The sequence below is a fragment of the Paenibacillus sp. FSL H8-0260 genome (assembly GCF_045040625.1).
In the GTDB taxonomy this organism is placed as follows: Bacteria; Bacillota; Bacilli; order Paenibacillales; family Paenibacillaceae; genus Paenibacillus_AQ; species Paenibacillus_AQ odorifer.
The window spans coordinates 2,825,901-2,883,571 of sequence record NZ_CP150298.1 but is presented as its reverse complement, the minus strand read 5'-3'; the positions used below and the strand labels follow the sequence as shown (position 1 = coordinate 2,883,571).

Annotated in this window: 50 protein-coding genes and 1 pseudogene (1 of these 51 only partly in view); 9 read left to right on the top strand and 42 right to left on the bottom strand. The window is 45.9% G+C overall.

Translation table 11 applies throughout. The features are described 5' to 3' along the window. Positions 1 to 595: the 3' portion of a YitT family protein gene (locus MHI51_RS12700; RefSeq protein ID WP_076125880.1), read on the top strand. It extends 266 nt beyond the left edge of the window; the window shows 595 of its 861 coding nt (coding positions 267-861); the start codon falls outside the window, past its left edge; its stop codon occupies positions 593 to 595. A 961-nt stretch (positions 596 to 1,556) separates the two neighbouring features. Here the strand turns inward: MHI51_RS12700 and MHI51_RS12695 are convergent. From MHI51_RS12695 to MHI51_RS12680, 4 genes are all read right to left on the bottom strand, one after another. Then, on the bottom strand, positions 1,557 to 1,844 hold the full coding sequence (locus tag MHI51_RS12695; protein WP_405173919.1) for a stage VI sporulation protein F: 288 nt from the start codon (positions 1,842 to 1,844) through the stop codon (positions 1,557 to 1,559). Positions 1,845 to 1,910: 66 nt separating this feature from the next. Then, positions 1,911 to 3,962 (bottom strand): ATP-dependent DNA helicase RecG, encoded by a 2,052-nt coding sequence (gene recG / locus MHI51_RS12690; protein WP_076183407.1) that lies wholly within the window; start codon positions 3,960 to 3,962, stop codon positions 1,911 to 1,913. Positions 3,963 to 3,971: 9 nt separating this feature from the next. After that, entirely contained in the window at positions 3,972 to 4,835 is an 864-nt protein-coding gene (locus MHI51_RS12685) for a DegV family protein (protein WP_036686209.1), read from the bottom strand. An 83-nt stretch (positions 4,836 to 4,918) separates the two neighbouring features. Further along, positions 4,919 to 6,703 carry a DAK2 domain-containing protein gene (locus MHI51_RS12680; protein ID WP_076217713.1) on the bottom strand — a complete coding sequence of 595 codons (1,785 nt, stop codon included), beginning with the start codon at positions 6,701 to 6,703 and terminating at the stop codon, positions 4,919 to 4,921. Between the two features lie 190 nt (positions 6,704 to 6,893). On the opposite strand from MHI51_RS12680, the gene rpmB reads away from it, so the two are divergent. Continuing rightward, positions 6,894 to 7,082 carry a 50S ribosomal protein L28 gene (rpmB, locus tag MHI51_RS12675; protein WP_036686205.1) on the top strand — a complete coding sequence of 63 codons (189 nt, stop codon included), beginning with the start codon at positions 6,894 to 6,896 and terminating at the stop codon, positions 7,080 to 7,082. 102 nt (positions 7,083 to 7,184) lie between these two features. On the opposite strand, the gene spoVM is transcribed toward rpmB, so the two are convergent. The 16 genes from spoVM to MHI51_RS12595 all read right to left on the bottom strand — a co-directional run bounded on the left by spoVM (position 7,185) and on the right by MHI51_RS12595 (position 24,241). Next, complete coding sequence (spoVM, locus tag MHI51_RS12670; RefSeq protein ID WP_020431362.1) at positions 7,185 to 7,265, bottom strand: stage V sporulation protein SpoVM; 81 nt, start codon at positions 7,263 to 7,265, stop codon at positions 7,185 to 7,187. Between the two features lie 177 nt (positions 7,266 to 7,442). After that, positions 7,443 to 8,108 (bottom strand): ribulose-phosphate 3-epimerase, encoded by a 666-nt coding sequence (gene rpe / locus MHI51_RS12665; protein WP_076275853.1) that lies wholly within the window; start codon positions 8,106 to 8,108, stop codon positions 7,443 to 7,445. 4 nt (positions 8,109 to 8,112) lie between these two features. Next, positions 8,113 to 9,018 (bottom strand): ribosome small subunit-dependent GTPase A, encoded by a 906-nt coding sequence (gene rsgA / locus MHI51_RS12660; protein ID WP_036686201.1) that lies wholly within the window; start codon positions 9,016 to 9,018, stop codon positions 8,113 to 8,115. A 96-nt stretch (positions 9,019 to 9,114) separates the two neighbouring features. Further along, the gene (pknB, locus tag MHI51_RS12655; protein ID WP_076129150.1) at positions 9,115 to 11,361 is read right to left on the bottom strand and encodes a Stk1 family PASTA domain-containing Ser/Thr kinase; all 2,247 of its coding nucleotides are present in this window, start codon (positions 11,359 to 11,361) and stop codon (positions 9,115 to 9,117) included. Then, positions 11,361 to 12,134: a Stp1/IreP family PP2C-type Ser/Thr phosphatase gene (locus tag MHI51_RS12650; protein WP_076129149.1), complete on the bottom strand. Its 774-nt coding sequence runs from the start codon at positions 12,132 to 12,134 to the stop codon at positions 11,361 to 11,363. The genes pknB and MHI51_RS12650 overlap by 1 nt, the downstream gene beginning before the upstream one ends. Positions 12,135 to 12,140: 6 nt before the next feature. Next, positions 12,141 to 13,181 (bottom strand): 23S rRNA (adenine(2503)-C(2))-methyltransferase RlmN, encoded by a 1,041-nt coding sequence (gene rlmN / locus MHI51_RS12645; protein ID WP_036686196.1) that lies wholly within the window; start codon positions 13,179 to 13,181, stop codon positions 12,141 to 12,143. A 151-nt stretch (positions 13,182 to 13,332) separates the two neighbouring features. Continuing rightward, positions 13,333 to 14,649: a 16S rRNA (cytosine(967)-C(5))-methyltransferase RsmB gene (gene rsmB / locus MHI51_RS12640; protein WP_405174059.1), complete on the bottom strand. Its 1,317-nt coding sequence runs from the start codon at positions 14,647 to 14,649 to the stop codon at positions 13,333 to 13,335. Between the two features lie 152 nt (positions 14,650 to 14,801). Then, positions 14,802 to 15,737 (bottom strand): methionyl-tRNA formyltransferase, encoded by a 936-nt coding sequence (gene fmt, locus MHI51_RS12635; protein ID WP_076129147.1) that lies wholly within the window; start codon positions 15,735 to 15,737, stop codon positions 14,802 to 14,804. A 5-nt stretch (positions 15,738 to 15,742) separates the two neighbouring features. After that, positions 15,743 to 16,222 (bottom strand): peptide deformylase, encoded by a 480-nt coding sequence (gene def, locus MHI51_RS12630; protein ID WP_036686193.1) that lies wholly within the window; start codon positions 16,220 to 16,222, stop codon positions 15,743 to 15,745. 85 nt (positions 16,223 to 16,307) lie between these two features. Next, the gene (priA, locus tag MHI51_RS12625) at positions 16,308 to 18,839 is read right to left on the bottom strand and encodes a primosomal protein N' (RefSeq protein ID WP_076275857.1); all 2,532 of its coding nucleotides are present in this window, start codon (positions 18,837 to 18,839) and stop codon (positions 16,308 to 16,310) included. Then, positions 18,839 to 20,074 (bottom strand): bifunctional phosphopantothenoylcysteine decarboxylase/phosphopantothenate--cysteine ligase CoaBC, encoded by a 1,236-nt coding sequence (gene coaBC, locus MHI51_RS12620; protein WP_076183392.1) that lies wholly within the window; start codon positions 20,072 to 20,074, stop codon positions 18,839 to 18,841. Before coaBC ends, priA begins: the two co-directional genes overlap by 1 nt. Before the next feature lie 216 nt (positions 20,075 to 20,290). Further along, positions 20,291 to 20,491, bottom strand: coding sequence for a DNA-directed RNA polymerase subunit omega (rpoZ, locus tag MHI51_RS12615; protein ID WP_036686188.1), 201 nt, complete (start codon positions 20,489 to 20,491; stop codon positions 20,291 to 20,293). Between the two features lie 51 nt (positions 20,492 to 20,542). Beyond that, complete coding sequence (gene gmk, locus MHI51_RS12610; protein ID WP_076129144.1) at positions 20,543 to 21,112, bottom strand: guanylate kinase; 570 nt, start codon at positions 21,110 to 21,112, stop codon at positions 20,543 to 20,545. Positions 21,113 to 21,131: 19 nt separating this feature from the next. Beyond that, positions 21,132 to 21,392: an extracellular matrix/biofilm regulator RemA gene (remA, locus tag MHI51_RS12605; RefSeq protein WP_006209218.1), complete on the bottom strand. Its 261-nt coding sequence runs from the start codon at positions 21,390 to 21,392 to the stop codon at positions 21,132 to 21,134. Positions 21,393 to 21,440: 48 nt separating this feature from the next. Beyond that, positions 21,441 to 22,334 (bottom strand): YicC/YloC family endoribonuclease, encoded by an 894-nt coding sequence (locus tag MHI51_RS12600; RefSeq protein WP_036686185.1) that lies wholly within the window; start codon positions 22,332 to 22,334, stop codon positions 21,441 to 21,443. A gap of 38 nt (positions 22,335 to 22,372) precedes the next feature. Then, entirely contained in the window at positions 22,373 to 24,241 is a 1,869-nt protein-coding gene (locus MHI51_RS12595; protein WP_405173918.1) for a bifunctional homocysteine S-methyltransferase/methylenetetrahydrofolate reductase, read from the bottom strand. Between the two features lie 185 nt (positions 24,242 to 24,426). On the opposite strand from MHI51_RS12595, the gene MHI51_RS12590 reads away from it, so the two are divergent. Then, the gene (locus tag MHI51_RS12590) at positions 24,427 to 24,684 is read left to right on the top strand and encodes a hypothetical protein (protein ID WP_076275858.1); all 258 of its coding nucleotides are present in this window, start codon (positions 24,427 to 24,429) and stop codon (positions 24,682 to 24,684) included. Here the strand turns inward: MHI51_RS12590 and MHI51_RS12585 are convergent. From MHI51_RS12585 to MHI51_RS12565, 5 genes are all read right to left on the bottom strand, one after another. After that, positions 24,657 to 25,757, bottom strand: coding sequence for a GerAB/ArcD/ProY family transporter (locus MHI51_RS12585; RefSeq protein WP_405173917.1), 1,101 nt, complete (start codon positions 25,755 to 25,757; stop codon positions 24,657 to 24,659). The genes MHI51_RS12590 and MHI51_RS12585 overlap by 28 nt on opposite strands. 22 nt (positions 25,758 to 25,779) lie before the next feature. Continuing rightward, positions 25,780 to 27,066, bottom strand: a complete 1,287-nt coding sequence (locus tag MHI51_RS12580; protein ID WP_405173916.1) for a Ger(x)C family spore germination protein — start codon at positions 27,064 to 27,066, stop codon at positions 25,780 to 25,782. Then, positions 26,984 to 28,645 (bottom strand): spore germination protein, encoded by a 1,662-nt coding sequence (locus tag MHI51_RS12575; RefSeq protein WP_076183382.1) that lies wholly within the window; start codon positions 28,643 to 28,645, stop codon positions 26,984 to 26,986. The genes MHI51_RS12580 and MHI51_RS12575 overlap by 83 nt, the downstream gene beginning before the upstream one ends. 146 nt (positions 28,646 to 28,791) lie before the next feature. Continuing rightward, on the bottom strand, positions 28,792 to 29,628 hold the full coding sequence (gene dapF, locus MHI51_RS12570; RefSeq protein WP_076275860.1) for a diaminopimelate epimerase: 837 nt from the start codon (positions 29,626 to 29,628) through the stop codon (positions 28,792 to 28,794). Between the two features lie 137 nt (positions 29,629 to 29,765). After that, on the bottom strand, positions 29,766 to 32,582 hold the full coding sequence (locus MHI51_RS12565) for a calcium-translocating P-type ATPase, SERCA-type (RefSeq protein WP_076189874.1): 2,817 nt from the start codon (positions 32,580 to 32,582) through the stop codon (positions 29,766 to 29,768). 291 nt (positions 32,583 to 32,873) lie between these two features. Between MHI51_RS12565 and MHI51_RS12560 the strand changes: the two genes are divergently transcribed. Beyond that, positions 32,874 to 34,763 (top strand): NFACT family protein, encoded by a 1,890-nt coding sequence (locus MHI51_RS12560; RefSeq protein WP_076275861.1) that lies wholly within the window; start codon positions 32,874 to 32,876, stop codon positions 34,761 to 34,763. An 87-nt stretch (positions 34,764 to 34,850) separates the two neighbouring features. Here the strand turns inward: MHI51_RS12560 and MHI51_RS12555 are convergent, their stop codons facing one another. The 10 genes and pseudogenes from MHI51_RS12555 to MHI51_RS12510 form a co-directional block, all read right to left on the bottom strand. Then, the gene (locus MHI51_RS12555; RefSeq protein WP_076129160.1) at positions 34,851 to 35,738 is read right to left on the bottom strand and encodes a PHP domain-containing protein; all 888 of its coding nucleotides are present in this window, start codon (positions 35,736 to 35,738) and stop codon (positions 34,851 to 34,853) included. Positions 35,739 to 35,810: 72 nt separating this feature from the next. Then, positions 35,811 to 36,263, bottom strand: a pseudogene (locus tag MHI51_RS12550) (GNAT family N-acetyltransferase); the annotation flags it as partial. A gap of 23 nt (positions 36,264 to 36,286) precedes the next feature. Continuing rightward, on the bottom strand, positions 36,287 to 37,186 hold the full coding sequence (locus tag MHI51_RS12545) for a selenium metabolism-associated LysR family transcriptional regulator (RefSeq protein ID WP_076129135.1): 900 nt from the start codon (positions 37,184 to 37,186) through the stop codon (positions 36,287 to 36,289). 160 nt (positions 37,187 to 37,346) lie between these two features. Then, positions 37,347 to 37,784, bottom strand: coding sequence for a hypothetical protein (locus tag MHI51_RS12540; protein ID WP_076129159.1), 438 nt, complete (start codon positions 37,782 to 37,784; stop codon positions 37,347 to 37,349). A gap of 164 nt (positions 37,785 to 37,948) precedes the next feature. After that, complete coding sequence (locus tag MHI51_RS12535; protein ID WP_036686170.1) at positions 37,949 to 38,212, bottom strand: YlbG family protein; 264 nt, start codon at positions 38,210 to 38,212, stop codon at positions 37,949 to 37,951. Positions 38,213 to 38,252: 40 nt separating this feature from the next. Further along, on the bottom strand, positions 38,253 to 38,690 hold the full coding sequence (locus MHI51_RS12530) for a YlbF family regulator (RefSeq protein ID WP_076129134.1): 438 nt from the start codon (positions 38,688 to 38,690) through the stop codon (positions 38,253 to 38,255). A gap of 20 nt (positions 38,691 to 38,710) precedes the next feature. Further along, complete coding sequence (locus tag MHI51_RS12525) at positions 38,711 to 40,636, bottom strand: helicase-associated domain-containing protein (RefSeq protein ID WP_405173915.1); 1,926 nt, start codon at positions 40,634 to 40,636, stop codon at positions 38,711 to 38,713. Then, positions 40,633 to 42,345, bottom strand: a complete 1,713-nt coding sequence (locus tag MHI51_RS12520; protein ID WP_405173914.1) for a DNA repair helicase XPB — start codon at positions 42,343 to 42,345, stop codon at positions 40,633 to 40,635. The genes MHI51_RS12525 and MHI51_RS12520 overlap by 4 nt, the downstream gene beginning before the upstream one ends. Positions 42,346 to 42,464: 119 nt before the next feature. After that, positions 42,465 to 42,896 (bottom strand): CBS domain-containing protein, encoded by a 432-nt coding sequence (locus MHI51_RS12515; protein WP_076301805.1) that lies wholly within the window; start codon positions 42,894 to 42,896, stop codon positions 42,465 to 42,467. Positions 42,897 to 42,959: 63 nt separating this feature from the next. Continuing rightward, entirely contained in the window at positions 42,960 to 44,141 is a 1,182-nt protein-coding gene (locus MHI51_RS12510; protein ID WP_076301804.1) for a M20 family metallopeptidase, read from the bottom strand. A gap of 239 nt (positions 44,142 to 44,380) precedes the next feature. Between MHI51_RS12510 and MHI51_RS12505 the strand changes: the two genes are divergently transcribed. Then, entirely contained in the window at positions 44,381 to 44,728 is a 348-nt protein-coding gene (locus MHI51_RS12505) for a YugN family protein (RefSeq protein ID WP_036686159.1), read from the top strand. Then, a complete protein-coding gene (ftsW, locus tag MHI51_RS12500; protein WP_081383230.1) occupies positions 44,725 to 45,966 on the top strand; it encodes a putative lipid II flippase FtsW in 1,242 nt (413 codons plus the stop codon). Before MHI51_RS12505 ends, ftsW begins: the two co-directional genes overlap by 4 nt. An 88-nt stretch (positions 45,967 to 46,054) precedes the next feature. Here ftsW and MHI51_RS12495 read toward each other — a convergent pair whose 3' ends face one another. After that, positions 46,055 to 46,420, bottom strand: a complete 366-nt coding sequence (locus tag MHI51_RS12495) for an Asp23/Gls24 family envelope stress response protein (protein ID WP_019911482.1) — start codon at positions 46,418 to 46,420, stop codon at positions 46,055 to 46,057. Positions 46,421 to 46,574: 154 nt separating this feature from the next. On the opposite strand from MHI51_RS12495, the gene cax reads away from it, so the two are divergent. Then, complete coding sequence (gene cax / locus MHI51_RS12490) at positions 46,575 to 47,645, top strand: calcium/proton exchanger (protein WP_038570286.1); 1,071 nt, start codon at positions 46,575 to 46,577, stop codon at positions 47,643 to 47,645. Between the two features lie 87 nt (positions 47,646 to 47,732). Here cax and MHI51_RS12485 read toward each other — a convergent pair whose 3' ends face one another. The 6 genes from MHI51_RS12485 to MHI51_RS12460 form a co-directional block, all read right to left on the bottom strand. Beyond that, the gene (locus MHI51_RS12485) at positions 47,733 to 48,029 is read right to left on the bottom strand and encodes a YlaN family protein (protein ID WP_036686156.1); all 297 of its coding nucleotides are present in this window, start codon (positions 48,027 to 48,029) and stop codon (positions 47,733 to 47,735) included. Between the two features lie 202 nt (positions 48,030 to 48,231). After that, a complete protein-coding gene (locus tag MHI51_RS12480; protein ID WP_036686154.1) occupies positions 48,232 to 48,477 on the bottom strand; it encodes an HPr family phosphocarrier protein in 246 nt (81 codons plus the stop codon). 106 nt (positions 48,478 to 48,583) lie between these two features. After that, positions 48,584 to 49,699, bottom strand: coding sequence for an aminopeptidase (locus MHI51_RS12475; protein ID WP_036686152.1), 1,116 nt, complete (start codon positions 49,697 to 49,699; stop codon positions 48,584 to 48,586). Positions 49,700 to 49,794: 95 nt separating this feature from the next. Beyond that, on the bottom strand, positions 49,795 to 50,622 hold the full coding sequence (locus MHI51_RS12470; protein ID WP_076183368.1) for a hypothetical protein: 828 nt from the start codon (positions 50,620 to 50,622) through the stop codon (positions 49,795 to 49,797). Between the two features lie 104 nt (positions 50,623 to 50,726). After that, positions 50,727 to 50,879: a hypothetical protein gene (locus MHI51_RS12465; protein ID WP_179087520.1), complete on the bottom strand. Its 153-nt coding sequence runs from the start codon at positions 50,877 to 50,879 to the stop codon at positions 50,727 to 50,729. A gap of 600 nt (positions 50,880 to 51,479) precedes the next feature. Continuing rightward, the gene (locus MHI51_RS12460; protein ID WP_405173913.1) at positions 51,480 to 53,483 is read right to left on the bottom strand and encodes a diguanylate cyclase; all 2,004 of its coding nucleotides are present in this window, start codon (positions 53,481 to 53,483) and stop codon (positions 51,480 to 51,482) included. Positions 53,484 to 53,883: 400 nt separating this feature from the next. Here MHI51_RS12460 and rpsD point away from each other — a divergent pair, with 400 nt between their 5' ends. Both rpsD and MHI51_RS12450 read left to right on the top strand, forming a co-directional pair. Next, complete coding sequence (gene rpsD, locus MHI51_RS12455) at positions 53,884 to 54,483, top strand: 30S ribosomal protein S4 (RefSeq protein WP_036686147.1); 600 nt, start codon at positions 53,884 to 53,886, stop codon at positions 54,481 to 54,483. 244 nt (positions 54,484 to 54,727) lie between these two features. Continuing rightward, positions 54,728 to 57,643, top strand: coding sequence for a transglycosylase domain-containing protein (locus MHI51_RS12450; RefSeq protein WP_076189866.1), 2,916 nt, complete (start codon positions 54,728 to 54,730; stop codon positions 57,641 to 57,643). The last annotated feature ends 28 nt before the right edge of the window (positions 57,644 to 57,671 follow it).

Sequence of the window (57,671 nt, the reverse complement as noted above, 5' to 3'; positions counted from 1 at the left end):
TGTTTTGGGATTAACCTGCCTAACCATCGCGTCTCTTGCGCTGCATCGTTTTCCTGCTGTGATTAGCGATCCTTTACCTGCGGCAATGGCAGGAGGCATCTGTCTTGGAGTAGGTATTGGAATATCTGTGAGATTCGGCGGTGTAAATAAACAAGCCAGTGACCAGGGGTATTCTCTGCTGAGCGGCGGACCTCCAAAGTCAACGGAAGTCGTTATTATGATCCTGAACTGTGCAATTCTGCTTTTTGCAGGTACATTGTTCGGTTGGGAGCAAGCAATGTATTCTATCATTGCCTACCTGCTGGCTTTCGAAGGTGTTCGTATCTCACTACGGGGATTATCCCACTCCCGCACTGCTTGGATTACCAGCAGCCGATGTTTGGACATTCAGCAAGCAATCGCAAGCTCCCTAAACCGAGAAGCTGCGATTGCTGAAGGTTCAGGGCAAGATGGAGAGGTTAGCACGTTGTTTTGTCTGACGAACAGAATGGAAGAAGAGCATCTTCGGGCACTCGTTCTACAGTGTGATTCAGAGAGCCAAATTGTGTTTAGATCAGCCACTAAAGATCATAGACAAACACGCTTACACGAATAAAAAGAAGGGAGCGCCCTTAAGCCATCAAAATGGCTGGAGCGCTCCCTTCTTTTTGAATTTAGCCTTTGATCGCAACCAATTTTTCGGAGCGAGACCTAATTTCTTGAGCGAAGACTCCTTTTTTTTTGTTTGAGACCCAAAACTTCTTGATCGAAGCCTCAAACTCCTTGTGTGAGGCCTCAACTTCGCTTAATCTAACATGCTTGCGCGATTGAGGCAGCTATCGGACACAGGAGACCTTATACGCGAAATAATCCTGAATTTTGGATGCTATCGGACCCCATAGCCCCTATTGGCACCAAAAACGCCAACTATGAGTCTAATTCATATGAATAACTGCACTGGGGTCCGAAACCTTGCTCCAATGGCGATATATTTGCGAATAACGTCATTGGAGTCCGAAAGCCACAGCGGATGATCATGATTCGGCGGGAACGGACGATAGATGAACATGATTCGGTGGTACCCGACAGCAGATGAACTTGATTCGGTAGCATCAGACGATGGATAAACATAATTCAGCGGTACCCCACGGCAGATGAATGGAATTCGGTGGCATCGGACACAGGAGACCTTATACGCGAAATTACCCTGAATTTTGGATGCTATCGGACCCCATAGCTCCTATTGGCACAAAAAACGCCAACTATGAGCTTATTTCTTATGAATAACTGCACTGGGGTCCGAAACCTTGCTCCAAAGGCGATATATTTGCAAATAACGTCATTGGAGTCCGAATGCCACAGCGGATGATCATGATTCGGTGGCATCGGACGACGAATGACCACGATTCGGTGGCATCGGTTTGTCCAGAATAGAAACGTATTGCAGCTTGCCGTAACTACGGCCAAAAACGCAAAGCAGCGATCCTCCAGTAATAGGAGGATCGCTGCTTGCAGACTGTCACATACGATGAAAAAAACATCTATGGACAACCCCTACTTTTCATTTAATACGCTACTTAACGGAACATTCCCCACAAGCGGATCAAATGAAAGGTGTTGTTCGGATCGATTTTCTGCGCGATGATAAACTTCACAATTTGTTCTTCGTGTGTCGAGGTCAATTTCTCGTTCAATACACCTGACGCTTTTCGTACCAATCTGCGAACAACCGCAGGATCCTGCAGCTCCTGTTTCGAGATGCCCTCAATCATACTTTTGATACGATCCTTCACAGTCGAGTTTTTCATCTTCAGCTTGATGCGATCCACCAACTGAGGGCTAATTCCGAATTGTTGATAACCCAAGTGTAGCACCTCCCGTCATATCCAATCTTTCACAGTATATGAGCCTTCGGTGCTACATGTGCCTAGTTAGTCAATTAATTCTCCTTGGAAGATTTGTTCACTCTGTAAATAATGCCGAAGAGATGCATATTCAGGTGATGTCCAAAAGGCTTCATCCTTAAGCAGCTCAGCAACATCATCCCGCGCCTGCTCGAGAATTTCAAAGTCAGCCGTCATATCTGCCAGCCGAAACTCCGGTAATCCACTCTGCTTTGTCCCAAAAAAGTCCCCCGGACCACGCAGCTCCAAATCCCTTCGGGAAATCTCAAATCCGTCATCCGTATCGGTCATGGCAGTCATTCGCTCACGTCCGATTTCAGATTTTGGATCAGCTACCAACACACAAAAAGAGGCATGCTGCCCTCTTCCTACCCGTCCACGCAGCTGGTGCAGCTGTGACAGGCCAAAACGATCCGCATCCATAATGATCATCAATGTAGCATTAGGAACGTCTACACCCACCTCCACCACCGTAGTGGACACAAGCAGCTGCAGCTCATTGTTATAAAACGCCCGCATCACTTCATCTTTTTCAGCGGGAGTCATTTTACCATGTAAAAGCCCAACTTTATAGCTAGGGAAAGCTTGGCTCATCTGAATATGCAAATCAATAGCATTCTGCACATCCAGCTTCTCTGACTCTTCAATAAGCGGACAGATCAGATAAGCTTGACGACCGAGATCAATTTCACGCTTAATCAGATTCAGCACACGATCCATGAGATCATGCTTTACCCAGTAGCTAGTTATTGGCACCCGGCCTTTCGGCCTTTCAGATAAAGTGGATACATCCATATCGCCAAAAACAGAGATGGCTAGCGTACGAGGAATAGGCGTCGCCGTCATCGTCAGTACATCCGGATTATATCCTTTACGCCGCAATACACCACGCTGATTCACACCAAAACGATGCTGCTCGTCAGTTACTACAAGTCCCAGATCACGGAAAAATACATCCTCCTGAATCAAAGCATGTGTTCCTACCACGATATCAAGCATCCCCATTTGCAACGAGGCCAATAATTCTTTACGTTTTCGGCCAGTCACACTGCCCGTAAGGAGTCCTACAGTAATCCCGAACGGCTCAAACATTCTGGTAAGTGAACGCATATGCTGCTCTGCTAAAATCTCTGTAGGCACCATAAGCGCACCTTGAAAACCAGATCTTACCGTAGCAAAAAGCGCCACTGCCGCAAGCACTGTTTTACCCGAGCCAACATCTCCTTGCAGCAGACGATTCATGCAATATGGTGAACGCAGATCATGTAAAATCTCCAGCTCTACACGTTTCTGCGCATCTGTAAGCTCAAAGGGCAGACTGCGTACGAACTGGCGTACCGTCGCGTTATCCACTGTGTGGACTACCCCATCCATCCGCCCGCGGTTCAGAACTCTGAAGGCTTGCATCTTCAACTGGAACAGGAATAGTTCCTCATATACCATCCTACGGCGCCCCTGCTGCCCTTCACGAGTGTCCTCAGGCCTATGAATAGTGGCAATGGCCCGTTTACGCGGCATGAAGTCATATTCCCTCATAATAGAATGCGGTAAAATCTCTGGAATCAGATCCCCATACTGCTGAAGTCCCTGATTAATAACCTTCCTGATCCAGGATTGCGTGATCTTACCACCTACTGAATAGACTGGCTGCAGTGTTCCCGTCTTTCCTTCACCACGATCCGGAAATTCATAATCAGTCACTGTAATCTGATTGCGCTTCTGATCCCATTTTCCGGTCAGCACAATTTCCCGTCCCACAGTGAGTTGCTCTCTTACGTAATGGCGGTTAAACCAGGTTGCTGTGAACATCCATGGCTCTGCAACCATCTTACAGCTGAGACGTGACTTGCCGCCAAAGCGCTGCAGCACAGGGATACCGATTACTTTTGCCTCTACGGTCACTTTATCCCCGTGTTTAGTCTCGCTAAGCGTTCGGGGCCGATAATCCTCGTAGCGGAACGGGTAATACTCTAACAAATCCTTTACTGTAAAGACGCCAAAGGCGTGAAGCTCGCTTTGCTTTTGAGCACTCACGCCAGTTATGTTTTTTACTTCAATTTGATTTAATGCCAGTGTCATATTTATCCCTCATTTTGCAGGCCAAATGAACACAGCTAATGTACCGTTACCGACATGGCTGCCCACGACAGGGCCGACGTTCGTCAGCACTTTTTCTTCCAAGGTGAAGTGTCCTGCAAGCTCATTCAGGAACTCTTCGCCGGAAGCCGGTTCAGCCGTATGACCCACGGCCACATTGATTTTGTTTACACCCTGCAGATCCCGCTTGAACAGTTCAATCATACGGGCGACAGCCTTCTTACGGCCTCTAACTTTCTCCACCGCATAAATAATACCTTCTGCATCAATGGACAGGATCGGCTTAATATTCAGAAGTGTCCCCAGAATAGCGGAGGCTTTCCCAATTCTCCCGCCTTTTTGTAAATATTCAAGTGTATCTACTAAGAAGTAAAGCTTACGCGATTGACGTAGGCTTTCTACAGCCTCAAGTATCTCTTCAGGTCCTTTGCCCTCAGCAGACATTCTGGCAGCTTCCACTACCATAAATCCAAAACCATAAGAAGCGGAGAGAGAATCCACAACAGTGATTCCTTCTCCCTCTTCCTCCAGCATCGATTTAGCCAGCAATGCAGATTGATAAGTCCCGCTCAGTCCAGAAGAAATATGAAAGGAAAGGATAGAACAGCCCGGGTTACGCTCCAGAATACTGCGGTACACATTCATATATTCAACCGGTGAGGGTTGAGAAGTAGTCGGCAGCTGTGAGGTACGGGGAAGACGCTCATAGAACTGCTCCGGAGTCATATCCAGATTGTCCCTAAAAGCCTCTTCGCCGAACATTAAGGTCAACGGTACTACCTCAATTCCGTACGTTTCCGCCATTGCTGGCGGGATATCTGAAGTGCTGTCGGTGACGATAATGGTACGATTCATGGATTTTCTCCCCCAAGCTATAATTTTGCCAACTACGCAATAACAAATTTCTACTCTATTGTTATAGAACCATTAATTCCTATCTATGGCTCTACAGAGAACAGATAATAATACAGGGGTTGGCCACCCTCATGAATCTCAACTTCCACATTCGGATAAGTCTCTTCCAGCCACTCACTCAAAGAATCAGTAGCCTCGGATTCTGTTTCTGCACCAATAAGGATCGTGACGATTTCGTCGCCATTCTCCAGCATGTTGGATAACAGCGCCTGACTTGCAGCCAAAAGATCATCCGCCGCAGCAACAATTTTAGAATTAGAAATCCCAATAAATTGGCCCGATTTAATCTCCAGCCCATCAAAGCTTGTATCACGCACAGCGTTCGTTACTTGTCCGGACTTCACATGAGAGATTGCTTCCAGCATATTCTCAGAATTAGTCTCCACAGCATCTTCCTCTTGGAACGCAAAAGCTGCTGCTATTCCCTGTGGAATACTTTTACTTGGAATCACCGTAATCTCACGTTCGCCTTCTAGAAGATCTTTAGCTTGTTGAGCGGCAAGAACAATGTTCGAGTTATTCGGCAAAATATAAACATGCTTCGCAGATATAGAAGAAATCGCGTTCACGAAATCCTCCGTGCTAGGATTCATTGTTTGACCACCAGCAAGGACTACATCCACTCCAAGGCTTTTGAAAATATCAGCAATACCTGCGCCAGAAGATACCGCGATGAAGCCGTAAGGTGCCAAATCATCAGCTGGTGGTTCAGCAGGAGACATTTGCACTGCGCTCTTCTCATTCGGCATATCAGCGAACACATCAGGCATTGGTGCAATATCCATGCCCGCAGTCAACAGGTCACGATGCTGCTCTCGCATATTAAGAATATGAATCTGCGTGATCTCCCCATAAAGAAGAGCCAAGTTCATCACTTCACCCGGAGCCTTAGAGTGCACATGCACTTTAATCGTCTCATCATCCGAAATTACAATAATGGAATCGCCATTAACTGACAACGCTTTCCTAAAAGCTTCCTCATCAAAATTAGTTCTCACGTTAACGCCTAACTGGCGATTAATGAAAAACTCCATATCATATAGAAATTCTATATCTTCAGTAGATAGCTGTGACTGTGCAGAAGACTGTACAGAAAACAGTTCATTTTCAGGTTTCGTTAACACGGGTTTAGGCGCTGGTGCAACTGGTGTGTGGGTTTGTCCTTGCACAGATTCAGACAGACCGGTACTTCCGTTCGTCAGATGCTGGTGAAACCCTTCATAAATGTAGACCAAACCTTGACCGCCAGAATCTACAACACCGACTTGCTTCAATACAGGTAATTGCTCAGGTGTATAAGCTAAGGCTTCTTTTGCTTTGGCTAATACCTCTGTCATCAGCTCCACAACGTCAGTAGTACGGCGGGCATAATAAACAGCATGTCTTGCAGCCTCTTTAGCTACAGTAAGAATAGTTCCCTCTACAGGCTTTACAACTGCTTTATACGCAGCGTCCACTCCGGTTTGCAGCGCAGCAGCGAACTGCTGTGTATTAAGCTCATCATGTTGAGCCGCATACCTGCTAAACCCTCTGAATAACTGGGACAAAATAACGCCGGAATTCCCGCGAGCTCCCATTAATAAGCCCTTGGAGAGTACACCTGCACATTGGCCCACAGAAGTGGTGTTATTTTTCTTTAATTCATTCGCACCTGCGGTCATCGTCAAATTCATGTTTGTACCGGTATCTCCGTCTGGGACCGGAAAAACATTTAGGGAATTGACGTGTTCTGCATGCTGTTGCAGCTTATCCGCTCCAGCCAATACCATAGCGGTAAAATCTGTTCCGTTTATAGAACGCTTACTCAATTGAGAATTCCCCTTCCTAACTTCATGCCTAATCATTCTATGATTAACAGGACATAATGCACTAATTTACATTGTACTATAAGTATTAAAAGAAATAAATGTTTTTGAATCGGTTGACGTAGCAAAATTTGCTGTGATATTATAGATAAGTATTGTTTATGCAGGTGTTAGGAATAAGGAGGTGTAATCTATGTCCCGCAAATGTGCAGTAACAGGCAAGAAACCGAGCAGCGGCAACCACGTGTCTCACGCTAATAACCGCAACCGTCGTTCTTGGGGAGTTAACGTTCAGAAGGTCCGTATCCTCGTGAACGGTAAACCAAAACGCGTGTACGTCAGCACCCGTGCTTTGAAAGCCGGTAAAGTTGAACGCGTTTAGTCTTTAGCAATTTTTAAGACCGAACGATAACTTATATGAAGCAAAAAGCACCCTTTACATTTGTAAGGTGCTTTTTTTCATGTTTTCTTTTCTGTTAGAGGCTTAACTCTTCTGAAATGTGTTCAATATTGCTTTAACAAAACCTCCCAAAAACCTTGGCAGCTTAAACGTGTAAAATTTCATGATTTACCCTCCCATCAATTCATGCCGTACGCAGGAGACTTTCCTCTTGTCAATAACGGAAACGAACTGCAGTCCTCCCTGCCAAAACAAAAAAAGGCTACATGAGATTTCTGCTCATGTAACCATATTTATGCACCGAGGACTTGGCCTATACCTCTAGTCTCAATCGCCTATTTTTTAACGCAGTGCTGATTCGGCTGCTTCTCGAATTCCTCGGATCGCCGCAGCACGATCACTCCGGCCAAAAACTGCATTCCCCGCTACCAAAACATCGGCTCCAGCTGCCACAACCAATGGTGCTGTATCTTCCGATACTCCACCATCTACTTCGATCAATAAATCTGGATTCACTTCATTCGCCCATTCTCGAATTTGAGTGATTTTGCGCAAAGTGTTAGGAATGAATGCTTGACCACCAAAGCCTGGATTAACGGTCATCACCAGAATCATATCCACATCCTCCAGCACCTCACGCACCGCTAATGCCGGAGTACCCGGATTAATTGCTACACTTGCCTTCAGCCCCAGTTCCTTGATCTGATGAACCACACGATGCAAATGAACGCATGCCTCAGCGTGAACGGTGATCACACTTGCACCAGCTGCAGCAAAATCAGGAATATAACGTTCTGGTGACTCAATCATCAAGTGAACATCAAGTGGCAGCTTGGTATGTAACGATACAGCTTTTACAATAGGTGGACCCAACGTGATATTCGGCACAAAATGACCGTCCATTACATCCACATGTATCCAATCTCCACCACTGGCTTCCGCCTCTGCAACTTCTGGACCTAAACGCGCGAAATCCGCCGACAATAAAGATGGTGCTATTCGTATCATGATGTTAGTACCTCCGCTTTTTATCTTTCATTTCATTAAAAAACAGTTTGTAATGATCATAGCGACTATCCGCAATTTTCCCTGCTTTCCAAGCCTCTATTACACGGCAGCCTGGTTCATGCTGATGACTGCAGCCCCGGAACTTACAATCGGATGCGTATTGAGCAAATTCACGAAAACAAGTGGACAGCTCTTCTACACCAAGCTCCAAGAAATCAAGCTGACTAAAACCTGGGGTATCTGCAACAAAACCTCCACCACCAATATCCATCAGCTCCACATGACGGGTCGTATGACGACCACGTCCCAATCGTAAACTGATCTCTCCAGTCTCCAGTTTAAGCCCTGGAACAATACGATTCAATAAGGTGGACTTACCAACCCCGGATTGACCCGCAAATACGCTGATGCCTCCAGTAAGCCTTTGTCTTAGCTCATCGCTTCCGGCACCAGTAAGTGAACTTGTGACCATCACTTCATATCCGATATCCTCATAAAGTTCTTTAACATAACGGGTAGCTTCACCATCATCATCCGCCAAATCCTGTTTAGTCAGAACAATTAGGGGTTCCAGACCCGAATGCTCAATATGAACTAGAAACTTGTCCAACAGATTCAGGTTCATATCGGGCTCCCGAACGGAGAATAAAAGCACTGCGAGCTTAACATTCGCTACAGGTGGACGAATCAGTTCAGATTCTCTAGGTAGAAGTTCATCCACCATTCCTTCTCCATGCTCAGTAAGGATATAAATAACCCGATCTCCAACTAGCGGAGCGATCCCTTTTTTCTTGAGAATTCCTCGGCCTCTGCATTGAACAGAATGCTCTTCAGTCGCAATTAATCCTTCGCGGAGCGGTTTCACATAATAATAACCGCTTAACGCCTTAACTATTATTCCTTCAGGCATACATAGTGAGCCTTCCTCTCCTGATTTTGCGAAAATGACCCAAGTCTGATATCCCCGGGTCATTTCGCTACGCCAACCGTTCAGGTTAAACCCTGTTTAGTTGTTGTTTTTATCTTTAGATTTATCCTTGCCTTTATTGTTGTGCTTATTATTGCCATTATTAGTCGATTCACTATTTATAGAACTATTGTTTACGAACCCTGTCTGATTCACCGCCCCGTTATTCCCTCCGTCATTCTCTGAACCTGAACCCGGCAAGATCTCCGGTTCAATCGTAGGTTCAATTGTAGGCGTAGGTTCAGCAGAAGGTGTTGGAGTTGGCTGTGGTGTTGCTATAACTGGTGGCTCAGGCTCCTGAACGGTTCCGTTCTTCGCATCGATATAAGGAATGACATAAGTGTCCAAAAGTACACCGTCACGGGTAACAATAACTGAACCATCTTTATTAGGAGCCAATACTAGATTCACAGATAACACTTGGCTTTTTCCAATGGTACGTGTTCCCCAATCCTGTTTCTCTCCATTATTGCGCGCATCCACGAATTCGATACGAATCTTGCTCTTTTTCCCATCCTGAGCAGGAGCGACTGGCACATTAAAGGTATAATTCAGGGCTTCAGGTGGATAACCTGTACTTAAGTAAATCGTAATCGCTGTTCCAGGTGGAACAGAAGTACCTGTCCCTTTATCAAATGCCCAAGTCTTTGTTACTTTACCTTCTTCAATGCTGAAGCTGGATTCTTTCTTCACTTCTCCAAGAACAAGCTTGGCACCTTCAAGCAGCGCCTTTGCCTCACTCTCCGTCTTACCGATGAGATCTGGCAACAGTACACTTTCTTCTCCTTTACTTACGTAAAGGGTGATTTGAACCGTCTCAGGATCGAATTCAGCATTTAATGCAGGGTCAGATTTTACAATGAGACCTTCATCTGTATTTTCGTCATAGAGAGGTTTATTATCAATCCTGTCCTGGGCTACACCCAGCGCCATCAATGCTTTAACCGCATCATCAAAGCTCTTGTTAACTACGTCTGGCATCTTGGGTAATGGCTTAGCCGTATTCACAGTGAGTATAAGGGACGCTCCTTTTTTCACTTTGGCATCCTTTTCCCTACTCTGCTTAATGACCACATTCTCTTCAAAATTCGGACTGTAGTCATACAGAATAGGATCAGCAACCTCAAGCCCCAAATCCTCAAGCTCAGTTTGTGCTTGTTCTATCTGTTTACCTACTACATAAGGAACGGAAACCTCAGGAACAACTAGCTGTGATTTAACGTACCATACGAGACTGGCCATAGCCAACAGCAACAGTAAGGTAAGCCCAATCCATAATGTGGGTTTTGCCCATTGTTTTTTACCTTTACTTGAAGGCACCGGTTCATCATCTTCATCACGAACCATCCGTTCCTCACGATGATTACGATTACCATTGCTTCTTTGAATCGGTTTTATCGCCGGGATAACCCGCGTACGATCCTCGTCTTCTTCATCGTTGAACAGAATCTTCGCCTCACTGCGGCGCTCCGGCAATAAGCATGTTTCCAAATCCTGTAACATTTCTTTGGCAGAGTCGTACCGCTCCTCCGGGTTTTTACGCATTGATCTCAGAATTACATTCTCAACGCTTTGCGGAATGAGTGGATTCAGAAGTTTTGGCTCTTCAAACTCTTCTTGCAGATGTTTTAAAGCTACACTAATCGGACTCTCTCCCAAAAAGGGCAGGCTTCCAGTAAGCATTTGATAAAGTACAATACCTAAAGAATACAAGTCAGACTTTTCTCCTGTAGAGACACCTTTGGCATGCTCTGGCGAGAAATAATGTACTGAACCAACCACAGAACCGGTCTGTGTAATGGTTGTTGACGTAACTGCGCGGGCAATCCCAAAATCGGTTACTTTCACCCGTCCATTGCGTCCGATCAGGATATTATGTGGTTTTATATCACGATGAATAATTTGATTCTGATGCGCATGATCTAGGGCATCACAGATTTGTGAAGCGATCCGTACGGATTCATCAACCTGCAATGGCGCTCGTTCTTTTATAATTTCATTAAGATTCTGACCCTCAATATACTCCATGACAATGTAATGAATTTCGTCTTCTTGTCCTACATCGTATATGCTGACGACATTCGGATGAGACAAAGATGCGGCAGACTGCGCCTCACGCCTAAAACGGCGAATAAATTCCTCGTCATGTACAAACTGATTGCGCAATACTTTGATGGCGACATTTCGGTTTAAAAGAATGTCATGTGCTCTATAGACGAGCGCCATTCCACCTCCCCCGATCCGTTCGATGACTTGGTAACGGCCGCCCAATTCGTGACCGATCATCAATCCCACTCCTTTGTTTCGGGCACAGCGGCCTCTCCATGATGTTCTAACAAAGCGACGCTAATATTATCGCCACCGCCGGCGAGCAGTGCCAGCTGAAGTAAACGGTCCGCTCTTTCCTCTAACGATATCTCATGTATACCTGCTACTTTGCCTAAATGCTCATTTGTGACAAAGTTGCTTAAACCATCGCTGCATAGAAGCAAAATTTCCCCTGGTAACAGAGCTATAGGCGCCATATCAACCTCAACCTCAGCATCTGTTCCAAGCGCCCTCGTCAGCACATTACGACGCGGATGATTATCCAATTCCTCCACACTGATCTGACCGTTCTTGAACAGCTCATTGACTAGCGTATGATCCTCGGTTAGTTGAACTGCCGCACTGTCTTTTATTAAATAGGCTCTGCTGTCTCCGATATGGCCAATATATCCGTTTGATCCATTCAAAAGAACAGCAACGACAGTAGTACCCATATTATGATACTTATCGTCACCGGAAGCCTCCCTGAACACAGTGCTGTTAGCTTCCAAAATAGCAGCTGACAACGCATCACGCAGAGCTTCGTCTTGAAGTTCAGGCTCTAACCCGTCCAGGTTATTCCTCATTGTCTCCAAAGCGAGCCTGCTTGCGGTTTCACCAGCCTGATGTCCACCCATCCCATCGGCAATAATACCGAGTGTATAACCGTGGCGCGTCGCGCCGATCCAGACCGAATCCTCATTGACAGAGCGTACTCGGCCAATATCGCTGGCATGAACTGTTCTGATCAAATATCCTCACCCCAACTCCATATGTTTGGCACGCAGCTGTCCGCATGCGGCCGCGATATCATGGCCTTGCTCACGGCGAATAGTAACATTCACCCCGTTATCAGCCAAAATACGTTGAAACTCAAAGATATCATTGCGTGAAGTACGTACATATTTTCGCTCAGGCACATGGTTTACCGGAATCAAATTGACGTGGCACAGCATGCTCTTAAGCACCCCGGCCAATTCCTCAGCATGCTCCGGTTGGTCATTTACCCCGCCGATCAAGGCATATTCAAAGCTGACACGTCGTCCCGTCTTAGCTTGATAATAACGCAATGATTCAATTACATCATCAAACGGAAAACGGCGGTTAACAGGCATTAGCTTTGAACGCAAGGCGTCGTTAGGCGCATGAATCGAAATCGCCAAATTAATCTGGGTATCTTCTTCTGCAAATTTATAAATGCTCGGTACAATACCGCTGGTGGAAACAGTAATATGCCGTTGTCCGATATTTAGGCCCTTCTCATGAATCATAAGACGCAGGAATCTCATTGTTGCATCATAGTTCTCAAACGGCTCACCAGTACCCATGATAACAATGCTGCTGACACGTTCGCCGCGCGCATCAAGGATTTGTTGGGAACGGACAACCTGAGCTACAATTTCTCCCGCTGTCAAATCCCGTTTTAATCCACCGAGTGTGGAAGCACAGAAAGTACAGCCGATTCGGCATCCTACTTGGGTTGTTACACAAACGCTATTGCCATAATTATGTTTCATGATAACTGTTTCGATAGCATGATCGTCATGCAATCCAAACAGGAATTTTACAGTTCCATCTTTAGATTCCATTTTAGTAATTTCTGTTAGCGCTGCAATAGAGAATTGTTCATTCAGCTTCTGGCGAAGCCCTTTGGACAAATTGCTCATTGCTTCGAAGTCATTCACACGTTTTACATACAGCCAATCAAAAATTTGTCCACCACGAAAAGCAGGCTCACCATTGTCTTTCGCCCACTGTTGTAACTCTTCTAAGGAAAAATCATATATTAAAGGTTTCATTATTATCTACACCTGTTCTTTCATAAGGATATGCGTATTATTTCTCATTCTTCCTATTTTAACACAAATTTCAGAGACGGTAAAAGAATACGCCCGCCGTACGGTAGCCCGGCGGGCGGAGGATACTACAATTGTCAGAAAATTTGCTATGTTACAAGACTCTCTGCAGCTTGGAAATATAGAACCCGTCGCTCCCATAATGATGAGGCAGCAGCTGAATTCCCTCACCCTCAGCCAGCGCAGTACCCTCCAGCCTGTCCCATAATGTGGAGGCAAAAGTTACAGCGGTGAAGTCAGGATTCTGCTTCAAAAAGTCAGCTACTACTTCACTATTTTCCGCTTGTTCAGTAGTACAGGTACTATATACCAGAATGCCACCCGGTTTCAACAGTTTAGAGACCGACTGCAGCAATTCCCGTTGCAATGACGCTACGCTAGCCACATCTTCCGGCTGCTTACGCCATTTGAGGTCTGGCTTACGGCGAATTACGCCGAGTCCAGAGCAAGGTGCGTCGAGAAGAATTCTATCAAAGGATTGATGCTCTAAAGTGTGCTCCAGCTCCAGCGCATCTGCACTGCCTGTAGATACGCAATCAAGACCTAAACGTTCTGCTTGATCTGAGATCAATTTCGCTTTATGCAAATGCAGATCATTAGCGTAAATTGATCCTTCATCTTTCATGAGCTCGCCCATATGTGCTGTTTTGCCCCCAGGAGCAGCGCAGCAGTCAAGTACCCTCATCCCAGGCTCCGGAGCTACCGCTTCAGCTACAAGCATAGAACTCTCATCCTGAACGGAGAGATATCCATCACGATACCAGGAGGTGAGCGCCAGGTTTCCGCCGCCTTTCACAACAATGCCATAGGGACTAACCTCAGATGCTGAAGCTTGCAGACCTTGTTCAATCATCTGGTTCAGCAGAGCTTCACGACTGATCATCGTTGTATTCGCACGTACACTGACCGCAGGCGGCTCATTATTAGATGCACAAATCGCTTCCGCCGTGTCGACACCGTACTCGGTAATCCAACGTTCCACTAACCACAACGGATGTGAGTATAATATCGATATCCGCTGCGCTTGACTCAGCCCCTCAGGCAGAACCGGTAGATCACCAGCGCGCAACACACTGCGCAGCACACCGTTAACCATCCCTGAGATTCCCTGGTGGCCTTTTTTCTTCGCTATATTAACAGCCTCATTAACAGCTGCATGGGACGGTATACGATCCAGATACATAATTTGATATAAACTTAACCGCAGTAAATTACGGACCCATGGCTGTAGTTTAGCTATCCCTTTACTAACAAATCCTTCAAGCACATAATCCAAGGTGTTCATCCGCGAAATAGAGCCATAAACCAGTTCTGTGACCAGTCCGGCATCTTCTTTGCTAAGTGTCGCCTTCTGTAGACTGCTGTTGAGCAGCAAATTGCTATATGCACCTTGCTGCTCAACTTTAACCATTATATCAAGCGCGATTTCCCGGGCAGAAGCAGGGGCAACCTTACCCTTATTGCCAGCTCTGCCGTTGTTGCCAACTGCTTTGGAATTGTTCCCCTGTCTCTTACCACCGTTAGGATTTACAGCTGATCGGCCAACACCATTTCCACCGCCGCTCAACCTAACACCGTCCCTGGCTTCATAACAGCACCACGGCTAAAATCGGCCGCACTCATTGCTTTTTTGCCAGCAGGTTGAACCGTTGTCAGCAGCAGACTTCCGTCACCTGTTTTCACTTCGACACCTTGCTCGGTTACAGAAAGCACCGTTCCTGGAGCACTATCGCTTGCTTTCTGCTCTTCAGGCAGTTTAGAAGCCCAAGCTTTAAAGGTCTCACCATTCCAGAGCGTAAATGCGCCGGAAAAAGGAACTAATCCACGAATTCGATTATAGTTATCACGCGAGCTCGCGTTCCAATCCAAACGTTCATCCTCGCGATTAAGGTTAGGAGCATAAGTTGCCTCACTATCGTCTTGCTGAACAGCTTGAACTTTTCCACTCACTAAACGTGGCATTTCAGACTTTAACAGATCTCGTCCCGCTAGGCTTAGCTTCTCAAAAAGAGTTCCAGAGGTATCTTCAGCCTCAATAGCCACTTCGACACGAGAGATCATGTCACCGGTATCCAGCCCTTCCGCCATATACATCAAAGTAACGCCGGTCACTTTCTCACCATTGATGATACTACGCTGAATCGGAGCACCTCCCCGATATTTAGGAAGCAACGAACCGTGTACATTCACACAACCATTCCGCGGTAAGTCCAACACAGCTTTAGGCAAAATTTGACCATAAGCAGCCGTGACGATCAAATCCGGCTCATATGCAGCCAGCTCAGCGACTGCCTCAGGACGACGCATGCGTTCAGGCTGAAGCACAGGTAATCCGAGAGCTAATGCGGCTTCCTTAACTGGTGAAGGAGCCAAGATCTTTTTTCTCCCCTGCGGACGATCCGGTTGGGTGATGACAGCTACAACTTCATAGCCTTCATCTACCAGCATTTGCAAGCTTGGCACCGCAAAGGCTGGAGTTCCCATGAAAACAATCTTCATATTCCTCACTCCTCAGTCTCGTTAGCAGTCATCTCGTACACTTTTTCAGCGATATCTGTAAACAGAACTCCATTCAAATGGTCAATCTCATGCTGAAAAGCCCGGGCAAGTAAACCACTGCCGGTTATCGTAATCTCTTTTCCCTCACGGTTAAGGCCACGTACAGTTACAGTCTCCGCACGGCGTACATCACCATTCAAGCCAGGAATACTAAGACATCCTTCTGGCCCTAGCTGTTCACCTTCCATGCTGATGATTTCAGGGTTAATCATTTTGATCAATCCATGCTCTTCATCCGCATCCACCACAATTAGACGTTTCAAAATTCCGACTTGGGGTGCCGCCAGCCCTACTCCTTCAGCGTCATACATCGTATGTGCCATATCATCCAGCAATTTTTTAACATTAGGAGTAACTACAGCTACTTCTTTAGCTTTTTTGTGCAATACTTCATCCGGTTCCTTAACGATCAAACGTATAGCCATTACAAAACACCTTCCCGTTCTGAACATTTCTATATTTAAAGTCAATTGATAAAGCTCTTTTTTTACATTGTAACATGATACGGATTTACATCAACATCTGCGGATCCACATCAATGCTGATCTGAAGACCAGTATCCCGTACAGAATCCTCTAACTCTTCAGCCACTTGGCGGACAAGTCCAATTACATCGATGGCGCCGCGCCATTTTATCATACACTGGAATCTATATCTACCCTTTAATCGAGGGATAGGTGAAGCCACAGGACCCAACAGATCTAACACATCACTGGTTAGCTTATCGAGACTTCCATACCATCTTAGCTGTCTGGCTTTTCCTTGAAGATTCAGAGCATAATTCTCTGCCATCCGCAGTAGAAGCGGCAGCTGTTCATGAGACAATGTGACCAGGATGAGTCTGCAATACGGCGGATAATGGAGGCCTCTACGATGCTTCAGCTCTTCACGTACAAAAGAGAGATAGTCATGTCCGCTGGCATGAATAATGGAATAATGCTCTGGCGTATAGGACTGAACGACCACTTCGCCTGGAAGCTGATGCCGGCCTGCTCTGCCTGCAACTTGTGTAAGCAATTGGAATGTCTTCTCTGCTGCGCGAAAATCGGGCAGGTTCAACGCTGAATCTGCTGTGATTACACCAACAAGAGTGACATCTGGAAAATCCAGTCCCTTTGCTACCATCTGAGTCCCCAGGAGAACATCCGCTTTTTTGTCCCGGAATTGGTTCAGCAGCTTCTCATGTGAGCCTTTTTCTGTTGTTGTGTCCACATCCATACGAATCACTCGTATGCCTGGGAACAGCTTGCCAAGCTCTTCTTCCACCCGCTGTGTACCCGTTCCGAAAAACCGGATATGCTCACTCCCACACTCCGGACAAAGCTTAGGTGCTGGTTCAGCATGGCCACAATAATGACAACGCAAATTGTCACTACGGCTATGATATGTTAGTGAGATATCACATTCCGGACAACCGGCTACGTAACCACAGCTACGACACATGACAAAGGTTGAGAAACCTCTACGATTAAGCAGCAGCACCGTCTGTTCTCCGCGTTCCAGCCTCTCTTCCAGTGCTGAATGAAGCTTTCGGCTGAACATCGAACGGTTGCCTTCTTTAAGCTCTTCCCGCATGTCTACTACATTCACCTTTGGAAGTTCATTTCCAAGCGCACGGGTAGGCATCTCCAGCAGTACCGGTGAAAAATGAATATCACTCTGCGATCTTGCAGCATGATAGCTTTCCAGCGAAGGCGTGGCAGATCCAAGAATCACAGCTGCCCCACACTGCTCTGCTCTACGAATAGCAGCATCACGGGCATGATATTTCGGATTCTCCTCCTGTTTATAAGAGGTCTCATGTTCTTCATCCATAATAATCAGCCCTAAGTTGGAGAAAGGAGCAAACACGGCCGATCTTGCGCCTACAGCGACTGTGGCCTTTCCTTCACGGATTTTACGCCACTCATCGTATCGCTCACCAACAGACAGCCGGCTATGCATAACCGCGACCCCGCTGCCGAACCGTCCCTTAAACCGCTCCACCATTTGTGGCGTTAAAGCAATCTCTGGAACAAGAACAACAGCCTGTCTACCCTGATCTAAACAACGTTTAATACACTGCAAATAGATCTCTGTCTTACCACTACCCGTAACGCCATGAAGCAGAAATACTTCGTGAAGCTGCTCTTCTACGGTTCGAGAAATCCTTGTATATACGACCTCTTGTTCCGCTGTGAGCGGTAGAGGTGCGGTAGGTTTAAAATCTCGCCCTTGATAAGGATCGCGATAGACTTCAATTTCACTGATCTCGATAAATCCTTTTTCCTCCAAGGCCTTTACAGTACTTGCCGTTACTTGGAGTGCAGACAAAACTTCTTTAAGGGCCATGGGGAGTGTAGCTTCCATATCAACTAAAAAGCTCAGAACTTCCTTCTGGCGTGCTGATTTTTTCGGAAATTTGTTCAAAGCCTCACGGGCAGCAGTGACACCTATCGCCAGATCGACTGCCTTGAGCTTTTTCTTGCCCATTTTATCCTTAATGGATTGACTCTCTATAAGTACTCCACGCCGCAGCATGAACTTCACCGTCTCAGCAGCCTCAGGAAATGCACGAGTAAGCTGCTTCATGGAAACTTCGCCACTACGTCCAATAAATTCTGTGATTAGCCGTTCCTCATCCCCTGTGTCCGCAAACATTGGGAACAATTCATCCTCTGGAAATGCTGTCTCTTCCTGCACATCTCCAAGTGAAATCAGCCGTTCTGCCTTCCCTTTTAGAGCGGTGGGCAACATCGCCTGCAGTGCTGAAATTCGTCTACAGGCATATCTTTTACTCATCCAGTCCGCAAGCTCAACTAATTCAGGCGATAAAGGCGGGAGCAGATCCAACACTTCTTGGATTGGCTTCAGGCTAGGATTCACTAGGGTCTCGCCTGATTCTAAAGAAACTACAAAACCTTGGACTGTCCGGTGCCCAAACGGAACGGCTACCCGACTGCCCACTTCAATCCATAATTTCAGGGATTCTGGAATACTATAATCAAATGGCCGGTCAGTGCTGCGTACAGGCACATCCACAATGACCTTGGCGATATCCATTATAATGAAGCTCCAGTAATTCGCTCTGCCACGAGCGTCAGCAAACGACGAGCAACCTCATCCTTCGACAATTGTGGCAATTCAAGCACCAATCCATTCACATCATATATCGAAACGATATTCGTATCCGCTCCAAATCCGGCTCCTGCAGCCGCTACATTGTTAGCAACGATGAGATCGCAGTTTTTGCGGACCAGCTTGTCCTTAGCATAAAATTCCGTATTGCCCGTTTCCGCAGCAAAGCCAACCAAAAACTGCTTGTTTTTGTTCTTACCGAGTGTTTCCAGAATATCCGTTGTCTTCACAAGCTCAAGTGTCATCGTCTCTCCGCTTTTTTTAATCTTAGAAGGCTCACTATGCTTCGGACGGTAATCCGAAACAGCCGCCGCCTTGATCATAATGTCGCAGCTGTCCCACTGTGCGGTAACTGCTTCATACATTTCCTGTGCAGATTGAACACGAATGACTGAAATCTCTGGATCCTGTGGAGGAGCCTCATCTGTACGCGCAGCAATCAACGTTACCTCAGCTCCCATTGCGCGCGCAGCACGTGCTAATGCGAAGCCCATTTTACCTGATGAATCATTGGAGATATAACGTACTGGATCAATGCGTTCTACCGTTCCACCCGCTGTGATGACGATTTTTTTACCCACAAGAGGTTTGGATGCGACGCTTGCTTGATGTGCAAAAAAATTCTCAACCACACTCACAATAGCCTCTGGCTCTTCTAGCCGACCTTTGCCAACGTATCCACATGCCAGCAGTCCTTCACCAGGCTCAATAAATTGAATGCCCCGACTAGCGAGAATATTCAAATTATTAAGTACAGCTGGATGCTGATACATATGAACATTCATAGCTGGTGCAACCATAATAGGAGCCGTAGTAGCTAGCAGCGTTGTAGATAACATATCATCGGCGATCCCGTGCGCCATTTTGGCAATCATATTTGCGGTCGCGGGTGCTACCAGCACAAGATCCGCAGCATCTGCCAGATCAATATGTGAAATGGAGGATGGATCTCTCTCCTGGAATGTATCGCTGTATACTCGTTGCTTCGATAGTGACTGTAGAGTTAATTCTGTAATGAACTGCTTCGCCGAAGCTGTCATAATGACATGGACCTCGGCACCTTTTTGGACAAGCTTACTGGTCAAGGACGCCGCTTTATAAGCAGCAATTCCTCCTGTGATTCCAAGTAAAATAGTCTTCCCCTTCAAGCTCTTCAACATGATCTCCCCCCTGTTCCCTACTCTTACAACGAATGGCTATCTTTACGACGAGAAAAAAATAACAACCTTCCGGTTGTCATAAAGAGCCCGGTTCTGGGCTTTCATCATAAATTTAAGACCCGTAAATGCTCCATAACCCAAGAAGAAACGGCAGCGCCTCAAAACAAATAGGCGGCATCCGTTTCTACAATAGGTCATTATTACTTATGCTTGAGACTACTCTTCACCGCGGGTTAGAGTAATGCGATCTTCGTAAATTTCCTCAAGAGCAACACCAACAAATTTATGCGATCTAGGATTCTTCACATCTGTCTTGCCACCCTCACGCAATTGTCTAGCACGACGTGCAGCAGCGACAACGAGCGAATACTTACTGTCAACCTTAGTCATCATTTCATCAATGGATGGATATAGCACTGGGACACCTCTTCATAGTTTACTGTTAATACATTTGACCTTCAGCTTAAATTATCTGACTTTACAATGTTCGGCGATAATAATGCTTTCTATTCTCTTACAAGCCAGATCAATCTCATCATTCACTACAGCATAATCATAATGCTGCATTAAGTTGATCTCATCCTCCGCTACAGTCATGCGGTGATCGATCACATCTGGATGCTCAGTACCCCGTCCGCGAATGCGGTCCTTCAACTCGTCCATGGATGGAGGAAGAAGGAACACAAAAATCCCTTCAGGAAATTTCTCTTTAACTTTGAGAGCGCCTTGAACCTCAATTTCGAGAATAATGTCTTTGCCGCTATTGAGAGTTCTCTCCACAAAATCACGTGGAGTACCGTAATAATTACCTACGTACTCCGCGTATTCAAGCAATTGATCGGCTTCGATCATTGCCATAAATTCATCTTTGCTTTTGAAAAAATAGTTGACGCCATCTTCCTCACCCGCACGCGGACTGCGAGTAGTAGCAGAAACTGAGTAGACAAGTTCGGGCATCTTCGGACGTAGTGCTGTACAAACAGTACCTTTACCTACGCCGGAAGGTCCGGATAATATGATGAGCAATCCTTTTGACATAATACACTCCATTTAGTTGTTATTCGTCGTTGTCGTCATCTTTACTGGATAAGCGATGCGCCACAGTCTCCGGCTGTACAGCCGATAGGATGACATGATCACTATCTGTAATGATTACGGCACGAGTCCGTCGGCCATAGGTGGCGTCGATCAACATATGCCGATCACGTGCCTCCTGGATAATACGTTTGATTGGTGCAGATTCCGGACTGACGATAGAAATAATGCGGTTGGCAGACACAATATTTCCAAAGCCAATGTTAATAAGTTTGATTGCCATGTTCCGGTAGTTCCCCCCATAAAGTTCTATGCTATTACCTATTCCCGATTACTCTATGTTCGCAGCTTGTTCTCGAATCTTCTCCAGTTCTGCTTTCATATCTAGCACAAGACCCACGAGAGTTAGATGATTGCATTTCGATCCGATTGTATTCGTCTCACGGTTCATCTCCTGAATGAGAAAATCCAGTTTGCGTCCTACCGGTCCTTTCCCCTTCAGGAGGGCTCTGCATTGCTCGAAATGACTATACAACCGGGTCAACTCTTCATCAATATTACAGCGATCTGCAAAAATAGCGATCTCCATCCCGAATTTATGCTCATCAAAAGCGAACGTCCCATCATTTAGTTCATTCAATCGATGTCGAAGTTTCTCTCGATATTCAATGATTACGACAGGTGCAAGTTCAACCATTTCAGCATGCATGTTCTCAAGATGGTTCAGGCGCTGTTCAATATCTGCGGCTAGATAACTGCCTTCACGGGCGCGCATCTCCAGCAGAGACTGCAAACACTGCTCAAGTCCCGCCTCCAATACTTCGGAGTAGTCTTCTAATGTCGCAGACACGGCACCCGCAGCCTCGTCTTTGCTGTCCATAATACCGGGTATAGAAAGTATATCACGTAAAGTCAACTCACCCGTCAAACCATATTCGTTCTTAAGCTGCTCTGCTGCCTTTAGATAGGTCATTACAGCAGAGTGATTCAGAACCGGTCTAACAGTCGACTCATCGTGCTCTCTATTGATGGTAACATCTATTCTTCCCCGTTTGATGTGCTGTTGAACCTTTCTTCTCAACACATCCTCATAACCCGTCCAATCCCGGGGCATCCGCAGTACAACTTCGCAGTACCGGTGATTCACCGATTTCACTTCGAACATAATCTTGTAGCCGCCGAATTGCAGGGACGATTGACCGTATCCGGTCATGCTAAATGACAACGGAATCACATCCATTACACTATTGTAATTGATTATTACTAGCGAAACAAGGGGGACAATTTGCGTCCTGATTTCTCCCACACATACTCCATTAGCTGTGTGCTCATATCGTAGAACATGAACGGAGTCATCAGATAGATCCCATTAAAATGGGCAGTAGCAACATCTAACAGTTCCTTAGCGATAGCGACACCTTCTGCTCTTCCAGCTTCCCCTTCAAGTCCCTTCATGCGGTTGCGGACATCGTCCGTAAGCTGAATACCGGGAACCTCATTATGTAGAAACTCTGCATTACGTCCGCTTGCCAGTGGCATAACCCCAATGAATACGGGAATTTCCAGATGTGCTGTTGCCTCAGCTATCTTCACGATAAGTTCCTGATCATAGACAGGCTGGGTCATAATATAATCGGCACCAGAGGCAATTTTCTTCTCCAGACGTTGCACTGCCTTATCCAAATGTTTAACATTCGGGTTAAATGCAGCTCCGATTACAAAATTCGCTTTCTGTTTCAAAGGTTTACCTGAGAAGGAAATCCCGTCATTCAGCTGCTTGATCATTCTAATAATCTCAAAAGAGGTTAAATCATAAACCGAGCTTGAGCCGGGAAGATCTCCAAATTTCGCAGGATCACCTGTTACGGCCAGCACATGATCAATTCCAAGCGCATCAAAACCCATCAAATGGGATTGAGTACCAATCAAATTACGATCCCGGCAAGCAATATGCACTAGCGGACGAAGTCCAGTTTTAGCGTGCACCAAATGCCCCAAAGCCATATTGCTCATCCGTGTAACAGCCAGAGAGTTGTCGGCGAGTGTCAACGCATCCGCGCCTGCTCTTCTAAGCGCTTCTGCGCCCTGCATAAACTTTGCGATATCCAATTCGCGCGGTGGATCAAGCTCAACAATAACCGTATGTCGTTCCTTTACCAGATCAACCAGGTTCGGCTCTCTACCCTCTCTATCATCATCGCCAAAATTATCTTGCAGCGATACACGCTCCACAGTAGGTGGCAACGATTTAGGAAGCGGTTGCGGTACATAATTCTTCAGTGCAGACGAGATTTCTGCGATATGCTGCGGAGTTGTACCACAGCAACCACCGATTATCCGGCAGCCCATCTCCGCAAAAGTCTGCGCCATTTGCCCAAAATATTCTGGTGAAGCCCCGTACCGGTATTCTCCGTCTACATAATCCGCTACACCCGCGTTTGGATACACAGAGGCTGGCAGAACCAGATTCCCTTGTACAGCTTTGAGCGCTCGCTTCATTCCGTTCGGGCCCGTGTTACAGTTAAATCCGATAACATCAGCGCCATCGCCTTCCAGAATACGAAAAGCTTCTGGCAAAGTTAATCCATCTAATGTGCGTGCTGTTTCATCGACAGCTAATTGGCAAACTACAGGAAGCGAGCTGATCTTGCGGAGTGTTCTTAGAGCTAAATGCAGTTCCTCAACATCGTAGAAGGTTTCCAGCATAATGCCATCTACGTCCTCTTCTAACAATGCAGCAATCTGCTGTGTAAAATATTTTTTCAGCTCTGTGCAAGAGAGATTCGCACGTTTGCCCGCACGAATAGATCCTACAGCTCCTAAAACATACCCATGATCTCCAGCAGCCCGGCGAGCGATTCTAACCCCGGCTCGATTAATTTCCTCAACCTTGGATTCTAGACCATATTTGGACAGCCTGTCATAGTTCGCCGAGAAGGTGTTGCTTTCCAGCAGCACTGCCCCTGCCTCAATATAGCTGCGGTGAACATCTTCAATTACCCCCGGAGAGGTCAAATTTAATTCTTCATAGGAAATGCCGACCGGGAAACCCTTCTGATATAAGTAGGTCCCCATCGCTCCGTCTCCGACTAATACTTTATTTCCCCATGCGGAACGTAAATCCGGCTTCACAACAAGATCCTCCCCTGCCACATTAGTTTCTAACTTTAGTTTCATACTAATGTAACATAAATCGGTATGGATGATAAGCTTTCCAAAAGAAATGCATTTAGACCAAAATATCCACCATGCATGTTCATCTATAAAAAGCTTCATACTAACGTTAATGCTGATATTTCCATAAAGGAGAGAATACTTTGAAGAAAAAAACAAGAAAGTTTCTGATCCGAAAATACGCTGTAACTTTACTGCTAGCCATTCTCTGTTTATTGTATATTTATTTGCTAGATTGGCTGTATGGCTATGGGCTGGGTAACGTCGGCTATATCCTTAATTATCTATTCTATACCGCCTCTGAGAAAGCAACGGCTTTTATTTTGCTGCTCTGCTTGTTCATCCCCGATATCTACTACTGGAAGACAGGACATCAACCAGAACGTGGCGGGGAAAGATGACTTCTTATCGCCGCAACAATGACAAGAATTACAGGGATCAACACCATAAAGAAGGGGAAAATCGTATATAACAATCTCCCGCCCTCATTAATATGTTCAGTAAAGCTCCGCGCGTTCAACATCGAGCTGAACAGAATGATCAGAGCACAGGGATAGACCATTCTCCGGTAAGGAATCTTGAACAATTCGGAAATCCCTATAAGTGCGGCCGCAAAAAACACTGACATTTTGAAAAAAACGCCGATAATCAGCACCATAACAACTAGAATATCCACCCGTTGAATAAAATCGGAGATTGAAATCTTGCTAATCGTGGGCATCAGAGGTAGGGGTGAACGTTTCACAATATCTGTGCCCAGCACGGAGATATTCAGCATCATAGTCAGACTTAAGAGCAAACCTGAAACAAATATCCCTGCTCCGATGACCCAAGGACCTTTTTTAGCATTGTTCAGATAGGGCATTAGCATGGTAAAACAAATCATTTCACCAAAAGGGAACATATAGTTCTGGCGAATGACAGATTCGATCACAGGCTGGAACCCATTCTCAAAAACAGGAAGCAATCGATTCAAATTAATGGAGCCCGATAACATCAGCATGATCGAGCAAAATATACCTATCAGCATTACGAGAGTTGCGAATACCAATGAAGTTCGGGATAACACCTCTACTCCTTTATGCAAAACATACGCAGAAGATAAGATCATCAATGTAGATATGATAAACAACGGTGTGCGGTGCATAGTAGCCATAACCAGCATGGAACTGCCATCCCGTAAATCACGACCCGCTAAATTGAGAAAAAGAATAATGTAGAGAACGGAAATCACCGTACCTAAGGATCTTCCCAGCAGCTTGCGGGTATATGCCGTTAAGGGGAGATCCGGAAACTTTCTGTATAAATAAGTGTACCCCGAAAAAATAATCAAACCGATCAAATTTCCGAGCAGTATGGATATCCACGCATCCTTACCAGACTCCATCCCAAGATTCACTACCAGTGCTGTTCCAAGTTCAAACAACAAAGTCAACGTGAAAAATTGGAGTAGTCCTATTTTTATTTTTCCCATAGCTGCTCCTCCTTTATCGTCATTACTTATACTTGGACTGAAAGGAATCACTCCGCATATCCGTATGCCTGATCACAGCATCCGTATTGATATTAATCTGGCAGGTTTCAAATATACGGTCCCAATGATCTTTTACTTGTTTCCAGCCACGTGGATTAGCTCTTGCTGCTGCTTCACCAAAACCTAGATAATCACTTTTTAACGAACGGGCAGTTGTTATGGCAGCGCGAATCTGTTCTTTAATATTCTTTTCCAAAAGCTTCGAAAGATTATTTAACACCGTTGGATCTGTTAGATCCAAGCCATTGGGCGATTCCTTTAATCCAGCCTGCTGAGTGACGTTAATCGTGAAGATAGGATGCTCTATGTCTTTCGCATCAGCGTGGATATGTACCTGTGATAAATACACATTAAACGATATATAATCATTCTCACCTATCGAGACCAGTACCGGCATCTGAGAGATTTTATTCTTAAGCAGAACGGTACCGATCGCCTCCTCCCCTTGCAGCCACCCTTTAAGCTTGTCTTCTTTAAAAGCTGCAAGACCCGTAACTTTTATTATGGCCTCCGGTCTTATTTTTTTTAAATTATCATTACTTTCCCTCTGCTCCAAATCTCCAGTCACTAGCACGCCATTGATCACTGGCCCTCCACCAGGAACCTGTATCCCCCGGATAATATCATCCACTTCCATCCGATAGTTATATCCGAATTGCTTGGAGGTCGTCTGCAGCTTTTCCACCAAATCGTTGGATGGAATTCTTCCGAACACGGTCATAGTCGTCATACATTCACTAGCAGGCTGTCCCTTGGAAATAAAAATCAGGCTTGTCAGCCGGGTTTCACTTTCCCTTTCCAGCACATCCATGATATCCTTGATGCCTTCTTGCGCGAACTTCTCGGAAATGATGACCACCCGAATATGTCCTAAAGACAAAAAACGTGCAGTCTGACGCGAGGCATTGGCTAATGCTTCAAACATAGAGCGGCCGCTACCTTTATATACCGAAACAGGTGAAGTCCCTCTAGCGTTCTTCCCAGAGATTTCGTCAGCAACGATAACCTGAAAGGATACTACGTATTTCTCTTCTTCTGTAGGTCCTCTATCTATGGACACACCGGAAACGATGGCTCTTCTGTTTAATTCCACACTATCCCAGCAGCCTGTGAGACTAAGACAGATCAATACGCAAGGTAAAAGTCCTGCTAAGAAAAAATTGCATTTACTCAGAATCTTGCTTTCCTTTCTTATGCGGTTGTGTCCCTTTAGTCTTATCAAGAATTTTTGGAGATAGGTTCTGTTCATGTCCGGCTGTGATCTCCTTCCCTTCTGAAATGTTCCCTTGCTGCGCAGTAGCAGGAGCTGGTTCTGCTGTGCCAAGCGCCCACAAAGGCAGCCTTAAGACGGCATCCTTCTGACCTCTGGATGACAAAGGCACGATTGGAGACAAATAAGGAACGCCAAAAGTCCGCAGACTGTTCATATGTGCAACCAGTACGATTAAACCCAGTGTAATCCCGTAAAAACCAAACATACCAGCCAATATCAAAAAACCAAAGCGGATAATTCTGCCCGCAATCGCCATGTTATACGCTGGAATGGCAAAGCTCGCAATCCCGGTCAACGCGACCACAATCACCATAACGGGCGTAATAATTCCAGCCTCTACCACAGCCTGACCAAGAATCAGAGCACCTACTACAGATACGGTCTGCCCAACTGCACGCGGCATTCTTACTCCCGCTTCCCGGATGATTTCAAACGCACCTTCCATTAGAATAGCTTCGACAAAAGCGGGGAAAGGCACATTTTCCCGTTGCGATAACAGGTTGATCAGCAAAGTCGTAGGGATCATCTCATAATGAAACGTCGTCAAAGCTATATACACGGAAGGCCCTAGAATAAGCACAATAAAACTGATATACCGAATAATTCGCATCAGAATAGCAATATCGAACCTTTGCGCATAATCCGAAGCTGACTGAAAAAAAAGAGTGAAAACCGCAGGCAAAATCAATACAAAGGGGGTGCCATCAACGACAATCACTACCCTCCCTTCTAACAGATTCGTTGCAGCCACGTCTGGCCGCTCGCTGTTATTGATCGTTGGAAAAGGGGTAAAGGTCTTATCCTGAATCAGCTCTTCGATATAACCGGATTCCATGATGGCATCTACATTAATCTGCTGCAGCCGTTTTCTAACTTCTTCAACCAGCTTCTCGTCCGCAGTATCCTTGATGTACATAAAAACCACATCGGTCTGAGTTACCGCCCCGATCTTCACATGCTCGAGTCTTAGTTTGGGTGATCTTATTCTTCTGCGTATTAATGAGACATTCGTAGCCAAAGATTCAACAAAGCTATCCTTTGGACCACGCACAACTAGCTGAGTGGAGGGTTCAGTGACAGAACGAGCTTCCCCTCCTTCAGTCTCACACATGATGCCACTGTCATAACCTTCAATGAGAATCAGTGTCTTCCCAGAAAGAATTCCGAGCAGCACCTCGTTCCAATCCTCCTGCAGCTGCGCTTCACCTATTTCCAGGGCACGGTTTAAAATGAGGTCATTCAGATTATTTGCTGCAGTATTACTTTCCTTAAGCATCTCATCTGTTATGGAGAGCAATGAACCCATTACAAATTGATTAACGGTTTCTGTCTTAGCTAGACCATTAAGATGTACCGCAGCAGCCTCAACAAAGGATTGCTCACCAAGCTTTACCTGGCGGATTCTAAGATCCGGACTATCTCCCAGCTCGGTAATGATATTGTTTAGTGTCTGCTCCAGATGAATGGTTAATCTGGCTCCAGAACCTGAACCCGCCGGGTCTGCTTGCTGTCCCTTACCGGATTTATTTCTTTTAGTTAACCCGTTGATGTTCAACAAGCTCCCCTCCTTTTTTCATAAACATTGTAGTATTATTCTCGGTTACTCCTTCCATTATTCGGCTGCTTAAAGTCACATCAGGTTAGAAACACAAAAAAGGCAGTCCAAGAATGCGCTCTTGGACTGCCCTTTTTGTTATTTTTTTATATTGCTACACTGCCCGTGAATACGACCTCAGCAGGCCCAGTCATATACACATGATTATCCTCTTCATTCCATTCAATATAGAGATCGCCGCCCTTTAGACTAATCCAAGCTGCCCGGTCTGTAAGATCGTTCAGCACAGAGGAGACAAGGGTTGCACAAGCTCCTGTGCCACAGGCAAGCGTAGGTCCTGCTCCACGTTCCCATACGCGCATATCCACTCTACCCCGATCAAGCACCGTTGCGAATTCAACGTTCACCTTTCTCGGGAACAAAGGATGTACCTCAAGCTTAGGTCCCCATGTGGCAAGACCAAAATTCACTGCATCTTCTACGTAAATCACGCAATGAGGATTTCCCATGGATACCGCTGTGAACGTAAATTCGGTTCCGTCCGCTTCAATCGGCTGAGAGAGCACTGGCTCTGCATCAATAGATACTGGAATTTGCAGACCGGACAATACAGGTTCGCCCATATCTACGGTTACAGTCTCCACAACACCGTCTTTCACGTTTAATGTAACCTTTTGTTCTCCGGCACCAATCGTTTCTATTACAATCTGCTCTGAGCTTACCAGTCCGTGGTCATATACATATTTAGAGACACAGCGAATAGCATTTCCGCACTGCTCCGCCTCCGAACCATCAGAATTCATAATACGCATCATGAAATCGCCACGCTCAGAAGGAAGGATATATACCAGTCCGTCAGCACCGATTCCAAAGAACCGGTTGCATAGGGTTACAGCAAGCTCCGCTGCATTACTTGGCAGCTCTTGCTCACCGAAAACAACGATGAAGTCATTACCGAGGCCGTGCATTTTTGTAAATTCCATTAAAAGTCCACTCCTAAAGGTTATGTTATGTTAGCATTCGCTTAAGCTTAAGGTTCTGTGTAATTTAGCATTTCGCAAGCATATGAGCGGTTAACTGCAACAAGTATACCTTTAGGAATGGAGCATTAGTATTGACTTTATGCTGAAATTTTTGTACTTTTTATCATCGTACTGCCGCTGCGCCCCCGATTACGTTTGCCGCCCCAAACACTGCCGGCACCCATCAAGAAGGTTGGGATCCCCGCTGTTACAAACACCAGACACCATTCGCGGAAATTGAGCGGCACTGTTTTGAAGACAGGCTGGAGCACAGGCACGTACATTACGGCCAGCATCAGTAAGACTGATGACAATACGGCAAGCACTAGATACTTATTCTGGAACGGATTGCGGTGGAACACTGAGCGCGAGCTGCGGCAATCGAAGACGTGGATCAACTGTGCCATAACGAGTGTCGCAAAAGCCACCGACTGTGCGCGAATCAATTGTGCAGGATTCTCTGGTGCTATACGTAAAGTTAGCCAAAATGCTCCTAGCGTACATAAGCCAATTAAGAGTCCACGGCTTATAATTTTCCAGCCTAAGCGGCGGGCAAAAATATTCTCTTTCGCACCACGCGGTTTATGCTCCATCAAATCCTTCTCGGGCTGATCCACGCCAAGGGCCATCGCTGGCAGTCCGTCTGTCACCAGATTGACCCAAAGGATTTGAATGGGAACGAGTGGCAATGGCAGAGCGAGCATCATGGCAAAGAACATTGTCAGAATTTCTCCTACATTGGATGCCAACAAATAACGAATGAATTTACGAATATTCTCATAGATGTTTCTGCCTTCTTCGATGGCTGCAACGATCGTAGAGAAGTTATCATCTCCGAGAACAAGTGATGATGCTTCTTTGGTCACATCTGTGCCTGTGATACCCATGGCTATTCCGATATCCGCAGCCTTAATGGCTGGAGCGTCATTCACTCCATCTCCGGTCATAGCCACTACGTGACCATGACGTTGTAGCGATTTAACGATCCGAAGCTTATGCTCTGGAGATACGCGGGCGAATACATACACATTGTCCGATACCTTATCCAGCTCATCATCATCCATCCGGGTTAACTGAGCACCTGTCAGCACCGTTCCACCACGCTGCAAAATTCCCAGCTGGTGAGCAATAGCCTCGGCAGTTGTTCCATGGTCACCGGTAATCATAACCGTCTTAATCCCGGCCCGGCGTGTGACGCTGATGGCATCGCGGACTTCACGACGTGGCGGATCAATCATTCCAGCCAAACCAATAAAGACTAATTGATTCTCCGCATCCTTTTCACTATTCACATGTTCATTTGGACGCATATCCCGGTAAGCCATACCTAGCACACGAAGGGCTCCAGAAGCCATCTGCTCATTGGCATCAAGCACCTTTTGCCGCAAAGTCGGCGTACAAGGCACAACACCGCCCTCCCAAAGCATGTATGAGCAGCGATTGAGCAGTACATCGGGCGCACCTTTTGTACATACCATCCGTCCTCCAGGATGGCCTACGATCACAGACATCAGCTTCCGTTCAGAATCAAACGGAAATTCCTGTTCACGAGTGTAGGTTACAGCAAGCGTCTGAGCGGTCAGACCCATCTTTCCTGACAGTGCCACGAGTGCTCCTTCAGTCGGGTCGCCTTTCAGTTCCCAAACGGAAGTGTTGTCTGCAGACTTTTCAAGAATAGCATCCTTATCCTTCCCTTTGCGTTTGCCTCGCACTTCAGACTGGAAGGTCTCGATGATTTCCGCGTTGCTGCATAATGCGCCGACCTGCAACATCCGCCGTAAGCTTTGATCATGTTTTAGATCCACTGCTTTACCTTTCTCCAGAACCTGTCCATTTGGAGCATACCCTTCGCCTGTTACCTCAAGACCACGTCCACCCGTCCATAATCGGGTCACCGTCATTTTATTCTGCGTTAAAGTTCCTGTCTTGTCTGAACAGATTACCGAGGCACAGCCCAGCGTTTCCACTGACGGCAATTTACGAACGATAGCTTTGCGTTTGATCATCCGCTGCACACCTAGCGCAAGCGCAATAGTTACAATAGCGGGGAGCCCTTCCGGAATCGCGGCAACTGCCAAGCTCACACCAGCCAAGAACATGGAGGTGGCAGGCTGTCCATGCAGAATACCTGCTGCCACAACTACAATTGTCAATCCCAGAGATACGTAGATCAGAATCTTTCCTAGTTGCTCAAGCCGGTGCTGCAAAGGTGTTTCCTGAGAATCCGTATTCTGGATTAGATCTGCTATCTTACCCATTTCCGTATTCATACCGGTACGGATTACAACAGCTCTCCCTGTTCCTCTGGTTACCATAGTGCCCATGAAGCCTAAATTCTTCTGATCACCAAGCGGAATCTCTTCTGCACGGATCGCTTCCGAATGCTTCGAGACAGGCAATGATTCCCCAGTAAGTGCGGATTCTTCCACATATAGAGCACTGCATTCCAACCAACGTACATCAGCAGGAATCCGATCACCACTCTCCAGCAAGACAATATCGCCTGGCACCAACAGCTTGGCTGGGATAATCTCGCTATTCCCTCCACGTAGCACTTTCGCAGAAGGTGCGGAGAGCTGCTTTAAAGCTCTGAGCGAACGTTCGGCGCGAAACTCCTGAACAAATCCAAGCGCTCCATTCAGTAGGATAATCGCGATGATCGTGATGGCATCCAAGTATTCGCCTAGCAACCCGGATACAAGCGTTGCACCCATGAGCACAAGCACCATGAAATCCTTGAACTGGTTCAACAGCAGGGTAAACGGAGATACTGTCTTTCCTTCCGACAGCTCGTTGTACCCGTTCTCCTTTCGTCTCTCCGCGGCTTCCTCATCACTGAGGCCCGTCCTTGGCTGGACATTGAACATTTTCTGCAGCTCTTCTGCACCGAGACGGTGCCAACTGTTTTGTTCCATGACTTTTCTTTCCCTCCCGGTCGTTTCTTTACTTCCGGCGGCGCACAGCTTTTCCACCTGTTCATGACAAATGTATTCAAGGTCGTCCAATAATATCACCCCTATCCAATTCCCCTTTTGCGCGAATGTCCTAAAGTATGGCATCATAGAGAGGTAAGCATAAACGTCTTTGGCGTCCTTATAAGGACAGGTAGGCGTTTGAGCGAGAAATATAAGAAATAAAGTATTGTGTGAAACTTTTACTTTCTTATATTTAAGAAATTCATTTCACGGCGACAGGAGAGCTTTATCATGGCATTAGACGGCATTGTTACCAAAGCTATCGTGCACGAATTGCAATCATTCATAGGTGCACGTATAGGAAAAATATATCAACCGAACAATCACGATTTAATTTTTAACCTGCGCGGCGCAGGTGGCGGCGGCAAGCTGCTGCTCTCTGCTAATCCTACGTATCCTCGGGTGCATTTTACCGAAAGAAACAGCATTAATCCTTCGGAAGCCCCCATGTTCTGCATGCTTATGCGGAAGCATTGTGAGGGAGGGACCATTGAAAGCATTACGCAGGTAGGCATGGAACGAATTATTCACATAAACGTCAAGACTAGAGATGAGCTTGGTGACGTATTTGCCAAAAAGATCATCATAGAGCTCATGGGTCGGCACAGTAACATCATTCTTACTGATCTCAGCTCTGGAACGATCATAGACGGCATTCATCATGTAACTCCATCGATTAGCAGCTATCGGATTGTGATGCCCGGCATCGCCTACACAGAGCCGCCTCAGCAGCATAAGCTGAACCCTTTGGAAATCGGCCAGGAGCAATTTCTCAATTTAATCTCCGCTGCTGAAGAAGCTGCGCTGATAGAGAATGTTGAGGAGGAAGCTGAGCCAGAAGAAATCATTGAGGGAGAGCTTGCTAATCTGATCACAAAAGAAGCAGTAGAGCAAAAACCTGACGGCTCTGGCGGTCCATCTCCCTCAGCTGACCCGGTGGGCTGGATGGTACACGCTTTCAGCGGAATGAGCCCGCTGATTGCTGGTGAAATTGCTCTTCGTCTGAGAAACACCTTGGATAAAGGCGAAGTTACAGAAACCGAAGCAGCGTTTCCAACAAAATTATGGGTTGCCTTCCATTCCGTAATGGGACCCGTATGCGATAACGAGTTTTCTCCTGTTGCAGGTGCAAACGCAAAAGGTAAAATGATTTTTTCTGCAATCCCCTTAACACTTCTGGGTGAGAGTGCGAAACATTACAACTCCATCAGTGAATGTATGGAGGATTATTACGGAGATAAAGCCGAGCGCGATACTGTAAAGCAACGGGTGAGTGATTTGATCCGTTTCCTCAGCAATGAACGGAGCAAAAACGTTAAAAAACTCGCTAATTTGCAGAAGGATCTCGACGAAGCTCAGGATGCTGATCGTTACCGCATTTGGGGTGAGTTGCTTTTCGCTTCATTACACGCGGTATCTAAAGGGGATAAAGAAGCCTCCTTGGTCAATTATTATGATGAAAATCAGGCGGAAATGGTGGTTCCGCTCGATCCGTTATTAAATCCTTCGGACAATGCACAACGTTATTTCAAAAAATACAACAAATATAAAAACAGCCTGCTTGTTATTAATGAACAGCTTTTGAAGACGCATGAGGAAATTTTGTATATGGAGAGTCTGCTGCAGCAACTTGCCCACGCTTCCCTCAACGACATTGAGGAGATCCGCGACGAGCTTGTAAGCCAAGGTTATCTGCGTGACCGGAGCAAAAAGGGTAAAAAGAAGAAAAAGGCCACCAGACCCACATTACAGGTCTTCACCTCTTCAGAAGGAATCGATATTTATGTCGGCAAAAATAATTTGCAGAACGAATACGTCACCAATCGGCTGGCTTCTCCGAATGATACTTGGCTGCATACCAAGGACATCCCCGGATCACACGTGGTCATCAGAAGTGAGCAATTTGGAGATGCAACGCTAGAAGAAGCCGCTCAGCTTGCCGCTTATTTCAGCCAAGCCAAACAGTCCAGCAGTGTGCCTGTGGACTGTACATTGATCCGCTATGTACGTAAGCCAAGCGGTTCCAAGCCGGGATTTGTAATCTATGATCATCAAAAGACACTGTTCGTCACACCTAATGAGGAAAGAATTAAGAGTCTTCCAAATACTTTGAGAAGCTAACTACTAGATATAAAGAAACCTCCAGCTGCAGATGTTGAACATCTAAGGCTGGAGGTTTTTATAATTTGCTCCGCAAATCGACTAATTTCATGCCTTCTTGTTTAAAAACTTCAGTACTTCTGTAGAAACCGTAACACTGCCGATATCCCCGTGAAAAATTACGCCTTGACGGGCACCATGAAAGTCAGAACCTCCGGTTATTAACAGATTATAATCCTCAGCCATAACTTGATAACGTTCTTCTTCCGCAGGTCCATGATCAGAGTGATAGACCTCAATCCCTTTAAAAGCGCCTTGCTCCAGAATATCTCGCACCAGAAGGTCATCCCCGTACAAGCCCGGGTGGGCTAATACTGGAGACCCTCCTGCCTCAATGATCCACTCGCAAGCTTCCTCCGGTGTGATTCTGGGAGGTGACACATAGGCCGCTGCACCCTCGGCCAAATACTTGTTGAAGGCATCTCTCATATCGGTAGCTGCCCCAAGCCGAACCAGCTCGTCGGCAATATGTGGCCGGCCGATGCTTTCATCAGGCTTCAATTCCCGCCCGATCCCCGCTATAACCTGTTCCAAGGTAATCGCAATCCCAAGGTCTTGCAGCTTGGTAATTATCGCTTCATTCCTAAGTGCCCGGGTATCTCTTAGCCCTTCCAAACGTGAGAGAAATTGTTCATTCTCAGGATCAACATAATAGCCCAGCACATGAATGTCTTTGCCACCAGCACGCGTACTGATCTCAACACCAGGCACAACGGTTATTCCGTACTTCTCTCCTGCTTCACAGGCTTCCTTCACGCCAGCTACTGTATCATGATCCGTAATGGCAACAGCGCTTAGCCCCTTCTCCTTAGCAAGCCGTACATTCTCCGCTGGCGGCTGCATGCCGTCAGAGGCTTGAGTATGGGTATGGAGGTCGCATACATCCTTAGCGGATAGGTTACCTGCATTCTCCCACTCTTCCCGCAGAATCCCCATTTTTATGGCATCATAGTATTCTCCTCGCACGATTCGTGCTTTACGGACGCGAGCTTCCTCCACCATGCCACATTTCGCTGCCAACCCGATCATTCTTTTATTCCCTGACCAGGTGCCTATTCCAAGACGGACTGTATCAAGAGAATTAAATAAATAATCTATCCACATCTTAAACGCTTCCGTACCGTAACCACCTGACCAATAACTAGAATCAAAGATTACTATACCAATCTCCATCCAGTTGGTTTCTTGCGATATCCAGTAGCGCCCTACTTTCCCCTTTACCTTGCCGTCTATTTCTATGATCAACAGGTTACGCGGGGTTTCCGTCTCAACTAACGCCAAATGACCTATGTAGTCCTCGGTAAACTTTTCGAATCTTTGATGTGTCAAAGATTTATAGGGACCATCCCATTTCAAGTGTTCACGGTCTTCAGCTTCATGATAGTGATAATAAAGCTTCTGAAAATCAGCCTCTGTAATATCGCGCAATACTAGCTTTTCTCCACGTAGAACAATTGACATTGTAATATCCCCCGCTTTAACTATCAGATTTGATTCGAATGCTCACGCAAATAAGTCAGGAAGGTTACTGCAGAAATTGGCAGCAGTGTTGATTTTAGATGAATGGCGTAGAATTGTCTTTTAAAAGAGGCATCGGAGATATTCACAATTTTCAACAGTCCCAGCGCAACTTCATGCTTAACCGAAGAGGTCGATATGATCGTTATGCCAAGACCTGCTTCCACCGCTGATTTCACAGCTCCCGTACTTCCAAGCTCCATCACGATCTTCATAGTTCCCGGATCAAGTCCCTTGGAGAACAGCTGCTCCTCCATCACACGCCGCGTTCCTGAGCCCTGCTCACGCAATACAAAAGGATGCTGAAGCACTTGCTCCAAGGTAACCTCTTGCTGCTCCGCAAGTGGATGATCATGTGGCACGATCAACTTCAGCTCATCTCCCATCACGGGCTCGATCTCCATGTCCGGATGTGTGACCGGGGCTTCAATTAAACCAAAATTCAGTTGATGCTTGAGGATTTCCTCCATAATTTGCGAGGTGTTCATCACTTTCATCATAATAGAAATGTTAGGATATTGCTTTCCGAAAGGGCCTAACAGCCGTGGCAGCACGTATTCTCCTATCGTAAGACTCGCCCCAAGCTGCAGCCGCCCCTCCAGCATATGTGTGAATGCTGACATCGCTTGATCCGTCTCACGCATCAGCTGAATACTGCGCAGCGCGTATGGCATCAGGGTGTGCCCTGCTTCGGAGAGTACGATTTTTTTGGTGGAACGGTTAAACAATTTGGTGCCAAAATAATCCTCCAGTGCCTGTACCTGCATGGTCACAGCTGGTTGAGTCATATGTAAAGTCTGCGCCGCCGCCGAGAAGCTTCCCCGCTCGGAGACCGTATAAAAAATATGCAGCTGATGAAAGTTCATGCTTCGCAACTCCTTATATTACAAAAAGAACGTCCTTTAAAGACGACAATCGTTTCTCGTAGAAACTTAAGAATATTATAATCGTGCAGTATATAAATTCTTATATTTTTAAAAAGGACATGCAGACTCGCCGCATGCCTCTTACCCGTTTCTTTATAGACTATTTGCGTCTTCGTTTCTTCTTCGACAGCTTTGTGCGGTGAGAATTACGCAGCAGTGAAAAATAGGTCTTTAAATCTCTCAACTGTGGCATCTCCGAGATTCTCCCAAGAAACGAAACGATGATCATAGAATATAATGGCTGGCCTGAGAGATCTCTCTCACCTGTCAATTCCGTAAACTCAGCGATTACTACAGAGTCATCGTCAATTAAATATGCGTTATAATCACTGCTTGAAAAGGGCTTGATCCGATTCTGCATTAGGCACTGCCACATCCATGCAGCGACCTCTTCGGCATTGCTTGCACCATTGCTGATGCGATCCATATAACGGCTCTTCGCATGATTGGTTATAACGATATCGGCGACCCTGTAATCGTTCAGCATGATGTGGAAGGGCTCATAAGTGCTGGGCCAATCCGTCCCCTTGTTGCGCATCATCATCACACTCCACCATAAGGGTCTTAGTATGCACTTAATGTTGTCATCTTACCTCATTGCCGAAAGTTGTACAAGTTTCTACCGTCGAGAGTAATGGCGTTTTTTTGTAAATAAGCATAAAAAAAACAGGCGCTGTTTAAGCGCCTGTTTATCTCCTGGAATCACATACTGTAATTACGGGACTTGTCCGGTCCATTACTAGTATACTCTGTCTTAATTTCGTTACGATAAGATCTTTCAATCTTTCGCACATAGGAGAGTCTGCGGACATTCTTCATAACTTCCTCAGCCCGTTCTGCATTTACATACATAACTGCATAATGCATTTTCCGAGAAACATAATGTAATGTTCCGTATTTCTCAAGGTTACGTGCCGCTTTAACGTCACTTACCCAAATGATGTATCCTGTCCGTTCCGCAAACATAAGCTAAACCGCCTTTCTCTCTCTAAATCCTAAGGGAAGCTTATCCGCAGGAGCATTTTCCCCCGCTGCCGCATCCACCTTTAGGGGAAGGATCATTACTTGGTACTTTAATGCTATCGGATACTGAAAAAGCAATCGCTTCCGACATGGAATGCAGAATGTCGTCAAGGGTCTTCTCTGCCAGCTTGAAACGAACAACTTCTTCGAACCGCTCCAGTTCCGCTTCTACTGCCGAAACCTCATCCTTTGCTGAATGATAATTCGGGTGGAAATGTCCGAATCGCTGTGTTTCTTCAAACAACTCCTTCTTAGTCTGAAGTCGTTTGACCATGGCCTGAATTTCGGGGTTCGTATCAACCCGTCCTTTCCAGTATAAGTAATCCGACACCTCGGCGGATTGATTAATCATATCGCCTAATTCATAGGCGTATGTCAGCACTTCAGCCATATCGACCGTATTTATTTCAGCTACGCTCATGAACTCAGCTCTTTTCTTCGTTAATGATCTACCGATTCAGTAGACTTTTCTATCATACCATAATCACTCGCTTGAGCAGAAGAGGAATTTCTTCGTCCTTTGGGAATAACTAACTTCATTTCCTTCCAGTCTTCCGGAGTGAGCTCTATATCTTCAACCGTTTCACCATCGTGATAGAGCAGCTGTCCGGAAACTCTCCATGGATTTCCGCTTATGCGGGAAGGGATAAAATCTAACATCTGATCTTTTAGTGCAAAACGCACTTTGACTCCCCATCTTAACCCTTGCTCCATCACCTTTTGTGCAGTCGAGCTATGATAATGCCGCCATTCTTTGCTCCAGATCTGCGGTACATTTTCTCCACCGAAGAGAATCTCCTCCTCTTGTTCAGGAGCAATAACCGGCAGGTTAAGAAAAGGATTCCCTTTGGACAGCAATCCTAGTTCTACATTCAGCTCTGGAAGAACATACGTTGCCTCGGGGTTTCCTGTTTCATGTGGAAACCAACTCCACCCTACGTTTGGATCCTCCCCTTGTCCTCCAATGATTCTGGAAGGCGCTAGCCCCGCGGAGTACAGTTCTTTTCGTATCTGTTCCATATATTCCGGGTCCACTATGAAATGTAAAGGACCGATACGTTCAAGATTCTCCTGTAAACGCGGGTGAGCTGCGATAGCAGCTCCATCGGCTTCCGTCTGACAGGTCAAGAGAATTACTTGCGATAGTGAAGTACGGCCAATGCTTTTTGCCCATTGCTCAAGGGACATTTGAACCACCGAAGGAAGCCCGCCCAGAGCATGCTCGCTTATCCAGGAGATGATGTCATTCGGTGACATTCCACGCTCAGCTGCAAGTTCCAACCTCTCTTTCGTCAGCCGGAAGCTCCATATCGTATCACTTTGCTGGAGCTCAGCGCAGCCAGCCAGTGTCCATCGTACAGAAAAGGGGACCTCCGGTGGAACCAGTACCTCGAAATCCGGCTGCACAATAAACTGTTCCTGTGTATCTCCAGACCCAACAGCAGCGAATGATCCCCTCTCAGCAGATAGCATTGGCTTAGCAGCGGTCCAGCGAAAACACAACATGCCCTCAGCGGTTTCTCCCAGTTCACACCAGCCAAAGCCTGTTAAACAACGTAACCAGTTCAAGCTTGACTTCTCAAGCTCATTACGGGCAACGTTACCTGTGAGATTAGAAGCCATCATCCAGTCTAATAGTGCGGGCAGCATTATCCATTTCCCGGGGATAAAATCTGCATTAGAAATTATATAACGAAAATGTTGATCGGCTGGGCCCACGCTTCCAGAGCGATTAATTACAATCCCATAAAGAATGTCACTCATCGTCGCTTCAGGAAGCTGCAGCCAACGATCCAACAGCTCCAGATCAAGCGTGTATCCGGCACTCTGCCTGCGAATAAGTCCAAGACACAGCAGAATATCCACCGTCGCTATGACAGAAAGTGTTTTCTGTTCCTCTAAAAGAGAACCTACGGAGAGCCCTTGCAAATGCTCCTCCCCAAAAGAAAGCTGGCCCGCTAAGCGGTTTAGATGCTTTTTATGAATAATCCCCTTGGCTGTCAGCGGCAACCCTTCCCAAGCGGTGAACAGCAAAGCCCGAAACAAATCTATCGCCAGTCCGGCTCTTGCTTCCATGGTAAGACTCACTAAATGCCCGGCAATGAATTGCGGCTGATACGGGAAAAATTCTTGTTCAATTGCCGGCAGCTGATCAACAGGAATCTGGTACAGCTTTTCGCCTAATATTTTATGCCTTGCAGTTAACAGCCCCTCGCGGCGCAATTCGTTCATTGCAAGCTTTTGCTCAGCACGACAAAGCGCCACAGGGCGCAATCGTTCTTCCTTCCCTTCCTCAAACGGCTGGGCAGCATAAGCTGCACATAATCGCTTTAAGACCTCTAATGCTTCTGTAGACAGATGGTTCAATGGATGGTTCGCTCCTCTCCACTCGGCATCTTTTTAACGACATATTCATAGCCCTGCTCAGTCAAAAACATCCGGCGGCGCAAAGCGAAATCCTGTTCCCGGCTATCTTCAGATACCAGTGTATAGAAATAGGCTTTATTCTCCCCCGCTTTGGGACGGAGGATTCGACCTAGTCGCTGGGCTTCCTCCTGCCGTGATCCATAAGCTCCCGAGACTTCAATAGCAATTGACGCGTCAGGTAAATTCACCGCGAAATTCGCTACTTTTGACACCACCAGTACCTGTATATCTCCCTCATTAAAAGCCGCATATAGCTCGTCTCTTTCACGCTGCTTCGTTTTGCCGGTAATTAAAGGCGCCCCGATCCTGTCAGCCAGTTCACTTAACTGGTCGAGATATTGTCCAATAACCAGCACCGAAGAACCTGTATGGACCTTTAGAAGCTTGGCTACAATTTCAGCTTTGGCAGGATTGCAGGAAGCCATACGAAATTTTTCTTTTGCCGCCGCATACATATATTCTTGTTTAAGCTCCGGATTCATCGGCACAATGATCTCTACACATTCCACTTCAGCGATCCAGCCCTGCTGCTCCAGCTCCTTCCAAGGCAAATCGTAGCGTTTCGGTCCGATTAAAGAGAACACATCCCCTTCCTTCCCGTCTTCTCTAACCAAAGTGGCTGTAAGCCCCAGTCGACGTGTAGCCTGAATGTCTGCTGTAGCCCGAAATACAGGCGCTGGAAGCAGGTGAACCTCATCATATATAATCAAGCCCCAATTGCGTTCGTTAAACAGCTTCATATGAAGAAACGGACCGTCTTTGGACGAACGATGCGTTAATATTTGATAGGTGGCAATGGTAACTGGCCGCACTTCTCTTTTTTCACCCGAATATTCACCTACTGCCTCTCCAGCCAAATCTGTTCGCTCCAGCAATTCATCCATCCATTGCCTTACGGACGTTGTATTTGAAGTTAAAATCAGGGTTTCACATTGGAGACTTTCAAGTACTGCTACTCCTACAATTGTCTTCCCTGCGCCACAAGGCAGCACCACCACACCGCTTCCCCCTTGTCCTTCTGTCCCTTGAAACAGCTGAACGGCCTCCTGCTGATATTCACGTAAGCCAAATGAATCGTTTGCCGAATCAGCCTTGCAGGTATCGAGATTCTCCTTCCAGGTCAAGCTAAGCGCTTGCCCTTCATGATATCCGGCGTAGTCGAGAACTGGATACCCCAATCTCATCAGCTCTTGTTTCAAAAGCCCTCTATTCTCCGCAGGGCACGAGCATTCCAGAGGATTTATTCTCAGTAGACCCAACGCTTTTAGACCTTGTACATCACTCAACTCATTCAAAAGCTCAGGAGCATCCGTTCTTAACATAATGACCTCATTCTGAGTCTCTTGGCCATGAAGAGTCAGCTTTCCATATCTGGACAAAAGAGTTTCAATTTCCTCCTCCAGTCCTGTGGGAACACCCCAGCGTGCAAGGTGATGCAGGCTAGTGATAATCTCCTCAGCAGTATAATTAAGCGCAGCTGCATTCCAAAGAGATAAAGGGGTAATTCGGTAGGTATGGTAAGCAGGAGGACTTTTTATCAGCTCCGCGAAGGTCCCTAGCTTTTTCCTTGCCACCTCAAAATCCGGATGAGCACATTCCAGTAAAATTGTCCGGTCCCTGCGTACGATGCAAGCTCCTGATCCATTCATAGCTTTTCCTCCCTAGTGTTCAAGTGATTTAAGCTTGCGCTATGTAATTTTGTTTATTTTCATATAACAGGAAAAAGCCCATCCCCGCATAACGGTCATGAGCTTCCCTATCTGACTATTTAATGTAAGTGCTGCTGCGAAATATCATGGAGGGCTTCACCAGCTTCATCCGCAAAAATGTCGCTCACAGCCAGATCTCCAATCGACACAACGCCCACCAGCTTCTGGTCACGTGTCACCGCCAGCCTGCGAATTTGCCAGCCAGCCATTACCTCTGCAGCCTCATCTACTGAAGTATTCTCCGAGACGGTCTGAATCTCTTTACTCATTACAGTTTCCACTGAGGTTGAACCAGGATGTTTAGCTGCATAACCTCTAATCACGAGATCGCGGTCAGTAATTACGCCGAGCAGTGTCTTATGTTCTTCATTATCAACAACAGGTATAAATCCAGTGTCATAATCTCGCATTTTCACGGCAACTTCATACACATTATCTTGCAGCGTAACCGTTGCAGGCTCCTTCGTCATAACCTCTTTCACTGTCTTCAAGAATGAACCCTCCTAATCATGGTCTCCATGTTATGGGAATAGGTTCTCCTCTATGAAACGAAATTATACGATTGTGTTCTCACGCATACAGGAATTCGCCATAGCAATGAGCAGCTTCATTCCGTGCAGCATGGCATCTTCGTCAAAATCAAATTTGCTATGATGATGTGGATAGTCAGCCTCTTTATCCGGATTTCCGGCACCCACAAACATAAAGCAGCCTGGAATCTCCTTAACATAATAGGCAAAATCCTCAGCTGGCATCAGCTTTTCCATCCGAATCACTTCAACAGATTCTCCTAAAGCCGCTGGAGCCACCTCGAAAAACCGCTGCACTTCACCATCGTGATTTACGAGGGGAGGATATCCCATAACGTAATCTATCTTAGCTTCTGCCCCGTAAGCGCTGGCAATAGAAACGGTCATTTCTTCGATTCGCTGGCGTATCAAATGCCGTGTCTCCTCGTCGAATGCCCGCACTGTCCCTGTGATCCGGCATTGCTCGGCAATGACATTTTGGGCGAATCCCCCTTGAATGGTTCCGACACTGAGTACAGCGGGCTCCAGCGGGTTCACAGAGCGGCTTACAATGCTCTGCAGCTGGGTCACCAGCGCCGCTCCCGCCACGATGCTATCAATGGTACGGTTCGGCATGCCGCCATGTCCGCCTTTGCCAATGATATCTATAAAAAACTCGTCCGCAGACGCCATCAACGGTCCCGGAGCACTCCCTACAGTTCCCATAGGCAATGGAGTCCACAGATGCAGACCATACACCGCATCCGCTCCTTCTAACATGCCTTCGGCAATCATTCCCTGCGCCCCTCCTGGGCATACTTCCTCTGCGGGCTGAAAAAGAAAACGCAGCTCGCCTTCCAGCTCCTCAAGCCGGCTGCTGTAGTAAGAGGCTACACCGAGCAGTATGGAAGTGTGGCCATCATGTCCACAGGCATGCATTACCCCTTCATTTTGCGAAACGTAATCCTTCTTGTTCTCCTCTTTAATAGGTAGGGCGTCCATATCCGCGCGAAGAACAACGGTTTTCCCCGGCCGCTTTCCCCGTAGTATGCCAAGCACACCATACCCTGTCCCGCTTCTTCTGACTTCAATTCCGAATTTGGCTAACTTATCTGCTATAAATGCTGACGTTTCCTTTTCATGAAAAGACAACTCCGGATGACGATGCAAATGGCGTCTCCATTCTACGATCTCCGGCATGAGCGAATCAACCGCTAAGCTCTTCATAAGTTCTCCATCCCCTTCTCGATAAACCCGCATCCATAGCAAGCGATAGCAGTCCTGTTCACTTTGTTCCAGCCGCGAACGACTATAATTCTTTTATTGTAGCAGAAACGCAAAAAACTGGGTATTGTTAGGCACTGCCTACTCTTGCACAACCTTTAGAAACATACTATCATGAGGTAGAACATCAGCAATCGGATCAGAAATTCATCATTATACTTCATAAGGGGGATATGCGTGCTATGATTTTTGAGAACACGGGCCTCGTAGGATTGAAGAGTGATCTTCTCTATCTGGACGAGAGTGCCACAAAAGCTGGCTTCATCCGCTGGCAATGGGAATACTATCGTGCCACTTACGACTGCAAAATTGAAGACCCACAGGATGGTGGCGAATACTTCCTACGCATTAACACTCGCGCTGTCGAGGGAAAGCTAGAGAAGTCTGATGCCGTACTTGCAATTGAAGCCGTATACTTAGGAAAAGCAACCTTCCCTCATGGCCTGGAATATGAATCTCCGGTGCCAAAACCAGTATTGGACACTGCTGCTAAGCGGATTCTTGAATTAAAGCAGCTGTTAGAGGCTTGAGTAACAGAAAGGGAACGACGAAACAAAATGTCAGCCTGCCCAAAAGAGGAACACCCGATTTCCAACTACTTATCTTAACACTACTACTTGTGGGTTTCGGTCTAGTCATGGTCTTCAGTGCTAGCTCAAGCTTAACCTTAGCAAGCCCGAAGTTCGGTAATGACCCTCTATATTTCATTAAACGCCAAGTGATCTGGATCGTACTCGGAACCGTTGTTATGTTTATAGCTATGAACATTCACTACAGTAAGTTTAAGAAGTGGTATGTACCTATTTTTATCATCACCGTTATACTTCTGCTCGTGGTAGCCTTCTCTGAAAAAATTAATGGTGCCAAGAGCTGGCTTAGTATCGGAAAACTTGGAATTCAACCCACCGAATTAGCCAAAATATCGATTATCCTGTATATCTCAGCACTCATCACCAAAAAAGGTGAACGGTTTAGAGATTTCCGTACAGGATATATCCCTGTAATGGTCATCGTGGGTATTGTTGCCGGACTTATAATGATGCAGCCGGATTTAGGTTCTTGCCTCATTCTCGTAGCTACCAGCGGACTTGTTATTTATGCCGGCGGTGCCAGCATGAAGCATATTCTGGGCTCTATAGCACTGCTAGTGCTGGGTGTAGGACTAGTTGTAGGCGCCAAAGCAGCGATTGATTCCTTATCTCCATCCGATAAAGCCACTGACACTCAGGATTATAGAAAAGGTCGTATCGTTGCCTTTTTAGATCCTTATCAGGTTGCTGAGGGTGATGGTTATAACATTATTCAATCCTTAACCGCTCTTGGCCAAGGTGGAGTAAGTGGTTCCGGCTTCGGCAAAAGCATTCAAAAGCTGGACTATCTAAAATACCCTTATACGGACTTTATCTTCCCCGTAATTGGTGAAGAGTTCGGCTTTCTTGGGACCTCCATATTTTTGATGTTATATCTGTATTTTATCTGGCGAGGTATTCTAATCGCTTTAAGGTGTAAGGATCCCTTTGGTACGCTCGTCGGAATTGGGATTATGGGCCTCATAGCCATTCAAGCCTTTGTCAATATCGGCGGTGTAACCAATACAATCCCTCTTACCGGCGTTACCTTGCCGTTTATCAGCTACGGGGGCTCTTCACTCCTTGTCAGCATGCTGTGCATGGGAATTATGCTAAGCATCTCAAGAGAAACCAACCTTCCTGCCAAAGAGGAAGTAACGAAATCTGTAACAACGGTTAGACAGGTTCGTTCCCGGTAAGCTTTATAAAGCCGGAGGTTAGGGAATTTACACATAAAAAAGCAGCCCAGGGAATTAACCTTGGACTGCTTTTTTGTGTTCAAATTTTTTAAGAGATTTCATCATTCTTGAAAGCTACGCCTTCAACTTTGACATTTACCTCAACAATATGAAGTCCAGTCATGCTCTCCACAGCTTCACGTACGTTCTGCTGAAGCATCCGGCACACTTCGTGGATCGGTGTTTCATAGAGAACGATAATTCGTAGATCTACTGCTGCTTCCAGCTGTCCTACTTCAACGGTAACGCCCTTCTGAACGTTCTTACCGCTTAGACGTTTCGCCCAGCCTTCTGACAGGCCACCAGACATGGCTGCAATTCCCGGAGTCTCCAAGGCAGCCAAACCGGCAATTTTTGAGACGACGTCATTTGAAATTCGTATATTTCCCATTTCCAGTTGAAGTTGTTCTGCCATGCCATATCCCCCCTACACTCATTATCAATTATTGTAATTCCAAAACAGGCTAAAAAGCAAATCACTTTATCGCTTTCTCGTTTACACCTAGGAACAATTTGGGTATATTGATTATGAATTCAATCTAAATACATAGATAGGAGTGTCCTTTACATTGAAAAAATGGATTTCACCATCACTGATGGGTATCACCTTTATCCTTAGTGCGATCGGCCATTATGCCGATTGGGATCATACCCTGCAGTTCATTCTCTCAGCAATCGCTGTGGTGTTTGTGGCCGGATTTCTCGGCCGGGCTACTGAAAGTGTAGCTCATTATGCCGGACAGCGACTGGGCGGCTTCCTTAACGCCACCTTCGGCAATGCTGCTGAGCTAATCATTGCCTTCTTCCTGGTCAAGGAAGGATTGTTCGACATGGTCAAAGCCAGTCTTACCGGCTCTATTATCGGCAACCTGTTGCTTGTTCTAGGATTGAGTATTTTCGCCGGCGGGATGAAGTTCAAAGTTCAGAACTTCAACGTAACCCTTGCCGGAATGAATGGCTCCCTGATGATCGTTGCCGTCATTGCCTTATTTGTTCCCGCTATGTTCTTTACCACCCACTCTATTACGGAGAAGGATACAGATGTGCTCAGTTTAATCGTTGCCGGGCTGCTCATCGCTTCGTACATAGCTTGGCTAATCTTCTCCATGATCACGCATAAGAAACATCTAGAGGACGTTACAGAAGAGGGTAAAGAAGAATTAGCTCATGAACATGCCCCTGCTTGGTCCAGAAACAAATCCATCCTTTATCTCGTGCTTGCCACTGTAATGGTCGCCTTCGTGAGTGAGTGGCTGGTAGGAACGTTAGAGACTTTAACAGAACGTTTCGGATTCAGCGAGCTGTTTGTAGGTGCGTTCCTCGTAGCCATCATCGGTAATGCCGCAGAGCATAGTGCAGCTATTATGCTGGCCATGAAGAACAAAATCGGTGCAGCAGTAGAAATTGCGGTTGGAAGCAGTCTGCAAATCGCCCTGTTCGTAGCGCCTGTCCTAATCTTCGCCAGTTATTTCATGGGTGATACAATGGACATTGTATTTACGACCATCGAAATTGTCGCCATCGGTGTAGCTGTCTTTATTGCCAAATCAATTACTCAGGACGGCTCGACTAACTGGTATGAGGGTCTCTTGTTATTAACGGTCTACCTGATTTTAGGAGTCTCCTTCTATCTCGTATAATCATTATTAACCATTGTACACAACAAAAAGCGCACATGAGCGATTCGTCCTCATGTGCGCTTCTATAAATACTTAAGAAACCGATATTTATTCTTCCTTCGCTTTGTTGTTCAAAGCCTCGTAGAGTACTGCTAAGTTACGCTCCAGCTTACTTAGTACCATTTTACCAGTAATTTCTGGGACCAAACCTGCTCTAACCGCAAAATCCACTTCTCTGGAGAAACCGTACATCTGGGTATCCAGCACTTCCTCATAGAGAGGGCAGTAGCGTGTTGCCAGATTCTCCATCTGCACTTCTATAAGTTGCTGAATTTTATCGGCATCTTCTTGTAGAAGATTGATTGCTTTAAGATTATACTGTTCCTGTAATTCCGATGAAGTCATGCCTCTATCCCCCCCATGTCCAAAAGTTAAGCTGCTTTTACTATTTTACTTAATATTAGACGAAATCCGGTATCAATACAACAATTCAGTTTATACTAACCATATATTTAAAAGAACCTGCTGCGTTATCCTATCAAGTTTCATATCTACTTCTAGAAAAAACGCCCCACCGAAAACCGGTAGGACGTTTTTAGCACGACTATTACTCAGCAACAACTGTGAATTTCAAACCGTGTTTTGCAAACACTTCAGTCATTGCCTTCTTAGCTTCTTCAGCATCTGCCCCATGAACATGAAGCTCATAGCTTTGGCTGGATACCAAAGTAGTGAACAAACCAAGGATACTTTTAACATCAATGTACTTGTTGTCCGCTTGAAGAACGATTGAAGAGTTGAACTGGCCTGCCGTTTGGGCAATATCGACAATTGCCGCATTGTTACTGGACATAGAAATCCCTCCGCAACTTGATTATAAAACTTTAGTCTTTTGTTATCATTTCTTATGATACATTGAATCCGCTTACTTGTGCAAGGAGTTTTCTTGTTATTACATTTTATTTCAAGTTTTCAGGATTCAGACCTTCGAGTTCCGGCAACACAAAAATTCCATCCTTACGAATCAATACATCGTCAAAATAAATTTCTCCGCCTCCATAATCTGGACGTTGGATCAACACAAGATCCCAGTGAATGGAGGAGCGGTTTCCGTTATCTGTAACATCATATGCTTGTCCTGGCGTAAAGTGCAGGCTGCCTGCGATTTTTTCGTCAAAAAGAATATCATTCATCGGGTGAAGAATGTAAGGGTTAAAACCAATAGCGAATTCGCCAATATGACGCGCGCCGTCATCTGAATTCAAAATTTCGTTCAAACGAGCGGAGTCATTGCTGGTGGCTTCAACAATTTTTCCGTTCTCGAATTTGAATTTGATATTTTCAAAGGTCACTCCATTATATACTGACGGTGCATTATAGCTGATCGTTCCATTTACAGAATCGCGAACTGGGGCGCTGTAAACCTCGCCATCCGGAATATTTTTTTGCCCGGAGCATTTCTCTGCACCGATTCCTTTAATCGAGAACTTAAGATCTGTTCCAGCACTCAAAATATGTACCTTATCCGTTCTGCGCATGAGATCAGCTAAAGCATCCTGAGCCTTGTCCATCTTGGCGTAATCCAAATTACACACTTCGAAATAAAAGTCCTCAAACGCTTCAGTGCTAATATTCGCAAGCTGAGCCATGCTCGCATTCGGATAACGCAGTACTACCCACTTCGTATGCTTCACACGTTGTTCGCTATGCACTGGATGAGAGTACAGCGAGTTATACAATTTCATATTTTCTTCAGGAACATCGGACAGATCGTTCACATTCTCACCTGCACGAATCCCGATATAACAATCCATTTGCTTCATCCGGTTCAAGTCAATTTCAGCCCATGTCTGAAGACTCTCACGAGTTGCGTATTTAAGCATGCTGCGCAGGACTGTACGATCTGTTAATTGTACAAAAGCATGACCGCCGGCCTTGCCGATTTCCTCTACAACAGCTTTGATTAAATCTCTTTCATTGCCAATCATTTCGACGAGCACGTTCTCGCCTGGCTGGACATTTACGGAATAACCGACTAGGTTAGCTGCCAGCTTTTGAATTCTGGGATCTTTCATTGTGTATTCTTCCTTCCTCTGTCTAAAAAATAAGCAAGCTTTTCTATTGTAGCACGCCCTGTATGGAGCGCAAGACCTGTGGAATAATGTGAAAATCAACGAAAGCCTGAAAAATTCACCTGTGATACATAAGTTTCATTATCAGATTCATTCCCCGCTTCCGAATAGGTAACCTTACGATTTAAGGTGAGCTTTCTCGGCAGATTATGTTTTGTATCAACGGTTAAATGGTAGACAGTCTCAACATTAGCTTGTTTCAGCTTTTGCTGTAATTCATTATTTTTCTTCTCCCATAGCTCCACCAAAGCTTGCGTAACCGCCTGGTCGTTCTTTATTATTTTTCCAGCAGAATCTGGTGTTTCAGGTCGAAGGTCTTGCATCTCTTTTTCCAATTCAGCAGTCAGCTGCTTTCTGGCCTCAGCAGGCGTCAGCTCGATCCGCAGCACATTTGTCCCTCTGCCTGCACCCGCATCTTCAGTCACATTAGCCTCCATGGATTGCAGCTCCTCCAGCTGTTTCAACGGATTAAGCAAAGCAAGCGGATTTCCGTCCTCAGAGGAACCTTCAGTGGTCAACGCTACCCATTCCCCCTCTTTTTTCTCTAGCTGACTATGGAAAGCTTTCATAGAAGTGATGCTGCTTTTTAAATCTTTAGCGCTATTTGCTGATTTTTTTGTGGCTGAGGATTTATCAGGAAGCAGTGTATACAGATTGACCTTCTTATGGTCCTGTACTGTGCCTTCGTAAAATATCATGGATTCCGGAACGGTCTTTCCACCTTTTGTAAGCATGGTTGACCCTTTAAAAGTAACCCCATCGCTGCCCGTTATACCCGCTAACACCAAACTTAGATCTTCCTTGGCTGGTTTGTCTCTAATAACGCTGCAACCGCTGTTGAACACGCAGGACAAGGTAAAAATCATAAGAACTAACCCCTTCAGTAATAATGACTTTCTCACGGTCATCAGGCCTTTCTTGGAGTATTTTACTTTACAGCCCACTATAGGGTTCTCCCTTCCTGCGCGCCTTATACAGATGCAAATACGTTGCTGTAATCGGTTTCCATACATTGCTCTAACTTATGCGCGTTCGTCGCTTGCTTCTGAATGTCAGTACATACCACCTTCAGACTCACGAAGTTACCGCTGCCAGTCGCCACACCGTTGAAGCTTTCGGACACAGCTGACCTTAATTACAGTATTTTGCGATATTTCCCATACCAACGGACACCAGCGCAGCTATTGACCCGAAATGCGCCCGATATGCCCCTCTTACTAAACAATAGCGTCTCTGGTGTCCGAAAACATGCCCCAAAGGCAAAATACACGCCAATAGCGTCATCTGAGTCCGAAGGCCTCGCAGCATGATGAATACACCAGTCGAAGCAGCGAGCCAACTAACAAAACAATGACCAGCAACTCCTTATTACGGGAGAACCGCTGTTCAAATGCTAATGCGCGAATATGACCGTTGCAGTCGCCACGCCGTTATCTCTATCGGACACAGCTGACCCTTAACGCAGCATTTCCCGATATTTCCCATACCAACGGACTCCAGCGCAGCTATTGACCTTAAAAACGCACAAAATGAGTCTTTTTCCAAGCAATAGCGTCTCTGGAGTCCGAAAACATGCCCCAAAGGCAAAATACACGCCAATAGCGTCATCTGAGTCCGTAAGCCTCGCAGCATGATGAATACACCAGTCGAAGCGCCAGCCATCTGCCAAAACAAAAAGCAGCGACTCTCCAATAACGGGAGAACCGCTGCTCTGCTATCTCTTTTACTTATGAGGCAATCCCTTCACACCGCTGCCATTCTCTTTAGTGTCAACGATCACCTGGTTACGCCCATTGTTCTTAGCTTTATACAGTGCCATATCCGCTCGATAGAACAGGGATTCGACGCTTACACGTTCGTCCATCCAGCTCCATTCCGCTATACCGCAGGACACTGTTACATTAGGTTCGGTCTCATTCATCACTCGCTTACGAATACGTTCAGCCACATTTACTGCCTGTTCTACTCCCATTAATGGTAAATAGACCGACAGTTCTTCTCCACCCCACCTCGCAGCAATATCCCCTTGACGGATGGAGGACTTCACAATTTCACTGACCTCTTTTAAGATCTTGTCGCCCTTTTGATGACCATAGGTATCATTCACCATCTTGAACTGATCGATATCCACAACAATTAAGCAACCGCAAAAATCTTTAGACTGCCGTTCCTTTATTTCTTCGTCCAGATAATGACGAGCATAAAGTCCAGTTAGGCTATCTCTGTTCGCTAAACGTCTAACTTCGGCATGCAGCCTTGCGTTCCCTACAGCTAGTCCAATGTGTCCCGCCATCGCTTGAAGCAATCTGTAATTGTCATAAGAGAAATAATGGGCATCGCGATGCGCCAACATGATAGCACCACGCACTTCACCACCTACACTTAAAGGTGTGGCAATCAGCGACTGCGACCCGGTAGCATTCATTAAACGAGAAGTAGTATTAGGATTATCTATGTAGTTAGACATGATTAATGATTCCCCAGTAGTATAGACCTTCCCGCCTAAACCTTGTCCTACTTCTAAAATTTCATTTTGCAAGGAGGAATGATTGCAAGCAATAACCTCTAGCCCGCCCTTTTCTTCGTTCATATGTAAAATACAGCAGTAGTCTGCACCAAACATCTCCAACAGCTCTTCAAACGCAAATTGAAAAATATCCCCTAAACGCAAGCTCTGATTCAGCCGTTGTGTAAGTTCGTTACTCATACGCAGCTCACGAATGAGCTGATTGGAGCGTTCATACAGCTTGGCATTCTCAAAGGCAGTACCTGCGGTATCCGCCACCATCGAGAGAAACCGTAAATCTACATCCATAAAGATCGAGTTATCCATCACCATGTGGAATACGCCATAAACCCCTTGCTTCCCGCCTAGCGGAAGACCAATTTCTACAATGTGTTGATCTTCAGTATTGGTGTTCAGAGCAACACGGCCGTCTTTAAATGCTCTAGCGCAGACATCATCACTGGACATCTGAAACGGTAAAGGTTTGACCTGCGGATGAGTGCTGCGGTGATCTTGCGACATAAACAGCTCAAGCCTGGCACCAGGGTACATTGCAGAAATGCTATCTATAACCTCCGTAAGCACAGCGTTCACATCAATATTGTCATGCATCCGCTGAACGATCTGAAATAACAAGGAGCGGCGATTGCTCTCACGTTCTGCATGTTGATGAACACTCGCAAGATCAGTTACAAAAATATGTTCAAACTTATGATAGAATATGGTCCGGTACTGCAAAGATATAGCCTCAGCAGTATCTCGTCCACCCATTAAATATTGTTGTGTCGGCATAGCACAGCCCAGGAAGGCAAAAATTTCTTTGTCAACGCGAGTGATGAGCGGTATAGTAAAAAAGCTCATATCCTGACCCTGCACCATAAGTTGAACAGATGAGGTTGCGCCAGAAAGTAAACTAGCTGCAGCCGCTTGCTCCCATTGGTGCCTCCATCGTTCTTGCTGATCGGCAATATTAGCAAAATATCTGCCTTCAAAATTCAGCACACACCAATCCCATGATTTAGCGAATGGTAGAGCCTCTAGCCCATCGATCCATTCCTCGAAGCTGTCTGCAATCAGATTGGCCAAATATGGGAAGTCATGGGACACTATTTCCGTTTCCCTAAGCCAGGCGGTGGGATCTTCGGAATCTCTACTAGTGTGCAATTTGTCCTGTATCAGCATACGACTGTCTTGAGAAGCGTATGCTTTCTGTTCTGACATAACGAAGATCCCCTTTGCTTCTCATTTAAGAAAAAAAACCTTCCCAATTAACATCTAATTAACTATATTTTACTCTCTTTCTTTGTGTATTGCATTATATTTTCCTTATTTCCGGGATTTTTTTTAGGACCAAAGAACTAACGACAAAGAATGACAAAAACTCTTTTAATATGCGCTTGACTTTATATACTACTTTCATATAATATTTATTGTTGAACAAGACTGTAACAAGTCTTACTTGGGCGTAACGTTGTGTCACCCTCACGCATTTCGTTACTGCCAGGGCAGCGGCTGAACTTCCCTGGTAGTGTGGAAGCCAATAATGCTAATCACGGATACGAAATGCGGCGCAAATAGAGCCCTAACCTGAAATTTCAAATATAAAGGAGTCTACTATAACATGGCACGTTACACCGGACCTAAATTCAAACTCAGCCGCCGTCTGGGCATTTCCCTTAGCGGTACAGGCAAAGACCTGAAACGCCCTTTCCCACCAGGACAACACGGCGCTAACCAACGCAGAAAAGTAAGTAACTACGGAATGCAGCTTTTGGAAAAACAAAAACTGCGTCACATGTACGGCTTGGGAGAGAAACAATTCCGTACTCTCTTCGCTAAAGCACAAAAACTTCCAGGTCTTGCGGGCGAAAACTTCATGTTCTTGCTTGAAAGCCGCTTGGACAACCTAGTTTACCGTCTTGGATTTGCTAACTCCCGTGCTGGAGCACGTCAGTTGGTATCCCACGGACACGTAACTGTAAACGGCAAAAAAGTCGACATCGCTTCTTACCGTGTAAGCTTGGGCGACGTTATCGGTCTTCGCGAGAAGAGCCAAGGCATGGCTTCCATTAAAGAAGCTCTTGCTAACCGTAACCACCTTCCAGCTTACCTGGAATATGCTGAAGGATCTTTCGAAGGTAAATATATTCGTTTGCCAGAACGTTCCGAGCTTTCCCAGGATATCGATGAGAAACAAATCGTCGAGTTCTACAACCGTTAATATCTCGCTTTTAGCAGGTATGACCAAAGCCTCCGGATTAATCCGGGGGCTTTTTGTTATGTCAATATCCTAAATTCCATGCCGTTTGTAGAAGGTTACGCTTCCGCAAATCATACCCTAAATTACTTTATTTATAATTTTTGCACAAAAGTCGAATCTTAAGACCATGAGAATCAGGTAGAAGCGCATTCAAAAACGCCAATTTATGCTATAATAATTCCGTTAAAAGGAGGAATTATCGTCGATGGCTCAAGAGAACAAGAAAAAAAACGCTAAGAAGCCTTCACCCCGCAGATCCGCCCTAAGCAGGTTCGGTTCTGTAGTTAAGTGGATGTTTATTCTTGGAATAATAGGCGTTCTATTTGCCGGTGGTGCTGTAGCAGGCTATGTCGCTTCCATTGTGAAGGATGAACCTGTTCGCTCCGAAGAAATGATTCAGCAGCAGGTCAGTCAAAATGCGATCACCGGATTCGCTTATTTCCGAGACGGCGCACCGATCGGCCAGCTTCGGACAGAAGAAGACCGAAGGCTCATTGAATTCAACGATATCCCCCAGCTTATTATCGATGCAGTTCTCGCTATAGAGGACAATAATTTTAATGAGCATAATGGCGTGGATTTCAAAGGCACCTTACGTGCCGTCAAACAAAAGCTTCTCAATGAATCCGTTCAGACCGGAGGCAGTACACTCACCCAGCAGCTCGCAAGACGTGTATTCCTGAATCTGGATCGGACAGAAGATCGCAAAGTAAAAGAAATTCTACTTTCTCTTAGATTGGAACGCTTCTTGACCAAACAAGAAATATTAACGGCTTATCTGAATAAGGTTCCTTTCGGCAATGGCTCGAATGGCTACAATGTATTCGGAATTAAAGCAGCAGCCAAAGGGATATTCGGTCTAGACGATCTGGACAAATTGAACGTGGCTCAAGCAGCTTATTTGGCTGGTCTTCCGCAGCTCCCTTCCACTTATTCTGCATTTAATGGCATAGGTGAATTCAACGAAAAAGCTTTCAACAGAGCTATGGACCGTCAACATCTTGTACTTCGTCGTATGCTTGAGGAGAATAAGATCACTACCTCTCAATATGATGAAGCCCTTCAATTTGATATCAAGAGTTCTCTGGCGCCGCACACCAAAAAAGCCTATGCTACCTATCCATACCTGATGATGGAGACTGAGCGTAAAGCATCCGAGATCCTTCTATCATTGAATGAAGAGAAAAATGGCACAACGGATGCCAATAGCACTACTGACAATGCCGTGTTACTTGAGGAAGCAAGACAGCAGCTCATGACCGGCGGTTATCGAGTCTACACAACCATTGATAAAAAAGTTTACAATGCAATGCATAGTGTCTCAGAAGACAGCAATAATTTTACTAAAGACAGCAAAACCAAAGGTATGGAACAAACGGCTGGCATGTTAATCGACAACAAAAGCGGAGCCATTCTCGGCATGATTGAGGGTCGCGACTTCAATATTGAGCAGATGAATTATGCTACCCAAATGATCCGTCAGCCCGGATCGACCATGAAGCCAATTTCAGCTTATTTACCAGCCTTAGATGCAGGGCTAATTCAGCCTGCCGGGATTGTGGATGATGCGCCAATTATTCTAAAAGACGGCGGAAAAGGATTCCACATTCCTAAGAATGCCAATAATCGCTATCAAGGTCTGGTCACTGCCCGTTACGCACTTAACAAATCGCTCAACTTGCCTGCGCTTAAGCTGTTTAATGAAAAGGTCGGAATAGAGAAATCTTGGGCCTTTACTAAAAAGCTGGGGATCACCACCCTCACAGATGATGATTACAGCGCGCAGACTGGGGTTATAGGTGGTCTCAAATACGGAGTATCCGTAGAAGAGTTAACCAATGCCTATTCCGCTATCGGCAACCAAGGTGCCTTTAATGATGCCTACATGATTGAGAAAATTGTCAATTCAGAGGGCAAAATTATCTATCAGCACAAGGTTAATCCTGAGCAAGTATTCTCTAAGCAAACAGCTTACCTAATGACAGATATGCTGCGAACTGTAATTACAGAGGGTACAGCCAGCACCGTAAAAAGAGAATATAAACACTCTAAAGAAATTCCGATTGTCGGTAAGACTGGATCTACCCAGAATTATGGAGACGTATGGTTTATGGGCTACACTCCTGATGTCACACTTGGAATGTGGGTCGGCTACAAAGAGCAAATCAACACCCTTACGGGAGATACACAAAAACGTCAAGCCCAAACATTATGGGCAAAAGTGTTGAATGCTGTCATTGATAAGCAGCCGGAACTATTCGTCACAGACAAATTTGCACAACCTGAGGGAATTATCAAAAAGACAGTTTCCGCATATAGCGGCAAACTGCCAACATCTCTGACTGATAAATTCACAACGGATATATTTAATACAAAATATGTGCCAAAAGAGAGCGACGACGGGATTTCCAAAGCCAAGTATATTACTTACAAAGGCGTCAATTATATCCCGTTGGAAGGCACTCCAGAGGAGTTCCTAAAGGAAAAAATCGTCGTTAAACGCGAGAAGCCGATACAGGAACTAGTCAAAGAACTCCTGGCTGCCTTCCCTAAGATGAAGGATCATAAATCACTGGAGTATTATATGCCAGCCGATGCCAAGACGGATTTCCCAACAGAAGTTGATCCACGTGTGGACGATGGGGCTTCCCCTGCTGCTCCCGGAAATGTTAACGTCTCTTATAGCACTGGTAAAGCGGTCATCAGCTTCTCCGCTAGCAGCTCGGCAGATGTTGTGGGATACCGCTTATATCGTTCATTAAACGGAGGTTCTTTCCAGAAGCAATCTATACTCATGGCAGATGAGAACAAGGTATTCACACCGGGTACACCTGCAAGTGCTAATGCAACCTTTTATGTAACCGCCGTGGATGTTGCAGGTAATGAGACGGCTTCTGGCAGCGTTGCTGGAGGGATTACACCAACACCCGAAGCAACTCCTACACCTGATCAACAACCTGGTACAGAGGCGCCTACAGAGCCTGAGACGACACCAGGAGACGTTATTGAGGATCCAGGTAACATTCTCCCGCTACTACCGACGGAAACACCAGCCGGCGGAGGTAACAGTACTGGAGGCAGTAATAATACCACAGCAGGTAATAATGCAGGGACACGTTAACCCAAAGATCATTAAATAATTTTACACA

Coding starts and splice junctions, on each gene's coding strand:
- recG (WP_076183407.1), bottom strand. CDS start 3,962: ATGACACTGGCATTAAATCAAATTGAAGTAAAAAACATAACTGGCGTG.
- MHI51_RS12685 (WP_036686209.1), bottom strand. CDS start 4,835: ATGAATCGTACCATTATCGTCACCGACAGCACTTCAGATATCCCGCCA.
- rpmB (WP_036686205.1), top strand. CDS start 6,894: ATGTCCCGCAAATGTGCAGTAACAGGCAAGAAACCGAGCAGCGGCAAC.
- spoVM (WP_020431362.1), bottom strand. CDS start 7,265: ATGAAATTTTACACGTTTAAGCTGCCAAGGTTTTTGGGAGGTTTTGTT.
- rpe (WP_076275853.1), bottom strand. CDS start 8,108: ATGATACGAATAGCACCATCTTTATTGTCGGCGGATTTCGCGCGTTTA.
- rsgA (WP_036686201.1), bottom strand. CDS start 9,018: ATGCCTGAAGGAATAATAGTTAAGGCGTTAAGCGGTTATTATTATGTG.
- pknB (WP_076129150.1), bottom strand. CDS start 11,361: ATGATCGGTCACGAATTGGGCGGCCGTTACCAAGTCATCGAACGGATC.
- rlmN (WP_036686196.1), bottom strand. CDS start 13,181: ATGAAACCTTTAATATATGATTTTTCCTTAGAAGAGTTACAACAGTGG.
- rsmB (WP_405174059.1), bottom strand. CDS start 14,649: ATGGTTAAAGTTGAGCAGCAAGGTGCATATAGCAATTTGCTGCTCAAC.
- fmt (WP_076129147.1), bottom strand. CDS start 15,737: ATGAAGATTGTTTTCATGGGAACTCCAGCCTTTGCGGTGCCAAGCTTG.
- def (WP_036686193.1), bottom strand. CDS start 16,222: ATGGCTATACGTTTGATCGTTAAGGAACCGGATGAAGTATTGCACAAA.
- priA (WP_076275857.1), bottom strand. CDS start 18,839: ATGGATATCGCCAAGGTCATTGTGGATGTGCCTGTACGCAGCACTGAC.
- coaBC (WP_076183392.1), bottom strand. CDS start 20,074: ATGTTGAAGAGCTTGAAGGGGAAGACTATTTTACTTGGAATCACAGGA.
- gmk (WP_076129144.1), bottom strand. CDS start 21,112: ATGTCAAAAGGATTGCTCATCATATTATCCGGACCTTCCGGCGTAGGT.
- remA (WP_006209218.1), bottom strand. CDS start 21,392: ATGGCAATCAAACTTATTAACATTGGCTTTGGAAATATTGTGTCTGCC.
- MHI51_RS12585 (WP_405173917.1), bottom strand. CDS start 25,757: ATGGGAAAAATAAAAATAGGACTACTCCAATTTTTCACGTTGACTTTG.
- MHI51_RS12580 (WP_405173916.1), bottom strand. CDS start 27,066: ATGAACAGAACCTATCTCCAAAAATTCTTGATAAGACTAAAGGGACAC.
- dapF (WP_076275860.1), bottom strand. CDS start 29,628: ATGGAATTTACAAAAATGCACGGCCTCGGTAATGACTTCATCGTTGTT.
- MHI51_RS12565 (WP_076189874.1), bottom strand. CDS start 32,582: ATGGAACAAAACAGTTGGCACCGTCTCGGTGCAGAAGAGCTGCAGAAA.
- MHI51_RS12560 (WP_076275861.1), top strand. CDS start 32,874: ATGGCATTAGACGGCATTGTTACCAAAGCTATCGTGCACGAATTGCAA.
- MHI51_RS12555 (WP_076129160.1), bottom strand. CDS start 35,738: ATGGGGATTCTGCGGGAAGAGTGGGAGAATGCAGGTAACCTATCCGCT.
- MHI51_RS12545 (WP_076129135.1), bottom strand. CDS start 37,186: ATGAACTTTCATCAGCTGCATATTTTTTATACGGTCTCCGAGCGGGGA.
- MHI51_RS12540 (WP_076129159.1), bottom strand. CDS start 37,784: ATGCGCAACAAGGGGACGGATTGGCCCAGCACTTATGAGCCCTTCCAC.
- MHI51_RS12535 (WP_036686170.1), bottom strand. CDS start 38,212: ATGTTTGCGGAACGGACAGGATACATCATTTGGGTAAGTGACGTTAAA.
- MHI51_RS12530 (WP_076129134.1), bottom strand. CDS start 38,690: ATGAGCGTAGCTGAAATAAATACGGTCGATATGGCTGAAGTGCTGACA.
- MHI51_RS12520 (WP_405173914.1), bottom strand. CDS start 42,345: ATGAATGGATCAGGAGCTTGCATCGTACGCAGGGACCGGACAATTTTA.
- MHI51_RS12510 (WP_076301804.1), bottom strand. CDS start 44,141: ATGAAGAGCTTAGCGGTTGATTCGCTCATGCCGGAGATCGTAGAATGG.
- MHI51_RS12505 (WP_036686159.1), top strand. CDS start 44,381: ATGATTTTTGAGAACACGGGCCTCGTAGGATTGAAGAGTGATCTTCTC.
- MHI51_RS12495 (WP_019911482.1), bottom strand. CDS start 46,420: ATGGCAGAACAACTTCAACTGGAAATGGGAAATATACGAATTTCAAAT.
- MHI51_RS12485 (WP_036686156.1), bottom strand. CDS start 48,029: ATGACTTCATCGGAATTACAGGAACAGTATAATCTTAAAGCAATCAAT.
- MHI51_RS12480 (WP_036686154.1), bottom strand. CDS start 48,477: ATGTCCAGTAACAATGCGGCAATTGTCGATATTGCCCAAACGGCAGGC.
- MHI51_RS12475 (WP_036686152.1), bottom strand. CDS start 49,699: ATGAAAGATCCCAGAATTCAAAAGCTGGCAGCTAACCTAGTCGGTTAT.
- MHI51_RS12470 (WP_076183368.1), bottom strand. CDS start 50,622: ATGATTTTTACCTTGTCCTGCGTGTTCAACAGCGGTTGCAGCGTTATT.
- MHI51_RS12460 (WP_405173913.1), bottom strand. CDS start 53,483: ATGTCAGAACAGAAAGCATACGCTTCTCAAGACAGTCGTATGCTGATA.
- rpsD (WP_036686147.1), top strand. CDS start 53,884: ATGGCACGTTACACCGGACCTAAATTCAAACTCAGCCGCCGTCTGGGC.
- MHI51_RS12450 (WP_076189866.1), top strand. CDS start 54,728: ATGGCTCAAGAGAACAAGAAAAAAAACGCTAAGAAGCCTTCACCCCGC.